Raw genomic sequence first — 57,671 nt, 5'->3', positions numbered from 1 at the left:
ATCGTCGTAGCGCAGCGCCGAAATATCGTTGACGATCCGGGCGCCGGCGGCGAGCGCCGCCTCCATCACCGCGGCCTTGCGCGTATCGATCGACACCGCGACACCGCCCCGCGCGAGCGCTGACACCACGCCTTCGATGCGCTTGATCTCGTCGCCTTCCCAGACGAGCGGTGCGCCGGGACGCGTCGATTCGCCGCCGACATCGATGATCGCCGCCCCCGCAGCGCCCATCGCGAAGCCGGCCTCCGCCGCGGCGACGGCATCGACATGCTTGCCGCCGTCCGAGAAACTGTCGGGCGTGACGTTCAATATGCCCATGAGCTGCGGCTCGTTCAGCCGGATCTTCCGCTCACCGAGTTGCAGCACACCGCGCGGCCGCGCGACGCCCGCGCGCTGCGCATTTGCCGCTTGCGCCAATGCGTCGGGCATGGCCGCAATCCAGCCATCCCATTCGGGAACCGGAACGATCGCCGATTTGACGGTCAGACCGTCGCGCAGGCTGACATGCCACGCGGCGAACCAGACCATAGAGTCGGCAATCCGCAGGCAATCGTCGTCGAGTTCGTGCGGGCGGTCGACGAAGCAGGTCGGGCGGCAATAGATTTGCGCATCCGCCGACGCGGCGCCGAAGTCGGGCTTGGTCAGCGGCTGAAACATCAGGCTTCGTTCGCCAGCAACCAGTCCTGCCGCACCGCGTCGATCACGCGGAGTTCCTTGCCATTGTCGACATGCCAGAAGGTCCAGCCGTTGCAGCTCGGCGCACCCTGCAGCCCCGCGCCGACCTTGTGGATCGACCCTGCGGGCTGGCCGTCGCATTCGAGGCTGCCGTCGACGCGCACCTTCGCCTTCCAGCGGCGCTTGGTATCGGTCAGCACCGTTCCCGGCGCGATCATGCCGCATTCGACGAGCGTGCCGAACGCGACGCGCGTCGCGGCCTTCGGCGCCATCATCGTCTTCACCGCGCTTTCGTCGAGCGGCAGCGCCAGCTCGATACGTTCCAACGCGGCCTCGATATAATCATCCTCGCGCTCGATGCCGATGAAATGGCGGCCGAGGCGTTTCGCGACCGCGCCGGTCGTGCCGGTGCCGAAGAAGGGATCGAGGATCACGTCGCCGGGGTTCGAGCAGGCGAGCAGGATGCGATAGAGCAAGGCTTCGGGCTTTTGCGTCGGGTGGACTTTCGTGCCGCCCTTCTTGAGCCGCTCCTGACCGCCGCAGATCGGGATCAGCCAGTCCGAACGCATCTGGAGCTCGTCGTTCAGCGTCTTCATCGCGCGATAATTGAAGGTGTAGCGCGACTTTTCGCCCATCGACGCCCAGATCAGCGTCTCATGCGCGTTGGTGAAGCGCGTGCCCTTGAAATTGGGCATCGGGTTCGCCTTGCGCCACACGATGTCGTTGAGGATCCAATAGCCATTGTCCTGGAGCGCGGTGCCGACGCGGAAGATATTGTGATAGCTTCCGATCACCCAGATGCTGCCGTTCGGCTTCAGGATGCGCTTCGCTTCCTTGAGCCAGGCTTGGGTGAAGCGGTCGTACGTCGCGAGACTGTCGAATTTGTCCCAGTCGTCGTCGACCGCATCGACCTGGCTGCCATCGGGGCGCAGCAGGTCGCCGCCGAGCTGGAGATTATATGGCGGGTCGGCGAAGATCATGTCGACCGACGCGGCGGGCAGCGATCGCATCATTTCGACGCAATCGCCCTGCAAGATGCTGTCGAGCGGCAGGTCCGCGGGGTCGACTTTCGGCGTCCGCTTCTTCGTCGCCGGCGCCTTGACCCGTTCCATCACACCCATGCTTCACCCCGTTCCTTGCTCGTAAGAAGGCCCTGATGAGTCCAGCGGAGTCCGCCGTCAAGCGCAGGAGTCTAAGGATTCCGCCTCTCTAACTGGTTAACGTGATGAGAACGAAACGAGTCTGACACACCATATGGAGTCGGCCACGACTCGGAGACTCAACCACTGGTGGTGTGGCGATGAAGACTCACCGGCGAAAAAAATTTCACTTTCGTGCGCGCGGCCGCGTCGCGCCGGGTGCTTACCAGCGGTTCCACACCTTCTCGGCAAATCCGGGCAAGTCGCGCACCGTCATCGGCGTGCCGTCGTCGAGGACGACCGTGCCCGAAAACCAGCCGAACAGCTGATCCTGCTCGGTCTTGACCATCCCGGCATCGACCTTTGCCCAGCGATTGACCGCGGGCGTGAATTCCAGTTCGAACCGGCCGTCGTTGCTGGTGAAACGCCACGGTGCGCTGTCGGGCGCGCCATCGGGCATGTGGAAGACCACTTGGTCCAGCTTGTGCGCGCGGCCGTCGACGAACAGCATATTCTCGCTCGCCGCCGATGTGTCGCCAAAGCCGTAGCCGATGTTGAAACCGAACGGGCGACCATCGACCAGCCCCGATGCCGAGCCCCAATACCAGACATTGTCATAGGTCCAGACACCGCGGCCCCAGTCGAGCACCGCGAAAGCGCTTTCAGGCGTAAAATCATAGCCTTCATTGCCGATCTTTATATGTCCCCGCGCCGGCATGCAGTTGATCTTCTGGTTATAGTAAAAGGCGTGGAGATCGTCGGCGAAGGGCGTCGCGATCACCATCCGGTCCATGGCGGGCTGGTCGAGCCAGATTTCCCCCGACAATCCGCGCCCATCGTCGAAGCCCGGCGCGTGGACCGTGAGCCGCCGCCCGCCCGGCTCGTGCCGAAACGCCAGTTCGAGGCCATCGCGCGCCTGGACGATGTCGCCGCTGTCGGCGCTGGGCGGAAGCGCCATGGCGCCCATCGGTTCGGGGATCAGCACGCCGTGATTGACGAAGCTCTTCCCGCGCAAATCCATCCACGACACGCCGAGAAACCCGGCATAGCCATTGTCCGCGACGGTCAGCGCCAGCCCGAAATCGGCATCGAGCACGCAATAATAATCCCACTCCTTGATGCGCACCGGCTCCGCGCCGATCGCCGCGCGGTCATAGCGGCGGACCTCGCGGGTCGCATAACCGGGGTCGATCAGATGCCCCGCGCCATCGTGCAGTGCGCCATCGTGCATCAGATGCTGTGTCATCACCCCGCTCCCCAGTGTCGATTGTTGTTTAGATCGCCGGATCGACGCCGGTCAGGTCGATCGAACGCTGCCACAGCTCACGCGCGAGCTTCGGATCGCGCGCATCGCGCGTCGCGCGTGCCGGGCCCGAGCGGCCCGACACCTCGCCGAGCCCCTGCGGCCCCAGATAGTCGCCGCCCTGAACCCGCGCGCCCGTCGCCGCCTGCAAGGTCGGCCACGCGCCTTGCGCCGCGCTGTTGAAGAAGGGACCGGCGAGCGGGGTCATCGTGCGCAGCGGCAGCGGCAGGTGGCGCGTCAGTTCGGTGAGCGCGACCCCCGGATGGCATCCGATCGCCTGCGTCGCGCGCCCGGCAGCGCTCAGCCGCCGGTCGAGTTCGAACATATGGAGCAGGTTCGCGAGCTTGCTCATCTGATAGCGCGCCCAATTATGATAGCTGCGCGACGCCGACAGGTCGCTGTAATCCATCGCGCCGTTCCTGTGCGCGATGCTGCCGGTGATGACGATGCGGTCGTCGACATGGGGGTGGAGCAGCCCGGTCAAGGCGAAGGTGCCGAGGTGGTTGACCCCGAATTGCAGTTCGAAACCCTGCTTGGTCAGCGTCCGGGGCGGGATCATCACCCCCGCATTGTTGATCAGCACGTCGATCCGCGGCCCCGCGAGCACCGCCTTCGCCGCATCGCGGATCTGGTCGAGGTCGGCGAGATCGAGCGGCTGAAACGACAGTTCGGCCTTTGGCACGTCGACCCAGATGCGGTTCATCGCCACCTCGGCCTTGTCCTCGTCGCGGCACGCGAGGATGACATGCGCGCCGCGCGCCGCGAGGATTTTAGCGGTTTCATACCCGATTCCGGCATTGGCACCGGTGACAAGGAAGGTGCGGCCGGTCTGGACCGACACATCGTCGGCCGTAAATCCCCTGCTCATCCTCTTCCCCCTTTTTGGCGTTTGGGCTTCAGACCAGCTGCATTTGTGCGACCGGGGCAAAACTGGTCCGATGATGCGGCGTCGGGCCATGCTGGCGCAGCGCCGCGAGATGCTGCGCCGTACCATAGCCCATGTTGGTTTCCCAGCCAAAGCCGGGGAAATCGCGCGCCGCGGCGACCATGAAGCGGTCGCGATGCTCCTTCGCGATGATGCTCGCCGCCGAAATGCACGGATGCAGCGCGTCGCCGCCGATGATCGCGGTCGCGGTGTAGCGCCAGCGCGGCAGACGGTTGCCGTCGACGAGTATCTCGGCGGGCTCGAACCCCAGCGCCTCGACCGCGCGCGTCATCGCGAGAAAGGTCGCCTGAAGGATGTTGATGCGGTCGATCTCCGCGACGCTCGCCTCGCCGACGCCCCAGCGGCAGCGCGCCTTGATCTGCGCTTCGAGTTCGGCGCGGCGTTTTGCCGTGAGTTTCTTGCTGTCATCGAGGCCGGGGATGCCGCCTTCGCAGAGCAGCACCGCCGCCGCGACGACGGGCCCGGCGAGCGGCCCGCGCCCGGCCTCGTCGACGCCGACGATCATATGCGCCACGGTGGGTAACGCCGATATTCGGCCGCCTGATAGAGACACAGCCGATTGCCGGCGGGATCGGCCAGCCGCGCCTCGCGCCAGCCCCATTCCTCGTCCTTCGGCATTTGTTCGAACCGCACCCCGCGCCGCGCGAGGTAGGCCACCCACGCATCGAGCGCGCCGCTCTCCAGATAAGCGGTCGCCCCGCCCGCCACGCCGTCGCCGACGTGGATCGATAGCGTCACGCCATTGGCGGCTTCGAAGCGCGCATAACCATTGTCGGGGCTATCGACGATCTGTGTCAGCCCCATCTGTTTGTAGAAAGCGACCGACACCGCATAGTCGTTCGCGGGCAGCGTGATCTGATTGAGCGCCGGGCCGGTGAACAGCCCGTCGTTGCGCACATATTGCTGCCCCATCGGGCCATGCCCCTGCCCCAGCCCCGGCGCATCGTGCAACGACAGCCGCACGAAATCGCGCGCGCGAGCGATCGCGGGTTCGAGCGGCATGCCCTGCGCCAGCCCCGTCGCGATCGCGCTGGCCAGCGTGCATCCGGTGCCGTGGCTGTGGGGTGTGTCGATCCGCGGCGCTTCCCAGCGCGCGACCTCGCCCTCGCCCGTTTCGAGCAAACGGTCGATCACCGTCTCGCCCTCGGCGTGTCCGCCTTTGACGAGCAAAGAACAGCCGTGCGCGAGCACCGCCTCCTCGCCCCCCAAGGCTTCCAGCTCGGGCAGGTTCGGCGTCGCAACCATCGCGCGATCGAGCAGCGCGCGAAACGCGTCGATCGTCGCCGTGTCGGCGAGCACCGATCCGCTCGTCGCGATCATCACCGGATCGAACACGAGCGCGGCCTGCGCGAGATCGGGCCGCGACAATCGCTCCGCAACCGCCGCGGCGGTTTCGGCGCTGCCGATCATGCCGATCTTGACCGCATCGACGCCGATGTCCGACGCGACGCTGTCGATCTGTTGCAAGACCATCGCGGTCGGGACCGGATGGACGCCCTGCACGCCCAGCGTATTCTGCGCGGTGATCGCGGTGATCGCGGTCAGCGCGTGGCCGCCGAGCATCGTGACCGCTTTGATGTCGGCCTGGATGCCCGCACCACCGCCGCTATCCGATCCGGCGATAATCAGGACGCGCGCGGTCACCCCTTATGCTTTCGCTCCGTCGATGCCGGGAATTTCGCCAGCGCCGCGCCCTCGCGCAGCGGGCGGTCGAGCAGGTCGCCGCCGCAATTGGGGCAAATCTCGTCGAGCTTGTCGGCGCAGTTCGCGCAGAAGGTGCATTCGAACGAGCAGATGAAGGCGCCGTGAAGGTTGGCGGGCAGATCGCGTCCGCATTTTTCGCAATCGGGTCGCATTTCAAGCATGGTAGGTCTCTTTCGGTTCTAGAAAATCAAATGGTTATGCTGTCGCCGCGCGCACGGCGTCGCAGATCATGTCGACGACCTGCTCGACCTGCCCGGCGTCATCGCCCTCGGCCATCACGCGGATCAGTGGTTCGGTGCCCGACGGGCGGATGACGAGGCGGCCGCGGCCGTTGAGCGTCGCTTCGCCCTCGGCGATCGCCGCGATGACCTGCTTGTCTTCGAGCGGCTTGCCGCCGGCGAAGCGGACATTCTTCAAAAGCTGCGGCACGGGGTCGAACTGGTGCAGCAATTCGCTCGCGGGCTTGCCCGACGCGATGAGCTCGGCAAGCACCTGCAGCGCCGCGAGCGTGCCGTCGCCGGTTGTCGCATGATCGGACAGGATCATATGCCCCGACTGCTCGCCGCCGACGTTGAAGCCGCCTTCGCGCATCCGTTCGAGGACATGGCGGTCGCCGACCTTTGTACGCTCGAGCCGGAGGCCTTCGCCTTCGAGGAAGCGTTCGAGGCCGAGGTTCGACATCACCGTCGCGACGACGCCGCCGCCTTTCAGCCGCCCCTGCCGCGCCCAGCTCGCGCCGATCAGCCCCATGATCTGGTCGCCGTCGACGATCCGGCCCTGTTCATCGACGACGATCAGCCGGTCAGCGTCGCCGTCGAGCGCGATGCCGATGTCGGCGCCGCTCGCGACCACCGTTTCCTGCAGCAGCGCGGGCGCGGTCGATCCGCATTTGTCGTTGATGTTGGTGCCGTTGGGATCGACGCCGATCGCCACCACGTCGGCGCCGAGTTCCCAGAATACCGTCGGCGCGCTGTTATACGCCGCGCCATTGGCGCAATCGAGCACGATGCGCAGCCCGTCGAGACGGACCGATTCGGGCAGGCTCTGTTTCACCGCGTGGATATAGCGGCCACGCGCATCGTCGATACGCTTGGCGCGTCCGATGTGGCTCGGTTCGGCGAGCTTCGGCTCCTGCCCCAGCAAGTGTTCGATCTGCGCCTCGTCCTCGTCGGACAGCTTGTACCCGTCGGGACCGAACAGCTTGATCCCGTTATCGCGATAGGGATTGTGGCTCGCCGAAATCATCACGCCGAGGTCGGCGCGCATCGAGCGCGTGAGCATCGCGATCGCCGGGGTCGGCATCGGCCCGACCTGCACCACGTCCATGCCGACGCTGGTGAACCCCGCGACGAGCGCATTTTCGAGCATATAGCCCGACAGGCGCGTGTCCTTGCCGATCACGACGCGGTGCTTGTGATCGCCGCGCAGGAAGTGCGCCCCCGCCGCCATGCCGACGCGCATCGCGACTTCCGCGGTCATCGGGACCTGGTTGGTCAGGCCGCGAATCCCGTCGGTTCCGAAAAACTTGCGCATGTTCCCTCAGCTACCTAACCATCGCCCGGCAAATGCCTGCCCCGGCTTCCCACGGGATGGCCCCCGCGGAGCATTTCCCGGCCCAAAAACCGGTTCCCGTTTCTTTCGGGAGGTGCTCTAAGTCACCCTCTTTTGCTTGGCAAGCAGGCCAGAAAAAACGCCGGGAGAATCCATCTTGAAATCCGCTTGGTTCATCCTTTCGGCGCTCGTCGCCGGCATGCTTTTGGGAATCGCCGTCGAACTGGTGTCGCCCGATGCCGGAACCGCCTCGCTTCCCTTTGTCGAACCGATCGGGCTGCTCTGGCTCAACGCCTTGAAGATGACGATCGTCCCGCTCGTCGTCGCGCTGCTCATCACCGGAATCACCGCGACCGCCGATGCCGCGCGCGCGGGCAAACTCGCCTTTCGCGCGGTGATGATCTTCCTCGGCGCGATCACGCTTTCGGGCTTGATGACGTTGCTGCTGGCGCCGCTCCTCCTCCGGCTCTTTCCGCTGTCCCCCGGCGCCGCCGAAGCGCTGCGCCACGGCCTTGGTGGCACGACGCAGACAGGACCGTCGCCGACCTTCGGCGATTTCCTGCTCTCGCTGATCCCGACCAACCCGATCGCCGCGGCCGCCGAAACCGCGATCCTGCCGCTGATCGTCTTCACGACGATTTTCGCCTTCGCGATCACGAAGCTCGAGCCCGTGCAGCGCGCGACGCTGTCGGGGCTGTTCAAGGCGCTTGGCGACGCGATGCTGATTGTCATCGGCTGGGTGCTCGCGCTCGCGCCGATCGGCGTCTTCGCGCTGGGTTATGCGCTCGCGGTCAAGGCGGGGGTCGCGGCGTTCGGCGGACTCATCCATTATGTGCTGATTCTGTCGGCAATCGGCGTAAGCTGCCTTCTTCTCGGCCTGTTGCTCGCTTGGCTCGTCGTCGGCATCCCGCTGCCGCGCTTCATCCGCGCGATGGTCCCGACGCTCGCGGTCGCGATCAGCACGCAAAGCTCGCTCGCCAGCCTGCCCGCAATGCTGAAGTCGTCGGAGGAGCTTGGCGTCGATCCCAAAAAAGCCGACGTCGTGCTGCCGCTCGCGGTCGCCCTGTTCCGCTTCACCAGCCCGGCGATGAACCTCGCGGTTGTCGTCTATGTCGCGTGGCTGTTCGGTGTCGAGCTGACCCCGTGGGAAATGGCGGTCGGCCTCGCGGTCGCGATCGCCGCCGCGCTCTCCTCGGTCAGCCTGCCCGGCTCGATCAGCTTCGTGACCTCGATCGCGCCGATCGCGGTGTCGATGGGCGTCCCCGTCGCGCCGCTCGGGCTGCTCGTCGCGGTCGAGACTTTTCCCGACATCTTCCGAACCCTAGGTAATGTCATCGGCGATGTCGCCGCGACCAAATATGCCGCCGACGGTGTCGAGAAGGAAGCAGCAGGAGAAATGCCATGAAATATCGCAAGCTCGGCCACGGCCTCGAAGTGTCCGCGATCGGCATCGGCTGCATGCCGATGATCAAGGGCGGCAATATCCTGTACGGCGAAGCCGCCGACCTCGATGAATCGACGCGCACGATCCACCGCGCGATCGACCTTGGCGTCACCTTTTTCGACACCGCGCAAATCTATGGTCCGTTCAGCAACGAGGAGCTGCTCGGCGACGCGATCAAGGGCAAGCGCGACGGGCTCGTCATCGCGACGAAGTTCGGTTTCAAGTTCGAGGGCAAGCAGATCACCGGGGTCGATGGCTCGCCCGCCAACGCGCGCGCCGCGTGCGAAGGCTCGCTCCAGCGGCTCGGCGTCGACACGATCGACCTCTTCTACCAGCACCGCGTCGACCCGTCGGTGCCGATCGAGGAAACCGTCGGCGGGATGATGGAGCTGGTGCAGGAGGGCAAGGTCCGTCACATCGCGCTGTCCGAGGCCGGCCCCGAGACGATCCGCCGCGCCGCGAAGGCCGCGCCGATCACCGCATTGCAGAGCGAATATTCGATCTGGGAGCGCGAAATCGAAGACGAAATCCTCGGCGCGTGCCGCGAGAACGGCATCGGCTTCGTCCCCTATTCGCCGCTCGGCCGCGGCTTCCTCGCGGGCGCGGTGCGCAGCCGCGACGAACTTCCCGAAAATGACTGGCGTCGCAACGACCCGCGTTATTCGGAGGAGAATCTGCCCGCGAACCTCGCGATCGTCGATGCGATCGGCGCGGTGGCGGGCCGGCATGGCGTGTCGAAGGCGCAGGTCGCGCTCGCCTGGCTGCTCGCGCAGGGCGACGATATCGTCCCGATCCCCGGCACCAAGCGCCGCGCGACGATGGAGGACAGCGTTGGCGCCGCCGATGTCACGCTGACCGCCGACGACCTCGCCGCAATCGACGCGGCGGCGCCGAAGGGTGGGACGAGCGGGCCGCGCTATGGTGAAATGGGGATGCGGATGGTGCGGCTGTAGGCACCGACTGCTTTCGACCGGAAGCTGACCCTCTTTCATCGTCACCCCGGACTTGATCCGGGGCCTGCCTTGTCGTCGGCGATGTTGGAAAGAAGGAAGGCGGGTCCCGGGTCAAGCCCGGGATGACGAAGCCGGAAACGTCCGCTCTCCCCCCCTAAGCAGACCGCACTTCGCTATCTCTTCCCGTCCAGCCGTACACACAGCGCGTCGACCTTTTCCGCCAGCTCGGCGATCCGCATCTGGTCGATCTTTTCGTGCAGCCGCATGATCTCCAGCTCGGCGCGCAGGTTGATCTCGTAATCGACACTCGCGGTCAGCCTGTCCTTCGCCGCCTGCCGATTCTGGCTCATCATGATGATCGGCGCCTGGATCGCCGCGAGCGTCGAGAGCATCAAGTTCAGGAAAATGTAGGGATAGGGGTCGAACGCGAGGCCGAAACGCTGGAGCACTTCCGAATTGAGCAGCATCCAGCCGAACAGGATCAGCGCAAAAACGATGATGAAGCCCCATGAGCCGCCGACCGCCGCGACGCGGTCGGCCAGCCGGTCGCCAGTGCTCGCCTGCGCATCCTCGATATCGGCGGCGTCGCGGCTGCTGGGCGCACGCTTTGCGATCGACGCGACCACGCGCGATTCCTCGGGATCGAGCTCGTCGAACGCACGGCCGAGCAGCCGCAGCGACAGGTCGTTGAGATGCGTGTCCGCGTTCATTCGGCTCCTATCCTACCCAACGCCAGATCCCGGCGACCATATAACCAAGCGCGCCATGCGCCCAGGTCGCGACAAGCCATAGCATAATCCCGCCCAGCAGCGCGTGCGGGCGCGGAATCGTGTCGGCCCATGGTGCCGCCCCGCCGACCTGCCGCGCATAGGGCACAAAACTCGTCCGCGCGGCCCACTGGCGCCACGCGTCGCCCATCAGCCGCGCCTTTTTCACATCCTGCCCCGCCGAACCGACGAGCGCGAGGAAGATGATCGTCGCGGACAGGATGATCTGCGCCGTGGTCGGCATCACCAGCACATGCGCGAAGGCCCACAGCGTAAAGCCCCACATCATCGGGTGCCGCGTGATTGCGAACACGCCGCGCGGCGTCGCCGCCGCATCGCGCGCGGCGTGCGGTGCGGGCAGCGCCGGATTGCCGATCAGCGATCCGATGAAGAGGATGCTGGCGAAAAGTACGATCAGCGACGCGAGGATCCACAGCGGATCGTCGACCACCCACAAGGGCGGCTCGGGCGGCATCCCACGCCACGCCTGCACCACCATGATGAACGTCGCGATCGCGACGATCGAATAGGTGATCTGGAACCCGCGCTCGCCGAGCCGCGCCGCGAGCCCGTCACGAAGCGGATGCGACAGCGCGAGGTGTGACCCGACAAACAACACGCAGGTCGTGATCAAAAGCGACACCGGCTGCATGACCAATCCCTCCTCCAACAATGTCTCATCATCTATCGCCCAGGCGGCCGCGATGCGCGACTCGCGATGGGCTCAGCGACGATAGTTGTGCGACAAAGGTAACAGTGTCAACATGGAGAACAAGGGATGGGGCAGGCGGTGAAACGCCTGCCCTGCCCTATCGGTCGTATGCCTTGGGCAATGCCCCTTCCTGCGGCGTCGCATAGCGATCACGCAAACGGTCCTGCCGCGTCGTCAGCGACTGCGCCTTGCCATCGATCCAGATCGCGGTCGGGCGGCTGCCGAGTTCGAGCGGGTCATTGTCCCAGATCACGACGTCGCCGGCGCGGCCCGGACGCAGCGAACCGATGCTGCCCTCCATGCCGACCGCACGCGCAGGAACGCTGCTGATCGACGCGAACGCCTGATCCCACGTCATGCCGCTGGCGCCGGGCACACGCGCGAGGCCAACGAGATTGCCCGCATATTGCGTCGCATAGCCCATCTTGTGCGCGTCATCGTCGTCGAACACGCCGACCGACACATCGACGCCCGCGGCCTTGAGCCGGCCCGCGTTCGACTGCGTCGCGCCGAGCTGTTCGAAGCTCGACGGCAGGTCGGTGAGCGGCGAGACGAGCACCGGCACCTTTGCCGCCGCGATGTCGCGGGCGACGAGCCAGCCTTCGGTCACCCCGACGAGCACGAGCTTCAGCGCGGGAAACTCGCCCTTCAGCTTGATGACGTTGACGATGTCGGCGGCGCGGTCGACGCGCACGAACAAGGGCGTCGTGCCGTCGATGACGCGCACCAGCGCGTCGGCGTCGGCGCGCTGGATCATCGCGTCATTGCCCCATTCGGCGAGCGTCGCGGGGTTGCGGGCATAGCTGCGCGCAGCGAGCAATTGCTCGCGGAACAAGAGGAAGGTTGCCGCGCGGCTGCCCCCCGCCTTTGCCGAGCCATCCTCGCCGAACGCGACATATTGCAGCGCGCGCGGGCGCGTCACCATGTCCATATCGTCGGCGAGGTCGACGACCGCGCCCTGCCCTGCGAACAGATTGCTGCTGCCGCTCGGCGCGACGATCGCGCGTGTCACGCCCGAGGCGCGGTTGACCGCGACAGGCGAGCCCATCGGGTTCAATGCGGGCGCGATGTCGAGCCCCGCGGAGAAACGCGTCCGCGGTGCCGAGCGGTCGTTGGTGCCGGTGACGGCATCGACTTCGGTCAGCCCGACGCGGCTGAACGCCGCGACGATGCCCGGCGTGACATAGCGGCCCTGCGCATCGACGCGCTCGACGCCCGCGGGCACGGCAACGCCGGCACCCGCCGCGACCACCTTGCCGCCGCGCACGACGACGGTGCCGCCCTCGACCGGCGCGCTGCCGTCGCCGATGACGAGCTTGGCATTGACGATCGCGACGTCCTGCGCCGCGGCGGGCGCCGCAACGATTGCTGCGGCGGAAAGAAGAAGGGCGCGGATCATTTCACGTCTCCTTCGCCCGGCTGACCCAGCTCGAAATCGCTCACCGGACGCCGTTTCGGGTCGTTCGCGTCGAACATCAACGCGCCGTCGATCCACACCTTTTCAGGGCGGGTATAGGCGCTGAAGGGATTGCCGTTCCACAGCACGACGTCGGCCATCTTGCCCGGCTTCAGGCTGCCCGTCTTGTCACCGATGCCCAGCGCCTTGGCGGGGTTATACGACAGCCAGGTCCACGCCAGTTCGTCGCTGACGTCGATACCGATACGGCGGCCCGCAGCGCGCGCTTTCGCGGCTTCCTGGTTGAGCCGCTGGATCTGGTTCGCATCATCCGAGTGAACGATCGTGCAGGCCCCGGCCTTGTAGACGAGCGGGATATTCTCGTTGACGCTGTCATAGGCTTCCATCTTGAAGCCCCACCAGTCGGCCCACATCGCCGAGCAGGTGCCTTCCTTCGCAAGAATGTCCGCGATCTTGTAGCTTTCGACCGCGTGGTGGAAGGTCGACACCTTGTAGCCGAATTCCTTCGACATATCGATGACGAGCGCCATTTCGTCGGCGCGATAGCAATGATTGTGGACGAGGATTTCGCCCGACAGTACGCCGACAAGCGTTTCCATCGCCAGGTCGCGGTCGACCGCCTTCCCGTCGTCCATCTTCTTCTTGTAGGCCGCTGCCTTCGCCCAGGTCGCGCGATTGACCGCATAATTGCCCATGCGGGTCGAGGGCGCGCGGCCCTTGCCGCCATAGACGCGCTTCGGATTCTCGCCGCACGCCATTTTGAGGCCATAGGGCGCGCCGGGGAATTTCATCCCCTGCACCGTGCGCGAGGGCACATTCTTGAGCGTGATCGAGCGCCCGCCCATCAGGTTCGCGCTGCCCGGCAGGATCTGCAAGCTCGTCACGCCGCCATTGGCGAGCGCGCGGCTGAACCCCGGGTCCTGCGGCCAGACGCTATGTTCGGACCAGACTTCGGGCGTCGTCGGCGAGGTCATTTCGTTGCCGTCCGAATGCGCCTCGACGCTGGGCGAGGGATAGTCGCCAAGGTGGCTGTGGATGTCGATGATACCGGGGGTCAGGAACTTGCCGGTGCCGTCATAGACCGCGATGTCCGCCGGGATCGGCGTATCGGGGCCGCCGACGGCCTCGACCTTGCCGTTCGCCAGCAGCACGGTGCCATTGTCGATCCGCCCGCCCTCACCGTCGAAGATCGTGACGTTACGGACCGCCGTGACCTGTCCGGGATAAGCCTTGTACGTCGACGGATACGGGTCCTTGTTGAACTTCACCGGCTTCTCGGCGGGCTTGTCGCCCGCCGAGGCCGTCTCTCCATTGCTCGCCGCGCAACCGACGAGCGCCAGCGACACCGCAGCCAGCAGGCTGCCCTTCACACCGCGGATCATCGATTACGCCCCCTTGGGTTCGGGATGAACGCCAGCCGCCTGCGGCTCGGCCTCGCCGATGCCCGCCAGCCCGTCGTCGCGGTCGCGCAGCGTGTCGAGGTGCATCCAGCGCTTCACGATCGGGCTGACCAGCAGCACCGCCACCGCGGCACCGATCGCGATCCAGCCGAACATCTCGTAAATCTCGAGCAGCTTGGCCTTGCTCATCTCGCCGCCATGCCCGCCGGTCGCTTCACCGATCTTGCCGGCGACGAAATTGCCGACCGCGGTCATATAGAACCACGCCCCCATGATCAGCGACGCGACGAAGGTCGGCGCCAGCCGGTTCATCGCGGAGAGGCCGACGGGGCTGAGGCACAACTCGCCGGTGGTGGCGAGGAGGTAATAGAGGAAGACGAAGATGACCGGGGTCATCGCCGCGATGCCGAACGCCTGCGCGCCCCAGACGAGGATGAGGTTCGCAAGCCCCATCTGCGCCAGCGCCAGCCCGAACTTGGCCGGGGCCGACGGTTCCTTGCCGCGCTTGCCGAGCCATTGCCACAGCGCGGCGAACAGCGGCGCGAGCAGGATGATGTAGATCGGGTTGATCGACTGGAAGATCGAAGCCGGCACCGCACCGCGATCGACATAGCGGTCGGTGAACAGGTTCATCGATCCGCCCGCCTGCTCGAACAGGCCCCAGAACAGCGGGTTCAGCGCGATCAGGAACAGGATCGCGAACATCCGGTCGCGCGCATGGTCTTCGCGGTTCATCTTCTCGACCACCATCACGCCGAGGAGGAGGAGGAAACCGAACAGCGCGACCCACGCCGCGGGCGCGAGCCCGAGCGCGACGGGTCCGCTGGCGATGCCGAGGCCAAGGATCAGCGCAAGCGGCAGGAACAGCATCAGTGCGAGGCCCGCGAGCGCGACGTTGACGCGGCTCCGCGGACCGGCGCCGATCGATCCATATGGCAGCTGGAACGTCGCCACGAGGACGACATAGCCGAGCAGGAGGATGCCCGAAACGAGCAGCAGGTTCTGGATGACGTCCTGATACTGGACGAGCGCCCAGATCACCGCGACCGCGCCCAAACCGACGGCGTAGAGCGTCCACTCGCTCGACCGCGAAAGCGGTGCAGGTGCTTCGCCCGCGCCCTTGAGCGCGCTCTTGCCGAGAACGAAGACGACAAGGCCGGCGAGCATGCCGATGCCGGCGAGACCGAAGCCATAGCCCCAGCCGATCCGCTGGCCGAGATAACCGACGAGGATCGTGCCGAGCGCGGCGCCGACGTTGATGCCCATATAGAAGATCGTATAGGCGCCGTCGCGGCGAATGTCGGTGAGCCGGTACAGCTGGCCGACCATCACCGAGATATTCGCCTTGAGGAAGCCCGAGCCGACGATGATGAAGGCGAGCGCGGCCCAGAAGACGTTGATCGTCGGATCATTCTGTCCGCCGACGCCTTCGACCGCCATCAAACTGTGTCCCGCAGCGAGCAACAGGCCGCCGAACAGCACCGCCTTGCGCTGGCCGAGGTAGCGGTCGGCGAGATAGCCGCCGAGCACCGGTGTGATGTAGACGAGGCTGGTGTAGGCGCCGTAGATCAGGTTCGACTTGCTGTCGGAGAACAGCCAGTGCTGGGTCAGGTAGAAAATCAGGATCGCACGCATGCCGTAATAGGAGAAACGCTCCCACATTTCGGCGAAGAAGAGCATGTAGAGGCCCTTGGGGTGTCCGGCGAATTCGGGTTTCTTGCTGCCGGCGATCAGCGCACCGATGCTGAGGAAGACGCCGAGAACCAGAAGTGCGATTACCGCAATCCAGTCCCCCTCGTCCCACGAGCCCATATTTTTCATTATGTTGCGTCCCTTTTAGGATTGTCAGGCGCGGCCTCCCGCCGCGCGAATGCGGCAACCTAGCGCGAAAATTGCGTATTGGAAGAATCTAATTGCGCGTGAAACCGTCTCGATCGGGCCAAATATTACTGCGAACCGTTCGCAACACTTGCGCCAGCGCACGCGAAAGGCCACATGGCGCACCATGTTCAATGACAGCTCCTCGCTCCTCGCCCATCTCGCCACCCGCCGTTCGGGCAAGGCGCGCGACATGATCGCCCCCGGCCCCGACGCCGCCACGCTGCACGACATTATCGCGCTCGCGCTGCGCACGCCCGACCATGGCAAATTGGCGCCCTGGCGCATCGTCACCGTCGCCGGCGATCAGCGCGAGGCCTTCGCGGCGCTGCTCAAGAAGGCATGGGTTGCCGAGAATCCCGGCGCGGCGGGCATGGACCTGTCGGCGCTCGACCAGTTCGCGCATCAGGCGCCGAGCTTGCTGGTGCTTGTCTCGACACCGGTGGCGGGCAGCAAGATTCCCGTGTGGGAGCAACAGATGTCGGCGGGCGCGGTCGGCATGAACCTGCTCCACGCCGCGCACGCGCACGGTTTTGTCGCCAGCTGGCTCACCGGCTGGGCGGCCTACAGCACTGAGGTCGCCGCCGCGTTCGGCGCCGGCGAAGGCGATACGGTCGTTGGCTATTTCTTCCTGGGAACGCCGGCGCGCGAGCTCGACGAACGCCCCCGCCCCGAATATGACGATGTCGTCCGGACTTGGGAAATTTAGTTTCACTTTCTGAACCTAATTTGTAATTAGTGGCATTTGACTGTGCTGCTGTCTTATGGCATTAAGGCGGCATGCTCGATCAGTCCAAACCCGTGTACCAGCGTCTGCGCGATGTCATTGCCAACGCCATCCTCGACGGCCAGTTTCGCGATGGCGACATGTTGCCGTCGGTCCGATCGCTTGCCGCCGAAGAAGGCGCCAATCCGCTGACGGTGGCGAAAGCGTATCAGACGTTTCAGGACGAAGGACTGGTCACGGTGAAACGCGGCGTCGGCATGTTCGTCGCCGAAGGCGCGACCGAGCGCCTCCGCAACCTGATGCGCGCCGATTTCCTCGCCAATGTATGGCCGCCGGTCGCGCAGCAGATGCGCCGCATCGGCCTCGACGCGCGCACCTTACTCGATTTGACCGAGGCTTAACGCCTACTTTCCACTTTGGGGTGGGAAACTGCCGTTGCTTCCCTTCTCTTCGTCATCCCGGTCTACCGCCCAACCTGCGCCGCCTTGTCGCGCAGGTCCGCCGCCGCCCGGCTTTTGCCGCGCCGTTCGAGCAGATCGGCGTAAAATTCCATGATCCCGGCATTGAGCGGCTGCAACCGATAAGCGCGGTCAATCAGCGGCAGCGCGCGCGCATCGTCGCCCTTCGCTGCCCACGCCCGCGCAAGTTCGCGTAACAGCACGACGTCGCGATTGCCGATCCGGCGGCGCACGCGTTCGAAATGCGCGATCGCCTGATCCCAATGCTCGATGTCCATCGCGAGGTGCCCGGATAGTCGGTCGGCGGCGATGCTCGACGGCTGGCTGCGCTGCAGCGCGAGGATCGCGGCGCCCGAACCCGCGGCATCCCCCGCGCGGAACAGCGCATTGGCGAGCCGCAATGTCGTGCGCTCGCTCGCATCGAGATCGCGCGCGGCGCGATACGCCTGCACCGCCAGCTCGGTACGTCCGGCCGCCAGCGCCGCGTCGCCCAGCAGGATATGCGCGTCGGCAACGCCGCGGTTCGCATCGCGGAGCCGCGTGGCGCGCGCGATCGCTCGCGCGCCATTGCCACTCGTCAAATCGGCCGAAATAGCGGGAATCGCCTTAGCCGGATCAAGCGGCTCGGCATCGGCCGCCAACGTCAGCAGGCCATAGTCATTGTCGGCGGCAAAGGGCAATGCTTCGCCGGGCGCCAGCGCCGCCGCGCGCCCCAGATAGTCCGCCGATTCGATGCGCCGGCCGAGTTCCGCCGCCGCGCGCGATGCGAGCAGCAGCGACCAGCTGTCGGCGTCGGGGCGCTGGACCAGCGGCAGCAAGGCGGCAAGGGCCGCGTCGGCGTCGCCATCGCTCCATTCGGCCGCCGCGAGGATGCGGCGTGCGGTAAAATTCTCCGGCTGCTCGGCCAGCAGCCGGTCGGCCCAGGTCGCGGCGACCGCCTCGCCGCCGAGTTCGAGTTCGACGATCGCGCTCAGCAGCATGAACGACGGCTGCGCGTCGAGTTCGCCGCGCGTGCGCTGGAGCAGGCTGCGCGCGAGCCGGTAATTGTCGGCGCGCGCCGCGAGCACCGCCTGCAGATAGAAGAGCCGCGGATCGCGCGGCACGATCGTCGCGGCGCGGCGCAGCGAGGTCAGCATGTCGCGGTAACGACCGAGATCGCCGAGCGTCGCAGCCTGATCGATCAGCGCATCTTCATTGCCGGGATCGGCGGCAAGCGCGTCTTCGTACCAGGCGAGCGACGCCTTCAGCCCATCCTGGGTCCGCACGAGGTTGGCCTTGAACGCCAGCGCCGCGCTGTTCGCCTTGTCGAGTTCGATCGCATAATCGACCGCGTCGCGCGCGCCGAGCGTGTCGGCATTGGCATCGCGAAAACGCGCAACATCGACCCAAAGCGCCGACGAGCGCGGCAGTTCATGCACCGCGCGATCATAGGCCTCGCGCGCGGCGGCCAGATCGCCATTGCCGAGGTGAACATCGCCCGCGACCCACGCCGCCTCCCCGATCATCTCGGGAATGATCGGGCCGTCGTCGAGCGTCTGGAGCGCACGGCTCCCCTCATCCTGCATCGCATAGGCGCGCGCCAAGAGCGGGCGCAGCGCCGCATCCTTGGCGCCCGCGCCGATCGCGCCCTTGACCGCCGCCTCGGCCCCGACCCCATCGCCCAGCTTGATCGCGACGCGCGCCAGTTCGACGCGTTCGGCAATGACCTTGGGATTGCTCGCGATGGTGTTCTCGAGGACGGCACGGCGCTCCGCGAGCGCCTTGCGCGGCGCGGGCGACGCCCCGTCGCCGCACGCTCCCAGCAGCAGCGCCGCCAGCAGCAGCGCTTTTGTCCAGAAGCGGCACAAATCCATTCAGGCGTGCATCCGATATTGCTTGAGTAGGTCGTAGAGCGTCGGGCGGCTGATCCCGAGCAGCTTGGCGGCGGCCGAGATATTGCCCTCGCTCTGCGTCATCGCGCGGCGGATCGCGACGCGGTCGGCGGCTTCGCGCGCGCTGCGCAGGTTGAGCCACGCCTCCTCGCCTTCCGCCTCGCCGCCCGCCATGTCGAGATCCTCGCGCATCACCAACTTGCCGTCGGCCATGATCACGGCGCGCTTGATGCGGTTTTCCAGCTCGCGGACATTGCCCGGCCAGCGTCCCTCGTCGATCGCCTGCAGCGCGTCCGGCGCGAAGCCGCGCACCCCGGGGTTCATCTCGGGCGCATATTGGTGGAGGAAATGCCGCGCGAGCAGCACCGCGTCGCCGGGCCGCTCGGCGAGCGACGGAATCTTTACCACCATCTCGGCGAGCCGGTAATAGAGATCGTCGCGGAAGCTCTGCTCGGCGATCATCGCATCGAGGTCGCGGTGCGTTGCGCAGACGATCCGCGTATCGACCGCGATCGCCTTGCGGCCGCCGATCCGCTCGATCGTCCGCTCCTGCAAAAAGCGCAGCAGCTTGACCTGGAGCGGCAGCGGAATGTCGCCGACTTCGTCGAGGAACAAGGTCCCGCCATGCGCGAGTTCGATCTTGCCCTCGGTCGTCTTGACCGCGCCCGTGAAGGCGCCCTTTTCATGCCCGAACAGCTCGCTTTCGAGCAGATTCTCGGGGATCGCGGCGCAATTGATCGCGACGAACGCCCCGTCGCGCCGCCCGCTCGCCTCGTGCAGCCCGCGCGCGAGCAATTCCTTGCCGGTGCCGCTCGCGCCGAGCAGCATCACAGAGACGTCGAGGTTCGCGACGCGCTCGATCGTGCGCGCGACCTTCTGCATTTCGGGCGCGCCGGTGATCATCCCGCCGAGCACGCGATTGTCGCTCGCGCCCTCGCTTGCCAGCCGCGCATTCTCGACCTCGAGCTCGCGCACATGAAAGGCACGGGCAACGATCAGCCCCAGCTCGTCGATGTCGATCGGCTTTTGATAAAAATCCCACGCCCCGCTTGCGATCGCGGCCAGCGCGCTCGCACGTTCGCCATGCCCCGACACGACGATAACCTTGGTGTCGGGTTTGGCCTCGAGGATCGCCTTCAGCGTCCGGAACCCCTCGCGCGTCCCGTCGGGATCGGGCGGCAGACCCAGGTCGAGCGTCACCACATCGGGCTCCTCGGCGCGCAGCAGTTCGATCGCGGCGTCATGGTCGCCCGCGACGAGCACCTGATAATCCTCGTACGCCCATTTGAGCTGCGTCTGCAGCCCCGGGTCGTCCTCGACCACCAGCAACTTGCGCAGTTTGGCCCCGCTTTCGTTCATTTATGTCCCACTTTCATCACACGCGCATCGACGCCCGCGTCGTCCCGCGTATCGGCGAGCGGCAGCCACAGTGTGAAACTGCTCCCTTTGCCCGGCTCGCTCGCCACTTCGATCGCCCCGCCCATCGCCTGCGCGATCTGCAGCGCTTCGAACGCCCCCAGCCCAAAACCCGATTCCTTCGTCGACACAAAGGGTTTGAACAGCTCGTCGCGGATGAAGTCGCGCGTCATGCCGCACCCCTGGTCAATCACGTCGATCCGCACGCGCCCCTGTTCGGCCACCGCAACGACCTGCACCGGCGTGTCGGGCGCCGACGCGTCGATCGCGTTGGCGACAAGATGCTGGACAATCTGCCGGATCGCCCCCGCATCGCCCCACGCCGACAGACCAGCCTGACAGCCGACGAACAGCGCACGGCGCGGGCGCATCTCGGCCGCGATCTCGTTCAGCACCGGCTCGACCAGCATCCGCCCCGCTTCCGCCGCCGGACCGCGCTCGCGCGGCGACAGGCGGACGAGGAGGTCGCTGAGGCGCCCCGCCGAAATCTTCAGCGTCTCGATCATATCGGCGCGGAAATCGGGCTTGTCGGCGTGACGCTCGGCGTTGCGCGCGAGCAGGCCGATCTGGCTCGCCAGATTCTTGATGTCGTGCATGATGAAGGCAAAACGCCGGTTGAACTCGTCGAACCGCCGCGCTTCGGACAAAGCTTGCTGGCTCTGCGATTCCGCCAGATAGCTCGCCGCCTGCTGCCCAGCGATGCGCAGCACGTCGAGATCTTCCCAGTCGAGCGCGCGCGACACAGCGGGCCGGTGCAGCACGACGATCGCGATCATCCGCTGGAAATGCAGCACCGGCACGACGACCCACGCGCGCGGATCGGCGATCAACCATTCGGGGATCGCCAGATCCTCACCGGGATGCCCCCGGCGCTCGGCGTCGAGGTCGACGATATGATGCGTTTCCTGCAGCATGAAGGCCGAGCGTAACGACAGCGTCGCGTCCTCGCTCGCGCCGTCGGGCCAATGCCAATGCTCGGCGATACGAAAACCGCCCGATGCGCCGGGCAGCATCAGCAGCGCGCCGGGGCTTCCGGTCAGTTCGGCGAGCGCCTTGGCGACGCGGCGATGCAGATTGCGGTCGTCCTCGCCCCCTCCCTGCCCCAGCGTCGCGGTGAAACGCATCCATTCGGCGCGATAGTCATAGCGATGTTCGAAGAAATGCTTGGAAATCATCACCGACAGCCACGCCCGCGATCGCGCCGAGGCAAGCATCAGGCCGCCGGTGCCGAGCGCGACGAGCAACGAGATCGCCTGCGCCAGTTCGGCATAATCGCCGCCGGCGACGCGCGCGACGGCACCCGTCAGCGCAATCACGATCAGATAGGCGGCGGCGCCCAGCAGGATCAGCGTGCGCGTCGCGGCGGTGCGCGACAAACGCATCCGCTCGCGCCCGATGTCCATCGCGGCGACGACATAGACCGGCAGCGTGAGCAGCGCGATCGCGGGAAGCAACGCGATCAGCATCGATGCGATTTTGCCGGTCAGCGCGCCGATCAGCTGGACGTTGAGTTCATAGGCCCACAGCATCGCGAACCCGCCCGCGACCGCCATCACCGGCATGCGCTGCCCCGCGCTCGCGTGGCGAACCCCGGCATCGATCATCAGCAGCCCCCCGATCGCCACGACCGTTGCGGCGAAGCCCATCGTCGGCGTCATCCACGACTCGGCTGCCGCTCCGGCGCGCAAATGCGCCGCCGCGCCGAGCAGCAGCGTCAACAGGCAGATCGTCGCGAGCATGCGCGCGATCAGGCGCAGCGGCCGCGACATCGGCGCACGCGGCGACCAGAAGGTCGCCCCCAACCAAAGGAGCATGGCGAGGTCGCGCACCGTCTGCACGACCAAAGATTGCGACGATCCGGGGCCATAGGCGGTCAAGGCCGCGCACCACAGCGCGGTGGCGGCGGCGGTCGCGGCGAGCAATCGCGGCGCCGGCATCAACGCCGCCATCCGCGCGCGCGGCCGCATCAGCAGCCATAAAGTGACGCCGGTAAAGCCCGCCAGCGCAAGGCTCGACAGGATCTGGGACAGGCCGGTCAGCGCGCCCATGGCTATCGCGCGCCGTCCGGCCACAGCACGACACGCACCGTCTGGAGCAGGATCAAAAGGTCGAGGAAGGGCGAATAATTCTTGGCGTAATAGAGGTCATATTCCAGCTTCACGCGCGCGTCCTCGACCGAGGCGCCATAAGGATAGTTGATCTGCGCCCAGCCGGTCAGGCCGGGCTTCACCATGTGGCGCTCGGCATAATAGGGCAGCTTCTTTTCGAGTTCCTCGACGAAGCTCGGGCGTTCGGGACGCGGCCCGACAAAGCTCATGTCGCCCTTCAGCACGCACCAGGTCTGCGGCAGTTCGTCGATGCGCAGTTTGCGGATGATGCGGCCGACGCGCGTGACGCGCGGGTCGTTTTCGCTCGCCCACACCGCCTTGCCCGATGCCTCGGCATCGGTGCGCATCGAACGGATCTTGAAGATGTCATAGGGCTCGCCGAACAGGCCGACGCGCGGCTGGCGGTAAAAGACCGGCCCGCGACTGTCGAGCATCACCGCAATACCCGCGACGATGATCAGCGGCAGGCCGACGATCAGCACAAGCAGGCTGGCGAGGATGTCGAACAGGCGCTTACCGACCTTCGAAATCCGCTGCCCGGCCGAGAATCCGTCGGAAAAGATGAGGCCGCTGGGATTGGTCGTCGCCAGGTCGACACGCCCCGTCTCGCGCTCGATGAAACTCGCGATGTCGTTGACATGCACGCCCGTCGTCTTGACGCGCAGCAGGTCGTTCAGCGGCAGCGCGTTGCGCCGTTCCTCCAGCGCGAGCACGACCTCGCCGGCGCGCAGCATCACGACATGGTCCGACAGATTGTCGAGGGCTTCGCGCGGCACAGCGCCCGGCACGGTCTTTTCGGTCGCACTCATCGCGACGAAACCGACCATCTCGAGCCCGCTCCCCGGCGTTTCGGCCAGGGCGGCCAATCGCGCGGCGCGCGGCCCGGCGCCCAGCACGAGGATGCGGCGCCGGAACGCTTCGGCCCCTCCCGACTGCGTCAGCGCGAGGCGGATGACGAACAGCACCGCGATGGCAAAGATCATCGCGTACAGGCTGTTGGCGCGCCACAGCGTCGCGGTCGGCAACAGGAAGCCGAGTACCGAAAGGAAAATCACGCCGAGCGAAATCGCCGCGAGGAGGCGGGCGGTGGCGAAACGCATCGAGCGCAGCCCCTCGTTCCCGTACATTCCGGTCGCCATCATCGCGAGCGAATTGGCAAGGCCGAAGGTCAGCAGCGGCAGCCAGCGGCCGACGAGCGGCCCGGCATCGAACCCTGCCTGCTGCGCATAAAGATGCCACGCCCCCTCGGCCGAGCCGAGCAGCGCGAAAAATTCGATCAGCGCCAGCCAAACGACGGCGTGCGGAACATAATGTTTAAACAGCCGAAACATAGGAAATTAGCCGGACCCTTTCGCTCGCCCGATACTACAGGTGAGGCGTCAACTGTCGGTTAATTTTACACTCGTTATATCGCCATGACAGGGTGACCCGCCGCACCGAAAGCGATAGACCGGACGTTATGACGCTGATGATCCAGCCTGTTATCCTCTGCGGCGGCGCGGGCACCCGCCTGTGGCCCGAATCGCGCGGCACCCGCGCGAAGCAGTTCCTGTTGCTCCACGGCCAGCGCAGCCTGTTCCGACAGACGGTCGAGCGCACACCCGCCGGTCCCGATTTTCTCCCTCCGATCGTCCTCTGCGGTGACGGCCATGTCGCGATGGTCCGCGAACAGATGAACGACCGCGAGGAGGCGCTGCTCGTCGAACCGATGCCGCGCAACACCGCCGCCGCGATCGCACTCGCGGTCGCGCAAGCCGATGCCGACACGCTGCTACTCGTGATGCCGAGCGATCATGTGATCGCCGACGTTCCCGCCTTCCACGCCGCGATCGCCAAGGGGGTGCGCCTCGCGCAGCAGGATTGGCTCGTCACTTTCGGCATCACGCCCAACAGCCCCGAAACGGGTTTCGGCTACATCGCCGCCGGCGCAGCGCTGGGCGAAGACGGCTTTGCCGTGGACCGCTTCGTCGAAAAACCCCCGCTCGCCGATGCCGAGGCGATGCTCGCCGCCGGCGGATACAGCTGGAACGCCGGCATCTTCCTGTTCCGCGCCGCGCGGATGCGCGACGCGATGCTGACGCATTGCCGCGTGATCTTCGAGGCGGCGGACAAGGCCGTCGCGGCGGGAATGCGCGACGGCGACGCGCTTTATGCCGACGCGATCGAGTTCGCCAAAGCGCCCTCCGATTCGATCGATTATGCGGTGATGGAAAAGGATGATCGCGTCGCGGTCGTCCCCGTCGCGATGGGCTGGTCCGATCTCGGAAGCTGGCACACGATCCACGCGCTCGCCGACAAGGACGACGCCGACAATGCCGTCACCGGCGACGCCTTTCTTCACGAAAGCCACGGCAATCTGGTCCGCGCGGGCGATAAGCGCGTCTCGATCCTCGGCATGGACAATATCGCGGTGATCGTCGACGGCGACGACATATTGGTGATCCCGCTCGAACGATCGCAAGAGGTGCGCGCGGCGGCCAAGGCGCGCGAATAGAGCCGAGCCGCATCAGGCACTTGCACCTGCGGTGACTTGCTATACCAGTACACCCATGAGGCGCATCCACAGGAGCGCGCCATAGCTGTTCTGGAGATCGCCCCATGTTCGACCGTCGTACCCTGCTCGCCGCCGCCGCGGCTTCCTCGATGCTTGCCGGCGTCCGCCCGCGCGGGGCCTTCGCCGCGACGCCCGATAGCGAAGGCGCGCGGCTGACCGCAATCTACGAACGCATCTATGACATGCTGCTCGATCAGGACCCCGAATTCGCGACGTCGCTCGGCGCCGACAAGGGCGACCGTGCCGCCGCCAAGGGCAAGCTCGCCGATCGCTCGCCCGCGGGCATCAAGCGGAACCACGACCTTTATCGCACCGGCCTCAAGGAATTGAAGACAATCGACCCGAAAAAACTCTCGGGCATGGACCTCGTCAATTACGAGACGTTCCACGGCCCGTGGGAAGATTATGTCAAGGCTTACGACACTTTCTCATACGGACTTCACAGCTGGCCTGAACCGCATCCGGTCACGCAATTGAGCGGCTCCTATCGTTCGATCCCCGATTTCCTCGTCAACCAGCACAGCATCGCGAACGCCGCCGATGCCGAGGCCTATCTTTCGCGCTGCGCCGATTTCGCGGTGCAGATGGATAATGAGACGGGGCGCATCAAGGCCGATCACGCCGCCGGCGTCATCCCGCCCGATTTCGTCATCGACCGCACGCTGACCCTCTTCCAAAGCATCATGGCGCCCGCGCCCGACGCCAATATCCTGACCACCAACCTCAAGACCAAGACCGCCAAGATTCCGGGCGACTGGGCAAAGCGCTGCGCCGCCATCGTCGAAGGCAAAATCTATCCCGCGATGCGGCGTCAGGCGGCCGAACTCACCGCCGTGCGCCCGCGTGCGACGCACGACGCCGGCGTGTGGCGCCTGCCCAAGGGCGACGAATATTACGCCTATGCGCTCCGCTATGCGACCACGACGGGCATGTCGGCCGAGGAGGTCCACAAGCTCGGGCTCGATCGCATGGCGGCGCTGACCGCGCGCGCCGACGCGATCTTCAAAAAGCAAGGCATGACGAAGGGGACGGTCGCGCAGCGGATGCGCGAACTCGGCAAGGATCCGCGGTTCCTCTATCCCAACACCGACAAGGGCAAGGCCGACCTGATCGCCAAATTGAACGAGCAGATCCAGGAAATGCAGCGCCGCCTGCCCGAAGCTTTCGGCCGCCTACCCAAGGCGAAATGCGACATCCGCCGCGTGCCGCCCGAGATCGAGGCCGGCGCGCCCGGCGGCTATTACCAGATCCCTGCGCTCGATGGCTCGCGCCCCGGTGCCTATTATATCAACCTGCGCGATACCGCCGAAAACCCGTCGTGGACGCTGCCGACGCTGACCTATCACGAGGCGACTCCCGGCCATCACCACCAGATCGCGCTTGCGCAGGAGGCCGAGGGCATCCCGCGCCTCCGCCGCCTCCCCGTCTATTCGGTCTATACCGAAGGCTGGGGACTTTATGCCGAGCAGCTCGCCGACGAAATGGGCGTGTATGAAAACGACCCGTGGGGCCAGCTCGGCTATCTGCAAAGCTATATGTTCCGCGCCGCGCGCCTCGTCGTCGACACCGGCCTTCATCACTTCCGCTGGAGCCGCGAGAAGGCGATCGCCTATTACGACGACTCGCTCGGCACCCCCGAGGGGTCGAACGTCACCGAGATCGAACGCTATTGCGTGTGGCCGGGACAGGCGACGAGCTATATGGTCGGCCAAACGCGCTGGGTCGCGATCCGCGAGAAGGCCAAGGCCGCGCTCGGCGACAAGTTCGACATCCGCGGTTTCCACGACACCGCTTTGTCGGCGGGCGCGATGCCGATCTCGGTACTCGAATCGGTGATCGACCGCTGGACGGCGGCGCAAAAGGCCTGAGCCACACATGAAAACCCTTCGCCTGTCAGCGACGGGCGAAGGGCCATCGCGGCCCCGAAGGCAGCTAATTCTGGAAGATCGCCGGGGTTCCGAACTTGACCATCTGCGCCAGACGCGCCGCGTCCCAATTGGTCAGCCTAACGCAGCCGTGGCTCTCGGCGCGCCCGATCGTATGCGGCTCGCTCGTCCCGTGAATGCCATAATGCGGCTTGTTGAGGTCGAGCCACACGACGCCGACCGGGCTGTTCGGCCCGGGTTGCAGCAACACCGCATCCTTGCTGTCGCTGACGTCCCAGAACAGTTTCGGATTATAATGAAAGTCGGGATTGCGGCTCACGCCCTGAATCTTCCAGTTGCCGATAGGCAACGGGTCGCGGCTGCTGCCCATCGTCGCCGGGAATTGGGCGACCAGCTTGTCCCCCTCGTCATAAACTTTCAGCACACCCTCTGATTTGTCGACCACCAGCTTTGCGGCTGCGACCTGTGTCGGCGCGACGCCCAGGCGTTCGAGCGTGCCGTTCCAGCCGCGCGCGTCCTCGCCCAATGTCGCGCGGTCGATATCGGGGATATTGGGGACGCGGAACGGGTGCCCGGCGCCGACCAGCGTCGAGGGGCTGTTCAGCGCGACCAGCGTCTCGGGCGTGGTGTGAAAGCGTTCGGCGAGCGCTTCGGTCAGATTGCGATAGCCCAGCGCGGGCAATTTGGCCTGGTCGGCCGCGTCTTTCGGAAACGCCGGAACGAACGGCCCCGCAGCAAAGCCGGCGGGAATGATCACCAGCCGGGTCGCGGGAACCTGCTGCCATTGCTGCAGCGCCCGCAGCGTCGCCGCGTCGAGCTTGCCGCTTTCCTCCAGATCGCGCGCTTCCTGGAAACCACGGAGCGCCGCGCTATAGGACTGCCCTTCCTTTCCATCGATCACCCCGGGGGAAAAGCCCAGATGATCTAGCAGGACTTGCGCGCGCAGCGCGGGCGGTTCGTTGAACGAAACCGCGGCGGGAGGGGCATCCTTGAAATCCAGCGAAGCCGGATCGGCCGCGGCCGTCGATGATGTCGGTTTTTTGGCGCTATCGTCCGGGGCGGCGTTGCAACCGGCGATCAGGAGGAGGCACGGCAAAAACGGGGAAAGTTTCAAGCGCTGGTCCTTTTGGCTAGGAGCAGGATCAACGATCCTCCCCCCGAAAGGATGCGCGCGCAGCGGGCGGGCGGCCGCGGATGAGGCAGTTGGACGTGCTTACCGCGCGGCGCCACGCGGGCCGATCGGATGGTCGGGATCCGGCACGGCCGCCGACGCCGTGCTCGATGCAAGGATGCGAACGCGCAGCACATCCCAATCCTGAAAGCGCCAGAAGCTCGAGCTGTCACGGCTGATGATCCGCGGGTGTTCGGCGGCCGGCGCGATCGCGCGGTCGATGGGTTCGATCTCGGACAGCGTCTCGCAGTCGAAAAAGACGCGCACGACGACATCTTCGTCCGCATCGCCGCCGCTTCCGACGACAACCCCGAGTTCACCGGTCGACAGCCGGACCAATGTCCCAACCGGAAATATGCCCAAGCTGTCGGCGAAGCGGTCGAGCAGCACGGGATCGAAATGCCCCGCCCATTTCTGCATCCTGGTCAGCGCCTCGCACGGCGTCCATGCGTCCTTGTACGGGCGGTTCGACGTCACCGCGTCATAGACATCGCAAATCGCCCCCATGCGCGCAGCGAGCGACAACTCATCGCCCTTCAGCCCGCCCGGATAACCCGTCCCGTCGATCTTTTCATGGTGTCGCAGGCAGAGTTCGAGCGCCAGGTCGGGGGCGCCAGGCGAGCTTGCGAGCAGGCGATGACCGGCGACCGGATGGCTCCGCACCGACCGCATTTCGATTTCCGACAGTGCGCCGGGCTTGTTCAGTATCGCGTCGGACACCGCGACCTTGCCAACGTCATGCAGTAATCCCGCGACACCCAGATCCTCGACCTCCTGCGGTTCGAGCCCCATGTGGCGGGCGAAGTTGATCATCAGCGCGCAGACCGCGACCGAATGAAGATAGGTATATTCGTCCTTCTCCTTCAGCCGCACGAGGTTGATCAGCGCCTTGGAATCGCGTTCGATCGAGGCGCCGATCGCGCTGGCGAGCTTGACCATCCGGCGAACCTCGACCGCCCGGCCCAGCCGCGCAGCGTCGAACATGTCCGCGACCGCGTCGCGCGTCCGCTCGATCGCCCGCTTGGCGCGGCGGCACTCGCCCGCATAGCCGCGGCGGCGGCGGGGCGTGTCGCGCGCTGGCGACGGCGGCGGCGCAAAAGTGGCGGCTGGCCGGAGCGAAATGGCCTCGTCGCCCGATCGTTCGGATGCCGATGGACGCTTGCCCTGCGGCTTTTCTACGGCTTCGGTCTCTTGCAGATCTTCGGGCGCGCCAAGGCCGCGCCCCTCGTCGATGACGATGCCATCGATGCCTGAATGGCGGATTCGCTGCAGCTGGTCTTGGGTCTCGACCTGAAAATAGCGGCGCCAGAACGGGTGATCGAACCACGACCCTTCAAAGGCATGGATGAACATGCCGATCTCGACGTCTTCTGGTCTTATTCGAACAAGCATTTTTTGGTCCCGTCGCGGCCGATCGCCGCGCCACGTTCCCAATACGGCACGGCGCGTGTCAATTTAAGCCGCGCATCGGCGATTTGCGGTCAATCGCCCGCGAAATCGAACGCGCTTACCCCGCGTTCGCCTTCGCGAAAGCGCAAGGGGCGACCGAGCGGCGGCATCGACCGCTGGACGCAGCCGGTGCGCGTGCAGCGGCGGCAGCCGAGCCCGATCGGCGTCGCTCGCTCACGCATCAAGTCGATCCCGCGCGCCGCGATCAGCGGTGCCGCGACCTTGGCATCGACCCCGACGCAGACGGCGAAACGCGCCGGCGTGCCGCTTCCGGTCGCGCCGGGCGCGGCGACCGAACGCGATTGGGTGAACCAGCGCGAGCCGTCTTCGAGTTCGACCAGATCGGCAACCACCTCGCCCGGCCGCGCGAAGGCTTCGTGTATGCCCCACAAGGGGCAGCGCGCGTCGCCGTCGACCAGCGGTGATTGACTCGCCCCGGCATAGCGCTTGCTCCCCTGCCCCGCGCGGTCGATGCGCAGCATGAAGAAGGGCAGCCCGCGCGCACCGACGCGCTGGAGCGTCGTCAGCCGGTGCGCGACCTGCTCATAGCCCGCACCAAAGCGCCGCTGGAGCAGCAACAGATCATAGCCCGTCGCGTCGCACGCGCGCAGGAAACGGCTGTAGGGCATCATCAGCGCCGCGGCGAAATAGTGGATCAGGTGACGTTCGAACAGTCGCGCCGCCGCACTCTCGGCAAACTCCGCGCCCGCGACGAGCGCATCGATCTCGGCCTTCGCCTCGATCTGCGCCAGCGTCGCTGCCGCCTGGAAGGTGCGCGACGCGGGGCGCAGCAGCTCGTTCAGCATCAATTGCCGCGCGTGCCAGTCGAGCCAGCGCAGCCGGTCGGGCATCACGTCGCTCGGCAAGATGCGAATACCTAGCTGGTGCCGCGTGCGCAAACGCTCGGAAATCGTCCCGTACAGATCGCCGCCCGCGAGCCGCAACTCGTCGGCCAGTTCCTCGGCGCGCGCGTCGAGATCGGGGAAATGGTTGCGCCATTTCTCGATCGCGCGGCGCACCGCGGCGACTTCGGGTGCCTCTTCCTGTGCTTCTCCGCGCGCTTCGGGTGCCGCATCGAACAATCGCGCAAAGGCAGCTGCGGTGGCGGGCGCGGTCTGAAGCCACTCCTCGACCTCATGCGTCCCAATCCCGAGATCGGCGAAGCGCGGGTCGGCGAGCCGCCGCCGCAGGCCCGCCAGTCCGCCCGGCAAATCCTCCGCGCCGAGCTTCGCGGCGTCGAAACCGAAGCGTTCGGCGAGCTTGACGATGACCGTGGCGCTCAGCGGGCGCTGGCCATGCTCTATCAGGTTGAGGTAGCTTGGCGAAATATCGAGCGCCTCCGCCATCGCCGCCTGCGTCATCGCCGCCTCGCGCCGCACCTTGCGCACCGCCGGTCCCGCAAACACCCGCCGCTCTGCCATCGCCTGTAACTTTCTTTACTAATTTACATGCTAATTTACACCTATCAGCCATATTTCACAAATATTATTGACAAAGCTTTTCACTTTCGGCGGCAGTTTCGCCACCTTCCACCCATCACCTCCACACAAGGATAAGACGATGGGTTATCAGGAAGACATGGCGCAGGCAGGCCGCCTCATCCGCGACTACGACGGCACGTGGGACGGCATCAGCGGCGAAAGCATCGCCCGCATGCGCGCCCAGAACAAGTTCAAGACCGGCCTCGACGTCGCCCGCTATACCGCGCGCATCATGCGCGCCGACATGGCCGCCTATGACGCCGATCCTGCGAACTACACCCAGTCCTTGGGCTGCTGGCACGGGTTCATCGCGCAGCAGAAGATGATCTCGATCAAGAAGCATTTCGGCACCGTCAAGGGCCGCTACATCTATCTCTCGGGCTGGATGATCGCGGCGCTGCGCAGCGAATTCGGTCCGCTGCCCGACCAGTCGATGCACGAAAAGACCAGCGTCCCGGCGCTGATCGAGGAAATCTACACCTTCCTCCGCCAGGCCGACGCCCGTGAACTCGGCGGCCTGTTCCGCGAACTCGACGCTGCACGCGCCGAGGGCGACGAATTGAAGGCCAAGCAGGTCCAGGCGGCGATCGACAACCATGAAACGCACGTCGTGCCGATCATCGCCGACATCGACGCGGGCTTCGGCAACGCCGAGGCGACGTACTTGCTCGCCAAGAAGATGATCGAAGCCGGCGCCTGCGCGCTCCAGATCGAAAATCAGGTCTCGGACGAAAAGCAGTGCGGCCACCAGGACGGCAAGGTCACCGTGCCGCACGAGGATTTTATCGCGAAGATCCGCGCCTGCCGTTACGCTTTCATGGAACTCGGTGTCGAGGATGGTATCATCGTCACGCGCACCGACAGCCTCGGCGCGGGCCTCACCAAGCAGATCGCCTTCACGAAGGAACCCGGCGACCTCGGCGATCAGTATAACAGCTTCCTCGATTGCGAAGAGGTCGAAGGCGCGGGCAACCCCGGCGACGTCCTGATCAACCGCGACGGCAAGCTGGTGCGCCCGAAGCGCCTGCCCTCGAATCTCTATCAGTTCCGCTCGGGAACCGGCGAGGACCGCTGCGTGATGGATTGCATCGCGAGCCTGCAGAACGGCGCCGACCTGCTGTGGATCGAAACCGAAAAGCCGCACATCGAACAGATCGCCGGCATGGTCGACCGCATCCGCGAAGTCGTCCCCAACGCGAAGCTTGCGTACAATAATTCGCCGAGCTTCAACTGGACGCTGAACTTCCGCCAGCAGGTGTTCGACGCGTGGGAAAAGGACGGCAAGGACGTCAGCGCCTATGACCGCGCCAAGCTGATGAGCGTCGATTATGACGGCACCCCGCTCGGCGACGAAGCCGACAACCGCATCCGCACCTTCCAGCGCGATTCGGCGAAGCGGGCGGGCATCTTCCACCACCTGATCACGCTGCCGACCTATCACACCGCGGCGCTGTCGACCGACAATCTCGCCAAGGAATATTTCGGCGAGGAAGCGATGCTGGGTTACGTCAAGGGCGTCCAGCGCGCCGAGATCCGCCAGGGCATCGCCTGCGTGAAGCATCAGAATATGAGCGGAAGCGACATCGGCGACGACCACAAGGAATATTTCGCCGGCGAAGCGGCCCTCAAAGCCGCGGGCAAGGACAACACGATGAACCAGTTCGCCGCGTAAACGAGTTAGACGCGGGGGCCCGTTGCAACCCCCGCGTCGCCCATCTTGGCGCGGGGCCAGCGACCCGCCCCGCGCCTACCGAGCTTTCCTGGGGAGGAAAGCCTGTCCGTCGGAAGCCCTTGCGCTTCCGGCGGACATTTTTATTGCGGCAGCGCCGCTTCTTCCTCGCGCGTTTTGACCAGCGACCAGATTATGCCGCCCGCGATCAATGCGACGGTCACGCCCAGGCTGATCAGCGGCGGGAACTTCGCGCCGTCCAGCACGAAATCGGCGACGAAGATCTTCGATCCGATGAAGATGAGCACCAGTGCCAGCGCATATTTGAGGTAATGGAAACGGTGCACCATCGCCGACAGCGCGAAATAGAGCGCGCGCAGGCCCAGAATCGCCATGATGTTCGATGTGTAGACGATGAAGGTGTCGGTGGTGATCGCGAAGATCGCCGGCACGCTGTCGACCGCGAACACGAGGTCGGCGAGGTTGATCACCACGAGCGCGAGGAAGAGCGGCGTCGCGGCGAGCACGATCTTGCCGGTCTTCGTATCGGGAACGCGCACGAAGAATTTCTCGCCGTGCAGTTCGTCGGTGATCGGCATCCGGCGCGACAGCCATTTGACGACCGGATTGCCCTTCACATCCATCGGCTTTTCGCTCGCGAACAGCATCTTCACGCCCGTGAACACCAGGAACGCGGCGAAGATATAGAGCAGCCAGCCATATTCGGTGACCAGCGCCGCGCCGCCCGCGATCATGATGCCGCGCAGCACGATCACCGCGACGATGCCCCAAAGGAGCGCGCGATACTGGTAGCGCGGCGGGATCGCGAAGGTCGTGAAGATCAGCGAGATGACGAAGATATTGTCGATCGACAACGCCTTCTCGATGAAGAAGCCGGTGTAATATTGCAGGCCGGCCTCGCCGCCCTTCGCGGCCCACACCCACGCGCCGAACGCGGTCGCGATGCCAATGTAGAGCGCCGAGAGCTTCAGGCTCTCACCAATCCCCATCTCCTTGTTTTCCTTGTTGAGGATGCCAAGGTCGAAGGCGGTGAGCGCGATGACGAGCGCGATGAAGGACAGCCAGAACCAGGCCGGAGTGCCCAGCCAGTCGGCAAACAGAAATTCCATGGTATTTTCCCTGGATATGCCGAGCGCGCCGCCTTTCGGCAGCGTGCTCGATCGTCAATTATGGTGGGTTAGTGGGCGAACGCCGGGCGTAGCGCCGGATGCTGCGTCAAAGCTGCAAGCCGCTTCTTTACCGCGAGCTTGAGCGTTTTCAGGCGCAGCAGGCGGAACGGATCGGCGCCGCGCCGGCGCACCTCGCGGCGTTCGGCATCGTCGAGCTGGCGATGCAGCACGGTCAGGCGATAAAGATTGGGATTCAAAGTCATACAGGGCCTCCTGATTGAGAAATCAAGCAGGTGACGCCGATGCCGGGACCCCGGAAACAGGGGGGAGATAGGGCCAAAGCATCGGAGTCACCCGATGCGGTCCGACATCACGTGGCGGGAAATATCCCGCCGACGCCAGAGGGGCCCGGCCCGCATTTCCTTCATTTAGGGTGCCGCTACGCCGCTTGCAAGTCCCCTCGCCGCCCGCCACGCTGCTAGCAACGCAGGAGGAGGGTTCGAATGAGCGTGCTTGTCGATAAGGATGGCCCCGTCACGATCGTCACCATCGACCGTCCCGCGCGCCGCAACGCGGTCGATCCCGATACGGCGATTGCCCTGCGCAATGCCTTTTCGGCCTTCGCCGCCGACAATGACGCGCGGGTTGCGATCCTCACGGGCAGCGAGGGGCATTTCTGCGCGGGCTTCGACCTCAATGCGGTCGGGACGTCGCGCTACGACCCCGACGGCCCCGGCCCGATGGGGCCGACACGCATGCTGCTCGAAAAGCCGGTGATCGCCGCGGTCGAAGGCCACGCCGTCGCCGGCGGGCTGGAACTCGCGCTCTGGTGCGACCTGCGCGTCGCCGCCGCCAGCGCGATATTCGGCGTCTATTGCCGCCGCTGGGGCGTGCCACTGATCGACGGCGGCACCGTTCGCCTGCCACGCATCGTCGGCCAGGGGCGCGCGCTCGACATGATCCTGACCGGGCGCCCTGTCGCCGCCGCCGAAGCGCAGCGCATCGGCCTTGCCGATCGCGTAGTTGCCGATGGCGAGGCTCTCGTTACCGCGATCGAACTTGCGAAACAGATCGCCGCCTTCCCGCAGATCTGCATGAACAGCGACCGGATGAGTGCGTATCACCAATGGGATTTCGACATCGAAGGCGCGCTTGCGCACGAAGCGCACGCCGGGGTTGCTCCGCTCCGCGAAGGTGCTGCGGCGGGCGCGACACGCTTTACCGAAGGCGCCGGTCGCGGCGGCAGCTTCACCACCTTCAAGGAATGATGATGGTCGCAGCGGTTCGTTCCAACGTCGCGAAAAAGACAAGGCGGCCCCCGGCGGCAAGTCCAGGGGCCGAAGGTTGGGAGGGGCGTTGCTGGTGCGCGTACGGCGCCGGGGTCTCGTGGCCACCACAGGCATGACCCGGGCAAACCTGACCTCGGACGGTTTCACTTGCTAGCGCCGCGGGGCGCCGGCGGTGGAAGCCAAGCCGCGATCAATCAATGCGGTTGAAAAGCGTCGTTTCCAATTTTTGCCGGTTGTCGCTGGACCAAACAATCGTTTCGGTCATGGATTTCAGATCCTTGGCAACGGTATAGACGCGCGTCGATACCCGCGTGCCGGCCTTTCCCAGTGTCATCACCAATGTGTCCGGCGCCGGCTGACGCAGGGCAACGCTGTCGATGAAATCCATATTGCCGGTGATCGGTACGGGAACGCCGTCAAGAGCGGCGGTCGATTCTGAATGCCGGCTGGAGCCGTCCGGCGCGACGACTTCCACACGCGTCGTCCATTTGCCGTCGTGCGATGGTTGGAACGTCATCGTGACCCGTTGCGGGCGTTCCTTTTCCGGCATCTGCGATGCGTCCAGCGACCAGCTTCCGACCAGCGGCAGCTGCTTGGGTGCGGCGCTGTAAACGGCGTCCGGTGTCCCGGCCTGATCGGCCGAGGGGGCGGCTGCGACCATTAATCCAACGGCAGCCATGGGTATTGCAATGAGCATGACGATCATTCCTTTCGAACCGCGAACCCCGACGGTTGCGGCGTGCCCCAAATCCTCCACGGCGGAGCGCTGTCTCGAAAGATCGATATTTTCGTCACAAGTTTTTTGGAGGTCCAGAAGGCGCGCCAATTCGCGGCTGCTGCCGACCCCCGTCTTACGGCGGGCAGAGCGCAAACGCTCGTTAATCGACGTTTCCGAACGGCCCAGACGCGCTGCGATGGTCTTTACCGTATGTCCGGCGACCAACAGGCGCAGAATTTCCATTTCCCGGTCAGTGAGGCATGCGGACAAGCCGGGAGCAGGTTCATTGAACGACATGTCCTTTGCTCACCACAGCCTCGCGAGCAGGTCCATCCCAATTTATTTGGAGAACGGCGGCGCGGCCAAGTGGATGCGGGGTTGGTGCCTCCCGCCGGGTTCCGCGCCTCCTACTTCTTCGCCATCAGCTTCATCGTCATCGCGGTCAGCGCCTCGGTCGCGGTCGAGATGACCGCGGGGGCGTCGGGCGCCCAGAACGGCGAGTGCAGGCTGGGCAAGGTCCGCCCTTCCTTCTTCGCCGCGTCATATTCGGCCTGCGGCACCCCGCCGACCCAGACGATCAGGCTCTTGATGCTCTTGTCCTCGCGCCAGAAGCGGCTGAAATCCTCGCCGCCCATCACCGGCGGCATCTGCACGACACGATCGCTTCCGAAGCTGGTCTTCAGATACGCCGCCATCTCCTCGGTGAATTCGGGGGTGTTATAGGTCGAGGGCGTATATTCATTCTTGTCGACGCTCACGACCGGCATCTTGTCGTCGGGCATGCCTGCGGCGATCGCTTCGCCCTTCGCGATGCGCGCGATGCCGTCGAGCAGGTGATCGCGCACTTCGTCGCTATAGCTGCGAACGGTAAGCTGCAGCTTCGCCTCGTCCGAAATGATATTATGCTTCGCCCCGGCATGGAAACTGCCGACGGTCACCACCGCGCTGTCGAGCGGGCTGATCTCGCGCGAGACCAGCGTCTGCAAAGCGCCGACGATACGGCTCGCGAGCACGATCGGATCCTTGGTCGTCTGCGGATAGGCGCCGTGACCGCCAACGCCCTTCACCGTGATGTCGACACTGTCGACATTGGCGAGCGCATAGCCCGGCGTATAACCGATCTTGCCCGCCGGAAACTGCGCCGCGTCGTGAAACGCCAGTGCATATTGCGGCTTGGGAAAGCGCGTGTAGAGCCCGTCGGCGAGCATCATCCGCGCGCCCGCGCCGCGTTCCTCGGCGGGCTGGCCGATCATCACCAGCGTGCCCGACCATTTCGCCTTGTTCGCCGCCATCAGCCGCGCGACGCCGACCCACGCGGTCATATGCGTATCGTGGCCGCACGCGTGCATCACGCCGGTTTCGACGCCTTCCTTCGTGGTCACGCGTATCTTCGACGCGCCGGGCAGCCCCGTCTGTTCGGTGACCGGCAGGCCGTCCATGTCGGCGCGCACCAGCACGACCGGCCCCGGGCCATTTTCCATCACCGCGACGATGCCGGTGCCGCCGACCTTTTCGGTGACCTTGAAGCCCAGCTTGCGTGCCTCGGCGGCGAGAATGCCCGCCGAGCGGACTTCCATGAAGCTGAGTTCGGGGTTGGCGTGCAAATCCTTGTAGATCGCCATCAACGACGGCATTTGCTTTTCGACCTCGCCGCCGAGCGTCTGCGCCGTCGCGGGCGCAGCCAAAGCCAGCGCCGCGGCGCTCATCCACAAAATTCGCATGCTAATTCCCTTGTTGTTCTTATCAGCCCGCCGGGACCAGTTCGATCACGTCGAGCAAGGATTCATAGGCCGGTGCGGGCAGCACGAGCCGCCAGCGATTGTCGCCGATCCGCTCGATCAGTCCCGCCATGTCGCGCATCCGGTCGCTGCCGTAATTGACCGCCATCTTCTCGTCGCCGAGTTCGAGCGTGCCGAGAAAAATCTGGCGCTTCAGATTGTCGGGAAAGATCAGGCCGACGGGCCGCTGCGACCCCGAAATCTTGGTCAGGCTCGACAATCCTTGTTCGGGCGCGACGCGGCACCGGAACCAGCCATAGCCGATATAGGCGAGATCGCGGCGCCCCTGCGCCCCGACCTTGACCGTCCGGCACCGGTAATCGCCCGCGGGCAGATGCGGGTTGGGCAAGGCCGCCATCGGTTGCAGCAGAACGCCTTCGCGGTCGATGTCGGCGCCAAAGCCTTTCGCGCGGGCGTCGGCCAGTGCCGCCTGCCAGCTGCTGTACCAGCCGCGAATGCGTTCCTTGTCCTGGGTTGTCGCGGTGCCGCGCCACGTGCCCGTCTCCGCCGGAGCATCGGCGGCGGACGGCGGCACTGGCGGCACCGTTCGACAGGCGCTGACAGTCAAGCCCATCATCAGGGCTAAAATCAAATTGGTACGACCCCTCATTCTCCGTCACTCCCCGGTCCGGTTGCGTTAACCTTAGGAGGGCGAAGGAAATAGCTCAAGGGTGCAGCCGATCAGGCCGCCGTCCAGCCGCCATCGACGCTGAGGTTCGCGCCGGTGATGTTGGCCGCCTCGTCGCGGGTCAGGAAGGATGCGATCGCCGCGACCTGCTCGACGGTGACGAACTGCTTGGTCGGCTGGCCCGCCAGCAGCACGTCGTTGATCACCTGTTCGCGCGTCATGCCGCGCGCCTTCATCGTGTCGGGAATCTGGTTTTCGACGAGCGGAGTCCAGACATAGCCGGGGCTGATGCAATTTACGGTGATGCCCGCGTCGGCGACTTCGAGCGCGACCGTCTTGGTGAGGCCCGCAAGCCCGTGCTTGGCCGTGACATAGGCCGATTTGAATGGCGAGGCGACGAGCGAGTGCGCCGATGCCGTGGCGATGATGCGTCCCCATTTTTTCTTGCGCATGCCGGGTACGGCGTGGCGGATCGTGTGGAAGGCCGCGGTCAGATTGAGCGCGATGATCATGTCCCATTTCTCGACCGGAAAATCCTCGACCGGCGCGACGAACTGCATGCCGGCATTGTTGACGAGAATATCGACGCCGCCGAAATCCTTTTCGGCACGCTGGAACATCGCCTCGATCTGCTCGGGCTTCGTCAGGTCGGCACCGTCATAGGCGGCCTTCCCGCCGCTGATCGCTTCCAGCCCTTTGCGTTCGGTTTCGACCGCGTCGGCATCGCCAAAGCCGTTGATGATGATGTTCGCGCCTTCGGCTGCGAATGCCTTCGCAATCCCGAGTCCGATCCCGGACGTCGATCCGGTGACGAGGGCGGTCTTTCCTGTGAGGCGCATAAGATAGTCCTTTCGGTGGAGAGAGTAAGGGCCCGAACCCTAAGAAACGTCGGGCTCGGCCTTTGGTCGCAATGCGTTCGATTGCACCGCGAAACTGTCCGACCGCCCTTCGGCGATGCTGTCGGCGAGCAGATGGCCGTCCTTCATCGCGGCCTCGACGGCATCGCGGCCGAGCGCCCAATTGACCTCCATCGTCGAGCGCGAAAATTCAAAGTCGCGCGCGCCGGTCTGCCATGACGGCGGTTCGTGGATCAGCTGGACGACGTTGAGCGCCTTGCAGTCGACCATCTTGCGGACCGCCTTGACCTCCGACAGGTCGGCGAACTCGGGCGGCAGTTTCTGCAGCATCCGATCGATCAGCCGGTGTTCCTTGCGCCGACGGACAAGCCCGTCCGAAATGCGGCGCGTGCGGCTGGAAAAGCGGATGTCCTTTTCGCGCGACCAGGCTTCCTCCATGTCGTGCGGGCGATCGCCGCGCGCGGGGAACAGGTCGACCTGGAACACCAGCATGTCCTCGTTCGCCGCCTCGACGACATGTTCGAGCGGCGTGTTCGACACGAGTCCGCCGTCCCAATACCATGTTCCGTCGATCTCGACCGGCGGCAGGCCGGGCGGCAGCGCGCCCGAGGCGAGGATATGCCGCGCATCGAGCGTTTCGACTTTCGTATCGAAATAGCGGAAATTGCCCGTCTCGACCGCAACCGCGCCGACCGAGAGCCGGACCTTACCATTGTTCACCCGGTCCCAGTCGACCAGCCGGTCGAGCGTGGCGACCAGCGGGGCGGTATCGTAGAAACTGACAGCTTCGGGCGTCTGCCGCGCGGCAAAGGCGGGCGGCGGGAAGCGCGGAGTAAAGAAGCCGGGGCCGCCGACCGCCGCCGCCGGCCCCGCCGCCGCCATATGCGTCCACTCGCGCGCCCAGTCGTTGTCGACCGTCGGTAGCGAGGGCAGCGCCGACGACACGCCTTCCCAGAATTCGCGCATCTTGCCGACGGCCTGATCGCGTTCGTTTCCGGCGATGATCGCGGCATTGACCGCACCGATCGAAATCCCCGCCACCCAGTCGAGTTCGATGCCAAGTTCGATCAGCGCCTCATACACCCCCGCCTGAAACGCGCCGAGCGCACCGCCGCCCTGCAGAACGAGCACGACGAGGTCGGGAAGCGGAAGCGCGGCGCAGGCGGCACGGCGTGGCATGGACTCGGGGATCCTTGTTTGGCGGGCGCGAGATTTGTGCACCGCAACACAGCCTATTGCAATGGCTCGATTATATGCGAAGCCCCTTCCAATTGCCCGACGCTGCTGTAACACTTGCGCCGAGACGACCATTTACCGGTGGAGAAGCCCCATGCGCCTCGACGACTATGATCCCGGCGACGACATTCGCGATCTTGGCCGAGGCAGCGGCGGCGGTTTCGGCGGGGGCGGAGGCGGCGGTCTCGGCGGGCTTCTCATCGGATTTCTTCCGATGCTGCTGGGGCGCAAGATGGGTTGCGGCACGATCCTGCTGATCGGTGCGGCCGCCTTTTTCCTGCTCGGCCCCGGCGCCAATATGCTCAGCGGCGGCGGCGGCACCGCCGATCCGGCCGTGGACAGCCGTGGCGGCGCCAATGTCGCCTGCGATACGCAAAGCGAACGCTTCGCCTGCAACGTGTTCGGGTCGACGCACACGGTGTGGGAGGGGCTGATCAGCGGCTATCGCAAACCGACGCTCAATTTCTTCACCGAATCCAATCGGTCGGGCTGCGGCGCCGCCCAATCGGCGATGGGACCCTTCTACTGCCCTGCCGATCAGGGCGTTTATCTCGACACCAGCTTCTTCCGCGAGCTCGAACAGAAGTTCGGTGCGGCGGGCGACGCGGCACAAGCCTATGTGATCGCGCACGAGGTCGGCCATCATATCCAGACGATCAGCGGCATTTCGGATCAGGTCCGCCGCGCGCAACAGCGCGCCTCGCAGGCCGAGGGCAATGCGCTGCAAGTCCGCATGGAGTTGCAGGCCGATTGCTACGCCGGCGTCTGGGCCGCCCGCGCGAAGACCAGCGCCGGCCAGCCGGTGATGGAGCCGGGCGATATGGAAGAGGCGATGCGCGCCGCCAACGCCATCGGCGACGACACGCTGATGCGCTCGGCGGGGCAGCGGCCGGTGCCCGAAAGCTTTACCCATGGCACCAGCGAGCAGCGCATGAGCTGGCTGCGCCGCGGGCTGCAATCGGGGGACCCGCGCCAGTGCGACGCGTTCGGCACGGCCGGCTGATCGCAGCGCTGGCGGCGGCGCTCGCCGCGGCGCCCGCTTCGGCCGAAACGCTTTATATCGAAACGGGGCGGCTGATCGACGGCGTCACGAACGAGGTCCGTACCCGCCAGTGCATCACCGTCGAGGCCGAGCGTATCAAGGCCGTCGCCGCGTGCGGAAAGGCGCCCGACGGCGCAAAGATCGTCGACTGGTCGGGCTTCACCGTCCTTCCCGGCCTGATCGACCTTCACACCCACCTCGCCGACCTCGGCCAGAGCGCCGACCTTGCCGCGCCGATGAAGGCGTCGCCCGCCGAAACCGCGCTCGTCGGCGCGCGCAATTCGCGCGTGACGCTCGAAGCGGGCTTCACCAGCGTGCGCGACGTCGGCACCTATCGCGGCCTGACCGACGTGACGCTGCGCAATGCGATCGAGCGCGGCGACGTGCCGCGACCGCGCATGTGGGTCGCGGGCGCCTATCTCACCATTCCGAAAGGCGGCGGCGAGCTGAACGGCGTGGTTCCGAACGAAGAGCTACCACCCGACATGCGCCTCGGCGTCGCGGCGACGCCCGAGGAAGCCGCGGCGAAGACGACGTACCTGCTCGATCATGGCGCCGACTTCATCAAGACCATCGCGACCGGCGCGGTGCTCGCGATCGGCACCGAACCGGGTGCGCCCGAACTGACGGTCGACCAGCTGCGCGCGATCGTGAAGGTCGCGCATGCCCGCGGCAAGAAGGTCACCGCGCACGCGCATGGTGCGATCGGCATCCAGAACGCGATCAACGCGGGGGTCGACAGTATCGAGCATGCGAGCCTCGCCGACGAGGCGACGCTGCGGCTTGCGAAAAAGCACGGCACCTGGCTCGCGATGGACATCTATAACGGCACTTACATCGACGAGGTCGGCACCAAGGAAGGCTGGCCGGAGGAATATCTGCGCAAGAACCGCGAAACGACCGATGCGCAGCGCACCGCCTTCCGCCGCGCGGTCGAGCTGGGCGTCAACATTGGCTACGCCACCGACGCCGGCGTCTATCCACACGGGCTCAACGCCCGGCAATTCGCGAACATGGTCAAATATGGAATGACGCCGATGCAGGCGATCCAGTCCGCCACAGGGCGCGCCGCAATCGAAATGGGGCGCGGCGACGTCGGCGCGATTTTGCCCGGCCGCTATGCCGATTTCGTCGCGGTGAAGGCCGATCCGCTCGCCGACATCACCGTGCTCGAAAAGATCGACCATGTGATGAAGGGCGGCGCGATCGTCCGTTAGGAACCGACCTTTTCGCGCTTCCTCTTTTTCGTTTTTTCCGCCGCAAGCTTGCTGCCCGCCAGGGCAAGCTGCGCCTTGGCGACGCGCTCCGCGGCATGCGCCTCGGCGCGCGTAAGCAGCAGCGCGAGATCCTCGCGGCTGATATCGAATGTCTCGCCCAGATCGGCAAGCGCCCCGTCGATGTCGTCCATCAACAGCCCGACCGGCTCTTGCGGAACCGCCTTCCCGTCGACGGGCCGTGCGCGGTGCGGATAGCTGTGCCCCGAAAAGCGGTGGAACAACATGCCGACACCCACGAGGATCAGCGAATTGATGAGCACGGGCACGAGGAAATCGGCGACATGCCCCGAAAAGCTCTGCCAGCCGAGCACCGCGCTGAGCGCGACCGCGCCGCCCGGAGGATGCAGGCAGCGCGCGAGCGACATCACCAATATGGCGGTCGAGACGGCCAGCGCGGCCGCGAAGGCGGGCTCGCCGATCGCCTGTGCCACGACCACGCCGAAAATGCCGGAAATGACGTTGCCGCCGACGATCGACCAGGGCTGCGCAAGCGGGCTCGCGGGCACCGCGAACAGCAGCACCGCCGACGCGCCGATCGGTGCGATGATCCACGGCATCGTGGCCGGGAACATCGCGGCGCAGATCAGGCCGGCGAGGCTGATGCCGACGAGCGCCCCCACGCTGGCAACCACCCGGTCGCGCAGGCTCGCGCCCGCCAGCAGCGGTATAAAAATCCGATTCGAATCCGGCTTCGCCACAGATATCTCCTTGCAGGCGGCCCGATGGCGCATCGGGCGCCGCGGCGCCAGAGAGGTTTGATTTATTATCGCCAAGCCCCGATTTTCAGCGGCGGCGGGGAATCGAGGCGAGCGCGGTCGCTTCGTCCTTGAACCCGCGCGGCGCATCGCTAAACCGCTTTCATGCGAAACCACATCCTGTCCAGCGCGATCGCGCTCGCCGCCGCTCTCTCCACCCCCGCTTTCGCCCGGCCGATGACCGAGGTCGACCTTGCGACCTTGAAGCGCGTCGCGGCGCCGACCGCCTCACCCGACGGGCGTTGGGTCGTGTTCCAGATGACCGAGACCGAGGGTGCGACGTACAGGCGTTCGACCGGCCTGTGGCTCGTCGACCGTAATGCGAAGGATACCAAGCCGGTCGCGATCGCCGATACCGCGGGGAAGAATGAGACTGCCCCCGCCTTCGACAAGGACGGCATCCTCTATTTCCTCTCGAACGCCTCGGGCAAGGATCAGGTGTGGCGCATCGATCCGAAAGCTGGCGCCGCGGCGACGCAGGTCACCGATACGAAGGCCGATGTTTCGGGCTTCAAGATTTCGCCCGACGGCGCGAAGCTGCTCGCGTGGGGCGACATTGCGAAAGAATGCACAGACTTCGGCTGCGACGCCAAGGACAAGGGCGCGCTTCCCGGCCCGGGCACCGGCCGTCTGTACAAGGATGGCGCGGGCTTCGTCCGCCACTGGGACCAGTGGGAAACGCCGGGCACGTATAGCCGCCCGTTCGTCTTCAACCTCGCAGGCGGCAAGGCGAGCGCCGCGCGCCCGGTCGACGCCGGCCTGATCGGCGACAGCCCGTCGAAGCCCTTCGGCGGCGGTGAGGAACTCGCGTGGGGCGCCGACAGCCGCACGGTCTTCTTCACGCTGCGCAAGGCCGACCGGAACGAGCCGATGTCGACCAATCTCGATATCTATAGCTGGCTTGTCGACAGCCGGATGATGCCGAAGAACCTGACGCAGGACAATCAGGCGACCGACACCCTGCCCACCCCCTCGCCCGACGGCAAATGGCTCGCCTATGCCGCGATGGCGCGGCCGGGGTATGAGGCCGACCGGCAGGTGTTGATGCTGCGGAACCTCGAAAGCGGCGAGACGAAGAAGCTCACCGATGCCTGGGACCGCTCGGTCGGCTCGATCGTCTGGGCGCCCGACGGCAAGTCGCTTTATGTCACCGCGCAGGACACGCTCGAGCATCCGGTGTTCCGCGTCGACGCCGCGACGGGCAAGGTCGAGAAGCTGAAAGCCTCGGCCGAAGCCTTCGACGGCAATATCGGCGATGTCACCCCGCTGCCCGGCGGGGCGCTCCTCTATTCGCGCAACAGCGCGCTCGCGCCGACCGATCTTTATGTCCGCGACGCCAAGGGCAAGGTGAAGCAGCTCACCGCGGTCAACGCCGCACGCCTCGCCGAGTTCGATCCGGTCGAGCTCGACCGCGTCCAGTTCGCCGGCGCGAACGGCGACAAGGTGTGGGGGATGATCGTCAAGCCCGTCAGCCCGGTCCAGAAGCTGCCGGTCGCCTTCATCGTCCATGGCGGACCGCAGTCGAGCTTCGGCAACAGCTGGTCGACGCGCTGGAACCCGCGCGTGTTCGCACAGCAGGGCTATGGCGTCGTCACCGTCGATTTCCACGGCTCGACGGGTTACGGTCAGGCCTTCACCGACAGCATCAACAAGGATTGGGGCGGCAAGCCGCTCGAAGACCTGAAGCTCGGCCTCGCCGCCGCGGGCAAGCAGGATGCGCAGCTCGACCTCAACAACGCCTGCGCGCTCGGCGCCTCCTATGGCGGGTATATGATGAACTGGATCGCCGGCCAGTGGACCGACGGCTTCAAATGCCTCGTCCAGCATGACGGCGTCTTCGATCTGCGCGCGATGGCGTTCGAGACCGAAGAATTGTGGTTCGACGAATGGGATCATGGCGGGCCGTGGTGGGAACGCACCGACCCCGAAAAATGGAACCCCGTCAATCATGTGACGAAGTGGAAGACCCCGATGCTGGTGATCACCAGCGAAAAGGATTTCCGCATCCCGTACAGCCAGGGCCTCGCGGCTTTCACCGCGCTCCAGCGCCGGAACATCCCGTCGGAGCTGCTCGTGTTTCCCGACGAGAATCATTGGGTGCTGAAGGGCGCGAACAGCGTCCAGTGGCACCAGACGGTGTTCAACTGGCTGGGCAGCCATTTGAAGAAATAGGTCAACCTATCCACGTCGCCCCCGCGAAGGCGGGGGCCGCTGGAGTTTCTACGCAGCGCGGAGGGATAAGGCCGAAAACGGCCCCCGCCTTCGCGGGGGCGACGATCTTCGCGTCCGGCATGACGAGGAGCGGGTTCGTTCCCCCTTGCCGCCTCGCCCCCCGGCTGGCAAAGGCGCCCGGCTATGCCGATGGAAAAAACGTTCGATCCCGCCGCTATCGAGGCGAAATGGGCCCATGAGTGGGAAAGCCGCGGGCTGTTTCGCCCCGCGCGTCCCGACGCGACGCCGTTCACGATCGTCAACCCGCCGCCAAACGTCACCGGCGCGCTCCACATCGGCCATGCGCTCGACAACACGTTGCAGGACGTGCTCGTCCGCTACGAACGCCTGCGCGGCAAGGATGCCCTCTGGGTCGTCGGCATGGACCATGCCGGCATCGCGACGCAGATGGTCGTCGAACGCCAGATGGAAGAGCGGCAGGACAAGCGCACCAATTACAGCCGCGAAGATTTCATCGACAAGGTTTGGCAGTGGAAGGCGGAAAGCGGCGGCCAGATCACCGGCCAGCTCCGCCGCCTCGGCTGCTCGATGGACTGGAGCCGTGAGCAGTTCACGATGGACCCGCATTTCACCGCCGCGGTGGTTAAGGTGTTCGTCGACCTCCACAAAAAGGGGCTGATCTACCGCGACAAGCGGCTGGTGAACTGGGACCCGAAGCTCAAGACCGCGATTTCGGACCTCGAGGTCGAGACGCACGAGATCCAAGGCGGCTTCTGGCACTTCAAATATCCGCTCGCCGACGGGGTGACGCTCGACGACGGGCGCGACCATATCGTGGTCGCGACGACGCGCCCCGAAACGATGCTCGCCGACATGGCGGTCGCGGTGCACCCCGACGATGCGCGCTACAAGAGCGTCATCGGCAAGGATATTCTCCAGCCGATCACCGGCCGCCGCTTCAAGATCGTTCCCGACGAACATGCCGACCCCGAGCTGGGTTCGGGCGCGGTGAAGATCACCCCGGGGCATGATTTCAACGACTTCGACGTCGGCAAGCGCGCGGGCTTCAAGCCCGCCGAGATGCTCAACATGCTCGACGGCGACGCGAACGTCATCCAGACAAGCGATGGGTTGATCCCGGAAGAATATCTCGGCCTCCACCGCTTCAAGCGCGACGGCAAGGACGGCGCGCGCGAGCTGGTCGTGACGCGGATGAAGGAAGCGGGCTTCCTCATCGCGCATGTCGACAAGGACGGCGCCGAGCATGACGCCGAGCCGCGCACGATCCAGACGCCGTTCGGCGATCGTGGCGGCGTGGTGATCGAGCCCTGGCTGACCGATCAATGGTATGTCGACGCCGAAACGCTCGCGCAGCCGCCGATGCAGGCGGTCCGCGACGGGCGCATCAACATCGTCCCCAAGACGTGGGAAAAGACCTTCTTCAACTGGATGGAAAATATCCAGCCCTGGTGCGTCTCGCGCCAACTGTGGTGGGGTCACCGGATTCCGGCATGGTATGCCGAGGATGGCCGTATCTTCGTTGCCGAAACCGAAGAAGAAGCGCAGGCCGAAGCCGGCGCGGACGTTGCTCTGACGCGCGATAATGACGTCCTCGACACCTGGTTCTCCTCCGCCCTGTGGCCCTTCGCCACCCTCGGCTGGCCCGAGAACACCGAGCTTCTGAAGCGCCACTACCCTAACGACGTCCTCATCTCCGGCTTCGACATCCTCTTCTTCTGGGATGCGCGCATGGCGATGCAGGGGATGGAATTCATGGGCGACGTGCCGTGGAAGACGCTCTACCTCCACGGCCTCGTCCGCGCGCCCGATGGCGCGAAGATGTCGAAGTCGAAGGGCAATGTCGTCGATCCGCTCGGGCTGATCGACCAGTACGGCGCCGACGCGCTGCGCTTCTTCATGTCGGCGATGGAAAGCCAGGGCCGCGACATCAAGATGGATGACGCGCGCCTCGCGGGTTATCGCAATTTCGCGACCAAGCTGTGGAATGCCGCGCGCTTCTGCGAAGCCAACGGCATTTCGGCCTCGACCAGCTTCGAAGCGCCCGCCGCGACGCTGCCGGTCAACCGCTGGATCATCGGCGAGGTCGCCGCGACCGTCGCCGCGATGGAAACCGCCTTCGCCGCGTACCGCTTCGACGAGGCCGCGAACGCGATCTACAGCTTTGCGTGGGACCGCTTCTGCGACTGGTATCTGGAGCTCATCAAGGGCGCGATCGACGAGGAGACCAAGGCCGTCGCCGGCTGGGTGCTCGACCAGATCCTCGTCATGCTCCACCCCTTCATGCCCTTCATCACCGAAGAGCTGTGGACCGGCCTCGGCGACCGTGCGGACTATCCGTTGATCACCGCGAAATGGCCTGCTCCGACGGCCTCCAGCGATGCCGACGCCAGTGCCGATATCAACTGGCTGATCAAGCTAGTCAGCGAACTGCGCACCGCCAAGGCCGAACTAGGCCTGCCGCCGGGCGCGCGCCTGACCGCGCATTTCCCGTCGTCGCTCAAGGGCCGTACCCATAAGCTCGCGGCGCAGCTCGACCGCCTCGCGCGCCTCGAGAGCGTGAGCTTCGATCCCGCACCCGCAGGTGCATCGGCGCAGCTCGTCGTCGAGGGCGAGACGATCACCGTTCCCTTGGAAGGCGTCATCGACATCGCCGCCGAACGTGACCGGCTGACCAGGGCGCTCGCCGCCGCGGCGAAGGAACGCGACGGCCTCGCCGGCCGCCTGAACAACCCATCGTTCGTCGAGCGCGCCAAGCCCGAAGCGGTCGAAAAGGCGCGCGCCGACCACGCCGCCAAGGAAGCCGAGGCCGACCGCCTGACCGCCGCATTGGCCCGGCTGGGTTGAGCGAAGAGGCGCCCGTCACGCCGACCCCGGTCGCCGCGGCGGCCGACCCCGCCGCAGGGCCGATCCCGCCGCGCCAGACCGCGCGCGACGGGCGGATGGACCTGACCCACGGGCCGATCACCAAGACGCTGATCCTCTTCGCGCTGCCGACGCTCGCTTCAAACGTCCTCCAGACGCTGTCGGGGTCGGTGAACGCGATCTGGGTCGGGCAGTTCCTCGGCGAAAGCGCGCTCGCCGCGACCGCCAATGCGAACATCATCATGTTCCTGATGTTCGGCGCCTTCTTCGGCTTCGGCATGGCGGCGACGGTGCTGATCGGCCAGTCGATGGGGCGCGGCGACATCGATGCCGCGCGCCGCGCGACCGGCGGCGTGATCGGCCTCGCGCTGATCTTCGCGGTCGTGATCGCGATTATCGGCTGGTTCGCATCGGACCAGATCTTGCGCTGGCTCGAAACCCCGCCCGAGGCCTTTGCGCTCGCGCATGATTATCTGCGCGTCACCTTCCTCGCCGTGCCCGCCAGCATGCTCAGCGTGACGCTGATGATGGCCTCGCGCGGCGCCGGCGACGCGGTGACGCCGCTGCGCTTCATGATCCTCGCGGTCGTGCTCGACATCATTTTCAATCCGGTGCTGATCCTCGGCCTCGGTCCCTTCCCGCGCCTCGGCATTGCGGGCAGCGCGCTGGCCACCGCCGTCGCGGGGACGATCAGCCTCGCGGGCATGATCGGCTGGTTCTATGCGAAGAACCATGTGCTGCGCCTGCGCGGGCATGAACTGTCCTATCTCCTTCCCAAATGGTCCGAACTGCGTTTCATCATCGGCCGCGGGCTGCCGATGGGGGCGCAGATGCTCGTCATCTCGGGCGCCGGGCTCGTCATGGTCGGGCTCGTCAACCGCGAGGGACTCGTTACCGCCGCCGCTTATGGCGCAACGCTTCAGCTGTGGAACTATATCCAGATGCCCGCGCTCGCGGTCGGCGCCGCGGTCAGTTCGATGGCGGCGCAGAATATCGGTGCGGGGCGCTGGGACCGCGTATCGAGCGTCACGAACAGCGGCATCGCGATCAATCTTGCGATGACCGGCGTCCTGATCGGCCTGCTCCTGCTCTTCGACCGCGCCGCGCTCGCGCTCTTTCTCGGCAACGAAAGCCCGGCGATCGAAGTGTCGCGCAATATCCAGTTGATCGCGACCTGGACCTTCCTGCCCTTCGGCACGACGATCGTGCTGATCAGCACGCTACGCGCCAACGGCTCGGTCGTGCCGCCACTCGTCATCCTGTTCCTGTCGATGTTCCCGATCCGCCTTGGCATCTATTATTTCGGTTATCCGGCGATCGGCAGCGACATCCTCTGGTGGAGCTTTCCGCTCTCGTCGATCGCGTCGCTGGCGATGGCGTGGGCGATCTACCGGCGCGGCGGCTGGCGCCGCGCGCTACCGCAGCCGGCGGGCTGACCGGCCTTCGGCTTTCGACCAAGGTGCGCAGGGCTTCGACTGGCGGCCCGGTGCCCGCTAGCCATCGATCGGTATTTGGCGCTAAAGCAGGCATAATGAATATCTCGAACCGCAAGGATGCGCTGCGCGATCAGCGCGCGAAAATGTTGGCTGCGGCGCCCGACTGGCGCGCCTCCGACGCCCGCGTGAACCCCCGGGTCGCGATCGGATCGATCATCGCGATGTGGGCGATCTATTTCCTGATCACATCGGTGCTTGCGATGTTGACCGGCGTGCCCGAGCAATGGCCGTCCGCTGGCCGCCGCGCGATCGTCGTCGTCGCCGGTATCCTGTGCACTTTCGTCCTCTATCAGCTGCTCCAGCGCGCCCAGCCCCAGAGTTTCGGCGCCCGGCTGGCGGCGGCCTTCGGCGCCGCGGTTCCGCTCGTCATCATCTATGCGACGGTCAATCTGCTGGTTTTCTATTATTGGTTCCCGGTCTCCGACAGCGCGAAGATCGTCGAGGAAATGCAGTCGAAATACTCGGTCGCGTGGGAAACGATGCTGATCCTCGACAGCTCGATCCGCTGGTATTTCTTCTTCGCCGTCTGGGCCGCGCTCTATGTCGCGTTCGGCTATGCGAACGAGATGCGCGCGCTCGAGCGCCGCGCCAATCATTTCCGTATGGAGGCGCAGACCGCGCAGCTCCGCGCGCTGCATTACCAGGTCAATCCGCACTTCCTGTTCAACACGCTCAATTCGCTGTCGACCCTCGTGCTCAAGGGATCGAAGAGCGAAGCCGAGACGATGATCATGAACCTGTCGTCCTTCCTGCGATCGAGCCTTGCGGTCGATCCCGAACAGCTCGTCAGCCTCGACGAGGAAATCGCGCTCCAGCGCCTCTATCTCGATATCGAGCAGACCCGCTTCCCCGATCGCCTGCAGGTCGAAGTCGACATGCCGAAAGAGCTGGAAAACGCCTGCGTTCCCGTGCTGATCCTGCAACCGATCATCGAGAATGCGATCAAATATGGCGTCGCGCCCAGCAAGGGAAAGATCGCGGTCCGCCTCACCGCCAGCGCCGAATATGGCCTGCTGGTACTGCGCATCGAAAACGACATCGATCCGAAGGCTCCCGCCCCCGCCTCGGGAACCGGCCTCGGCCTCGGCAATGTCCGCGAACGCCTGCTGACCCGCTATGGTCCCGCCGCGGGATGTGAATGGGGTCCTTCGGACAGCGGCGGCTTTGTCGTATCGCTCTGGTTGCCGCTGGCACGGGAGGCATGCTGAAATGCTACAGACACTTCGCACTCTGATCGTTGACGACGAACCGCTGGCGATCGAACGATTGCAGATATTGACCGGGCAGCAGGACGGCGTCTCGCTCGTCGGTACCGCGAGCGACGGCGCCTCGGCGCTCCGCATGGTCGATGCGCTCGCGCCCGATCTCGTGCTGTGCGACATCGCGATGCCCGATCTCAACGGGCTGGAGGTTGCCGCCGCGATCGAGGGGCTCGACAATCCGCCCGCGGTCGTCTTTGTCACCGCCTTCGACCGATATGCGGTGGCGGCGTTCGACGTTGCCGCGGTCGACTATCTGCTCAAGCCCGTGTCGCCGGACCGCCTCGCCCGTGCCCTGTCGCGCGTGCGCGAATGGCGCGCGACCGAGCGTGCACCGGCGCAAAAAAGCCGATGGATCAATGAATTCTGGGTCCAGAACCGCGGCGAGATGCTGCGCATCGATGCCGGACAGGTCGATCTGATCGAAGCCGAGCGCGATTATATGCGCCTGCATGTCGGCGGCCGCAGCTGGCTAATCCATCAGACGATCAAGTCGCTGGAAGCGCGCATGAACCCCGATCAGTTCATGCGCATCCACCGGTCGAAAATGATCCGCCGCGAAGGCATCGTGGGATTGAAGCACCATGGCGACGGCGCGTGGAGCGTCGACCTGGGCGAAGGCGGCGTCCACCGCATCGGCCGTACCTATCTCCACGATGTAAAGGCGATCATGCACGCCTGAAAAAAGCGGCCATGCCGCCGGGGCATGACCGCCTTTCGGGACAAACATACGGTGGGGTTAATCAGGGCGCGGCGGCAACGACAATCCGGCCGCGATCGGCCAGGCGGGCGCTGTCGCCATTGAACAGGCCGGCCAGCTTTACGTTGGCATCCGCCATCGCGCTATCCTCGCAGCGATTGGCCACGGCCCGTTCGCGAAGGCCCTGCCGGTAATGCAGCCGGGTGCCGCACACTTTCTGGACGGCAAATTTGACGCGGGTGTTCAGCCGCTCGCGGCCGTCGGCGCTCGACAGGTTCAGGTCGTCATAACGCACGACCGCGGTGTGCCGCTCGCCATCGTCTTCGGCGGCGGCCGGAACCGAAAAGCCGGCCAGCGCGACCGACGCTGCCAGCAGGAGTGAAAATTTCGCCATGGGGGAGTCCTCTCTTCAAAAGGATGCGGGATACCGGTTGGCGGACCGGGGAGACCGTCTTCCGATATCCCGCAAAGGGGTGATACCCCCTGGACGTCATGAGAATCGCCTTTGGATCGATCGGGGCGGACAGCCGCTCGATTGACAGACGAAGTGCGTCGATCCGTCGACGAATGGCCGGCCGCAGGGCAATATCATGGCGCCGGACTTGCATCGGGCGCATGTTCATGGCCAAATCGACCGATGGCGAGGAAATTATCTTTCGCTGCGAGTCGCCGCACGGGCGCGCGCCTGTTCCGTTGGTCGGCGCTCCTGCTCGCCGGCGTCACCGGCGGGGCTTTGCTAGGCGAAATGGCCGCCGGGACGCGATTGGGCCGCGAAATCGGCGAGCCGGCATCCTATTCGCACCTCAGCGCCAATCCCGACTCGCTGGCGCCGCAAGGCAGCGGGGCTGCTCCTTGCCTCGACTGCGCGGACAGCTACGGCGTCGCGATACGGCTGCGGGCGCATCGCGACGAAATGATGCGTGATGACGCGTTTCGCGAGCTGGGGGCGGTCGACGTCGACCCGCCGGTCCTCACCGATGCCGCCGATGATTATCGATACGGAGGCCGCTTTCCCGACCCTGAGCCTGCCGCAGCGGCGACGGGGGAAGACCCGCGCGCCGACATGCCGGCGAGCGATGCCTCGCCCCCCGACATCACAGCGGCGCCGGTGCCCGCCGAATATTGACGGCTTAGCGCGGCGGCGTTGTCGCCGGCGCGGCGCAGCGGGTCTTGTCGCCGGCCTTGCACGCAGCGGCGTCGGCTTCCCATTTCATCCGCTCTTCGGCCGACATCGCGGCGACACGCGCCTTCTCGGCCTCATAAACGGCGGTTTCCTCGCTGAACACTTGCTGGTCGTGCGCGACCTGCTGCTGCGCCGCGGATACTTCCTGTGCATAGACCGTGTTGTCAGACTTGGCGCGCGCGGCCTGTTCGGCGTTGAGCCGCGCGGTGTTCGACCGTTCTTCGGCCGTGGTGCCGTCCTTCATCGGTTTCGCCGTCGCCGCCGTATCGGCCGGCGTCTGGAAGGCGGCCGCCTGACCCGAGGCGAGCAGCGCAAGCGCGGCGGTGGCCGCCATCAAATTCCTGGTCATCGAAGCTTCTCCTTCAAATCCACATATCTGCCGATCCAACGCTTAGCCCGATGGGCCGTTCCCGCCCCGAATTGACCTCGAGCGGGGCAAACGTCATGCTGACCCTTCTGACCATGTCCGATCGGCCGATCATTTGCCAGCATCTCCGAAGCATCCCCTCAATCGCCCGGTGTTTTTCACGCCGCTCGCCGTGCTTCTTGCCGCCGTCATCCTCAGCCTCTGGCAGGGGGCCGCCGTCGTCGCGGCCGAGACGGCGATCAATAACTGGATATTGAGCAACTTTTCGCCGCTCTTCGCGTGGGCCGGGATCGGTTTCCTCGTCCTTCTGACGGGCATTGCCGTTTCACCCCTCGGCGGGCGGATCATCGGCGGGGCGGACGCGAAGCCGATATTGACGCGCTGGCGCTGGTTCGCGGTGACGCTCTGCACCACGATCGCCACCGGCATCCTCTTCTGGGGTGCCGCCGAGCCGCTGTTCCATCTCAACGACCCGCCCGCGATGCTGGGGCTCGAGGCGGGCAGCGATGCCGCGGCGACCTTCGCCATGTCGACGATGTTCCTGCATTGGACGCTGACGCCTTACGCCATCTACACCGTTGCGGGCCTCGCGTTCGCGCTCGTCTATTATAACCGCCGCGAACCCTTCAGCCTGTCGTCGCTGTTCGTTCCGCTGATCGGCCAGCGCGCGCATGGTCCGGTTGGCACCGGCATCGACATCATCTGCCTTTATGCGCTGGTCGCGGGCATGGCGGCGTCGCTTGGCGCCGGTCTGCTCGCGCTGGCGGGCGGGGTCGAGGGGATCGGCGGCTTCGACGGCGGCACGCCGCTACGCTGGGCGATTGCAGGAGCGATCGTCGCGAGCTTCCTGATTTCCGCCGCGACGGGGTTGCAAAAGGGCATCGCGGGGCTTTCGGTGCTCAACACCTGGCTGTTCTTCGCGATCATCGCCTTTGTTCTGATTGCGGGGCCGACCGCCGACATGCTCGCTCTGTCGCTGCGCGGCGTGGTCGATTATTTCCAGACCTTCGTCCCGCGCAACCTTGGCCTCGACGTCGACACCGGCTGGCACCGGCAATGGACGATCTTCAACTGGGCGAACTGGTTCGCCTGGGCGCCCGTCACCGCGCTTTTCCTAGGCCGCCTTGCGGTGGGGTACAGCGTCCGCGCCTTCATCCTCTATAATCTTATCCTGCCATCGCTGTTCGGTGCGGTGTGGATGACAGCCATTGCCGGTGCGACGATCGCGTTCGACCAACAGAGCGGCGCCAGCCTTTATGCCGTCCTGACCGCGCAAGGCCCCGATCCGGTGCTGTTCCGGCTGTTCAGCGCGCTCGGCGGCGGCCCCGTCGTAGCCGGGATCGTGCTGTTCGCGATCTTCCTGTCTTATGTCGCCGGTGCCGACGCCAATGTCTCGGCGATGAGCGCGCTGTCGACCCGTGGCATCACGCCCGACGCGCCCGAGGCGCCGCTGTGGGTGCAGGCGGTGTGGGGCGTCACTGTCGGGCTGGTCGCGATCGTTCTCGTCGCAGGCGGCGGCATCGACGGCATCCGCATGATGTCGGTGCTCGGCGGCTTCCCCGCCTTGTTCGTCATTGTTGGCGCTGCCTTGTCGCTGACCGCGATGGCGGTACGGGGACGGCACGAAGCCGCCCCCGCCCGATCCTGAGAAAGGGGTCTCAGGACTACCAGATCTTGGTGCGTTCCTCGGGCTTCAGATAATATTTGGCACCCGCGGCGACGCTGAACGCCTTGTACCACGCATCGACGTTGCGCACAGGCCCGATAATACGCCAGCGCGCCGGGCTGTGCGGATCGCTCGCGACCTGCTGCTTGATCGCATCCTCGCGCTGCTTTGTCCGCCACGCCTGCGCAAAGGCGAGGAAAAATCGCTGGTCGCCGGTCAGCCCGTCGATCACCGGCGCGGGCTTGCCGCCGAGCGAGCGCTGATAGGCGTCATAGGCGACCTCGAGTCCCGCGAGATCGGCGATATTCTCGCCCATCGTCAGCTCGGGATTGATGAACGATCCCGGCGCCGCTTCATAAGTCGCATATTGCGCGCCGAACGCCTTCGCCTGCGCGTCGAAGCGCGCCGCATCCTCGGGCGTCCACCAGTCGCGCACCGCGCCCTCGGCGTCGATCTTGCGGCCCTGGTCGTCGAAGCCATGCGTGATTTCGTGACCGATCACCGCGCCGATCGCGCCATAATTGACCGCATCGTCGACGCTCTCGCTAAAGTAAGGCGCCTGCAGGATGCCCGCCGGGAACACGATCTTGTTCTCGAGTCCGCCATTATAGGCGTTCACTTCCTGCGGGTTCATCGACCATTTCTTGCGGTCGACCGGCTTGTTGAGGTCGGACAGCGCATAGGCATATTCGAACGCCGCGCTGCGCTTCACATTGCCGTAGAGGTCGGCCGGGTCGATCTTCAGCCCCGAATAGTCGCGCCATTTATCGGGATAACCGACCATCACGTCCATCTTCGCGAGCTTCGCCAACGCGGCGTCCTTGGTCGCGGGCGCCATCCAGCTGTTGCCGCGGATCCGGTCGCCCATCGCGAGCTTCAGGTTGGTGACCAGCACCTCCATCTTCGCCTTCGCGCTCGCAGGGAAATATTGCTTCGAATAGGTTTCGCCGACCAGTTCGCCGAGGCTGCCGTCGACGAGCGTCAAGCCGCGCTTCCATCGCGGGCGCAATTCGCCCACCCCGCTCAGCGCCTTGGTATATTCGAAGCGGCTGTCGACGAATGCCTTGGACAGATAGGGCGCCGCATTGTCGGCGACGTGGAACTGCTGCCACAGCTTGATCGTGTCGAGCGGCGTCTTCGCATAGAGCGCGGCGATGTCGCGGATCGCGCTATTCTCATTGACGATGATGCGCTTCTGCGGCGCGATGCCCGAACCCGCAAACCAGGCTTTCCAGTCGAGCCCCGGCGCGTACGCCGCCAGTTCGTCCGCCGACATCGGATTGTTGATCTTGCCGATGTCGCGGCGGTCGGCGATCGCCCAGCTGACCTTCGCGATCTCGGTCTCGAACGCCATGATCGCGTCGGCCGCCTTTTCGGGTTCGGCATTGCCCGCCATCTTCATCGTCCGCGCGATATAGGCGCGGTACGCATCGCGCTGCGGCTTGAAGCTGTCGTTCAGATAATAGTCGCGCTCGGGAAGGCCGATCCCCGCCTGCCCCAGCCACAGCACGTTGACGGTCGGGTCGGCGGTGTCGGCATAGGGACCGCCGCTGACGATCGTCGAGCCGAAGGTGCCCTGCGTGCCGCCCATGAAGCGCGCCATCTCGCTCTTGTCCTTGATCGCCGCGACCGCGGCGATGTCGGCCAGCAGCGGCTTGGCGGCGAGCGTTTCGACGCGCGCTTCGTCCATGAAACTCTGATACAGCCCGCCGACCTGGCTCGTCGCCGGCGCTCCTGCCACGACCGCGCGGAGTTGGCGCTGGGTCAGATTATAGACGTCGTAATCGACCCCGGCCGAGGCCTGGTCCGACGGGATTTCGGTGCGCGCGAACCAGCCGCCATTGGCATATTTGTCGAAATCATCACCCGGCTTCACCGAAGGATCGCGCGCGTCGAGGTCGACACCCCACTTGCCGAAGGTCAGCGCTTTCAGTGACCCGGTCTCTGCGTTGCCTGCCGCTTCGTCGGCGGCCGCCGTCAACGAAGCCCGCGGCGTCCCTTCTTTTGCCAGCGCCGGTACGCCAAGCAGAACGGCGGCAATCGCAAGGCTTGCGGCCCCTCCAAAAAATTTCGTCATTCCCCAGTCTCCCGATGTTCCCCGCACCGCCCCGCAGAAACGGTGGTTCATATCCGACTTGTCCGCCCGTGACGCCAAGCGGTCAACAAGCGATACGACGCTTGGTCGAAGCCTTTGGGATGTTGGTGGAAAGGGCACAACATCCCGCCTCGCATTGCGGTGCGGCTCGTGCCGCCCTATCTATCGAGCAACCGCGCAAAACCGCACTTGCGCCCTTAGAACAAATCTGGAACAAACCTCCCCCATGAGTCTCACCCATATTTCCGTACGCGGCGCGCGCGAGCATAATCTCAAGGGCGTCGACGTCGATCTGCCGCGCGACGCGCTGATCGTCATCACCGGCCTGTCGGGCAGCGGCAAGTCGTCGCTCGCCTTCGACACCATCTATGCCGAGGGGCAGCGGCGCTATGTCGAGAGCCTGTCGGCGTATGCCCGCCAGTTCCTCGAAATGATGCAAAAGCCCGACGTCGAGCATATCG

General features: G+C 65.5%; 49 protein-coding genes (2 of these 49 only partly in view). 18 read left to right on the top strand and 31 right to left on the bottom strand.

All coding sequences use genetic code 11. The annotated features are described in order from the left end of the window. The 8 genes from folP to glmM all read right to left on the bottom strand — a co-directional run. Window positions 1-657: the 5' portion of a dihydropteroate synthase gene (gene folP, locus FG91_RS00810; RefSeq protein ID WP_052187178.1), read on the bottom strand. It extends 474 nt beyond the left edge of the window; only the first 657 of its 1,131 coding nucleotides appear in the window; it begins with the start codon at window positions 655-657; its stop codon lies off the left edge, out of view. Then, on the bottom strand, window positions 657-1,796 hold the full coding sequence (locus FG91_RS00805) for a site-specific DNA-methyltransferase (protein WP_037510610.1): 1,140 nt from the start codon (window positions 1,794-1,796) through the stop codon (window positions 657-659). Before FG91_RS00805 ends, folP begins: the two co-directional genes overlap by 1 nt. A gap of 241 nt (window positions 1,797-2,037) precedes the next feature. Further along, complete coding sequence (locus FG91_RS00800) at window positions 2,038-3,060, bottom strand: DUF2804 domain-containing protein (protein ID WP_037510607.1); 1,023 nt, start codon at window positions 3,058-3,060, stop codon at window positions 2,038-2,040. A 28-nt stretch (window positions 3,061-3,088) separates the two neighbouring features. Continuing rightward, the gene (locus tag FG91_RS00795; protein WP_037510606.1) at window positions 3,089-3,985 is read right to left on the bottom strand and encodes an oxidoreductase; all 897 of its coding nucleotides are present in this window, start codon (window positions 3,983-3,985) and stop codon (window positions 3,089-3,091) included. 28 nt (window positions 3,986-4,013) lie between these two features. Further along, window positions 4,014-4,568, bottom strand: coding sequence for a ribonuclease HII (locus FG91_RS00790; RefSeq protein WP_037510604.1), 555 nt, complete (start codon window positions 4,566-4,568; stop codon window positions 4,014-4,016). After that, window positions 4,565-5,707: a bifunctional hydroxymethylpyrimidine kinase/phosphomethylpyrimidine kinase gene (gene thiD / locus FG91_RS00785; protein WP_037510602.1), complete on the bottom strand. Its 1,143-nt coding sequence runs from the start codon at window positions 5,705-5,707 to the stop codon at window positions 4,565-4,567. Before thiD ends, FG91_RS00790 begins: the two co-directional genes overlap by 4 nt. Then, window positions 5,704-5,928 (bottom strand): DUF1272 domain-containing protein, encoded by a 225-nt coding sequence (locus tag FG91_RS00780; RefSeq protein WP_037510600.1) that lies wholly within the window; start codon window positions 5,926-5,928, stop codon window positions 5,704-5,706. The genes thiD and FG91_RS00780 overlap by 4 nt, the downstream gene beginning before the upstream one ends. A 34-nt stretch (window positions 5,929-5,962) precedes the next feature. Beyond that, window positions 5,963-7,300, bottom strand: coding sequence for a phosphoglucosamine mutase (gene glmM, locus FG91_RS00775; RefSeq protein WP_037510598.1), 1,338 nt, complete (start codon window positions 7,298-7,300; stop codon window positions 5,963-5,965). A gap of 175 nt (window positions 7,301-7,475) precedes the next feature. Between glmM and FG91_RS00770 the strand changes: the two genes are divergently transcribed. Both FG91_RS00770 and FG91_RS00765 read left to right on the top strand, forming a co-directional pair. After that, complete coding sequence (locus FG91_RS00770; RefSeq protein ID WP_037510596.1) at window positions 7,476-8,723, top strand: dicarboxylate/amino acid:cation symporter; 1,248 nt, start codon at window positions 7,476-7,478, stop codon at window positions 8,721-8,723. Next, window positions 8,720-9,715 carry an aldo/keto reductase gene (locus FG91_RS00765; RefSeq protein ID WP_037510594.1) on the top strand — a complete coding sequence of 332 codons (996 nt, stop codon included), beginning with the start codon at window positions 8,720-8,722 and terminating at the stop codon, window positions 9,713-9,715. Before FG91_RS00770 ends, FG91_RS00765 begins: the two co-directional genes overlap by 4 nt. A 173-nt stretch (window positions 9,716-9,888) precedes the next feature. Here FG91_RS00765 and FG91_RS00760 read toward each other — a convergent pair whose 3' ends face one another. The 5 genes from FG91_RS00760 to FG91_RS00740 form a co-directional block, all read right to left on the bottom strand. Continuing rightward, complete coding sequence (locus tag FG91_RS00760) at window positions 9,889-10,425, bottom strand: DUF1003 domain-containing protein (protein ID WP_037510592.1); 537 nt, start codon at window positions 10,423-10,425, stop codon at window positions 9,889-9,891. A 7-nt stretch (window positions 10,426-10,432) separates the two neighbouring features. Beyond that, entirely contained in the window at window positions 10,433-11,134 is a 702-nt protein-coding gene (locus tag FG91_RS00755; RefSeq protein ID WP_037510590.1) for an NnrU family protein, read from the bottom strand. Window positions 11,135-11,291: 157 nt separating this feature from the next. Next, a complete protein-coding gene (locus FG91_RS00750) occupies window positions 11,292-12,593 on the bottom strand; it encodes an amidohydrolase family protein (protein WP_200878377.1) in 1,302 nt (433 codons plus the stop codon). Next, window positions 12,590-13,993 carry an amidohydrolase gene (locus FG91_RS00745; RefSeq protein WP_037510589.1) on the bottom strand — a complete coding sequence of 468 codons (1,404 nt, stop codon included), beginning with the start codon at window positions 13,991-13,993 and terminating at the stop codon, window positions 12,590-12,592. The genes FG91_RS00750 and FG91_RS00745 overlap by 4 nt, the downstream gene beginning before the upstream one ends. A 3-nt stretch (window positions 13,994-13,996) precedes the next feature. Next, entirely contained in the window at window positions 13,997-15,832 is a 1,836-nt protein-coding gene (locus FG91_RS00740; protein WP_037510586.1) for a peptide MFS transporter, read from the bottom strand. 184 nt (window positions 15,833-16,016) lie between these two features. On the opposite strand from FG91_RS00740, the gene FG91_RS00735 reads away from it, so the two are divergent. Further along, window positions 16,017-16,598, top strand: a complete 582-nt coding sequence (locus tag FG91_RS00735; RefSeq protein ID WP_037511046.1) for a nitroreductase family protein — start codon at window positions 16,017-16,019, stop codon at window positions 16,596-16,598. A gap of 71 nt (window positions 16,599-16,669) precedes the next feature. Further along, window positions 16,670-17,017 (top strand): GntR family transcriptional regulator, encoded by a 348-nt coding sequence (locus FG91_RS00730; protein WP_037510583.1) that lies wholly within the window; start codon window positions 16,670-16,672, stop codon window positions 17,015-17,017. 62 nt (window positions 17,018-17,079) lie between these two features. Here FG91_RS00730 and FG91_RS00725 read toward each other — a convergent pair whose 3' ends face one another. From FG91_RS00725 to FG91_RS00710, 4 genes are read right to left on the bottom strand one after another with little or no spacing between them, the layout of a single operon-like run. Then, the gene (locus tag FG91_RS00725) at window positions 17,080-18,927 is read right to left on the bottom strand and encodes a tetratricopeptide repeat protein (RefSeq protein WP_037510580.1); all 1,848 of its coding nucleotides are present in this window, start codon (window positions 18,925-18,927) and stop codon (window positions 17,080-17,082) included. Beyond that, window positions 18,928-20,304 (bottom strand): PEP-CTERM-box response regulator transcription factor, encoded by a 1,377-nt coding sequence (gene prsR / locus FG91_RS00720; RefSeq protein WP_037510577.1) that lies wholly within the window; start codon window positions 20,302-20,304, stop codon window positions 18,928-18,930. Then, the gene (gene prsK, locus FG91_RS00715) at window positions 20,301-22,409 is read right to left on the bottom strand and encodes an XrtA/PEP-CTERM system histidine kinase PrsK (RefSeq protein ID WP_037510574.1); all 2,109 of its coding nucleotides are present in this window, start codon (window positions 22,407-22,409) and stop codon (window positions 20,301-20,303) included. Before prsK ends, prsR begins: the two co-directional genes overlap by 4 nt. A gap of 2 nt (window positions 22,410-22,411) precedes the next feature. After that, the gene (locus FG91_RS00710; protein WP_037510571.1) at window positions 22,412-23,800 is read right to left on the bottom strand and encodes a TIGR03013 family XrtA/PEP-CTERM system glycosyltransferase; all 1,389 of its coding nucleotides are present in this window, start codon (window positions 23,798-23,800) and stop codon (window positions 22,412-22,414) included. A gap of 128 nt (window positions 23,801-23,928) precedes the next feature. Here FG91_RS00710 and FG91_RS00705 point away from each other — a divergent pair, with 128 nt between their 5' ends. Then, complete coding sequence (locus FG91_RS00705; protein WP_037510565.1) at window positions 23,929-24,963, top strand: mannose-1-phosphate guanylyltransferase; 1,035 nt, start codon at window positions 23,929-23,931, stop codon at window positions 24,961-24,963. 104 nt (window positions 24,964-25,067) lie between these two features. After that, window positions 25,068-26,891: a DUF885 domain-containing protein gene (locus FG91_RS00700; protein ID WP_037510563.1), complete on the top strand. Its 1,824-nt coding sequence runs from the start codon at window positions 25,068-25,070 to the stop codon at window positions 26,889-26,891. A 64-nt stretch (window positions 26,892-26,955) separates the two neighbouring features. Here the strand turns inward: FG91_RS00700 and FG91_RS00695 are convergent, their stop codons facing one another. The 3 genes from FG91_RS00695 to FG91_RS00685 form a co-directional block, all read right to left on the bottom strand. Further along, window positions 26,956-28,023: a L,D-transpeptidase family protein gene (locus FG91_RS00695; RefSeq protein ID WP_052187177.1), complete on the bottom strand. Its 1,068-nt coding sequence runs from the start codon at window positions 28,021-28,023 to the stop codon at window positions 26,956-26,958. 99 nt (window positions 28,024-28,122) lie between these two features. After that, window positions 28,123-29,472 carry an HD-GYP domain-containing protein gene (locus FG91_RS00690; RefSeq protein ID WP_081940344.1) on the bottom strand — a complete coding sequence of 450 codons (1,350 nt, stop codon included), beginning with the start codon at window positions 29,470-29,472 and terminating at the stop codon, window positions 28,123-28,125. 89 nt (window positions 29,473-29,561) lie between these two features. Continuing rightward, window positions 29,562-30,950, bottom strand: a complete 1,389-nt coding sequence (locus FG91_RS00685; protein WP_037510559.1) for a helix-turn-helix domain-containing protein — start codon at window positions 30,948-30,950, stop codon at window positions 29,562-29,564. Window positions 30,951-31,089: 139 nt separating this feature from the next. On the opposite strand from FG91_RS00685, the gene FG91_RS00680 reads away from it, so the two are divergent. Beyond that, complete coding sequence (locus tag FG91_RS00680; protein WP_037510557.1) at window positions 31,090-32,682, top strand: isocitrate lyase; 1,593 nt, start codon at window positions 31,090-31,092, stop codon at window positions 32,680-32,682. Window positions 32,683-32,822: 140 nt separating this feature from the next. On the opposite strand, the gene FG91_RS00675 is transcribed toward FG91_RS00680, so the two are convergent. After that, the gene (locus FG91_RS00675) at window positions 32,823-33,809 is read right to left on the bottom strand and encodes a TerC family protein (protein WP_037510554.1); all 987 of its coding nucleotides are present in this window, start codon (window positions 33,807-33,809) and stop codon (window positions 32,823-32,825) included. Window positions 33,810-33,877: 68 nt separating this feature from the next. Continuing rightward, window positions 33,878-34,072: a hypothetical protein gene (locus FG91_RS00670; protein ID WP_081940343.1), complete on the bottom strand. Its 195-nt coding sequence runs from the start codon at window positions 34,070-34,072 to the stop codon at window positions 33,878-33,880. Between the two features lie 240 nt (window positions 34,073-34,312). On the opposite strand from FG91_RS00670, the gene FG91_RS00665 reads away from it, so the two are divergent. Beyond that, a complete protein-coding gene (locus FG91_RS00665; protein ID WP_037510551.1) occupies window positions 34,313-35,077 on the top strand; it encodes a crotonase/enoyl-CoA hydratase family protein in 765 nt (254 codons plus the stop codon). Between the two features lie 211 nt (window positions 35,078-35,288). On the opposite strand, the gene FG91_RS20780 is transcribed toward FG91_RS00665, so the two are convergent. The 5 genes from FG91_RS20780 to FG91_RS00640 form a co-directional block, all read right to left on the bottom strand. Next, a complete protein-coding gene (locus tag FG91_RS20780) occupies window positions 35,289-36,113 on the bottom strand; it encodes a helix-turn-helix domain-containing protein (protein ID WP_235211893.1) in 825 nt (274 codons plus the stop codon). Window positions 36,114-36,223: 110 nt separating this feature from the next. Next, window positions 36,224-37,537: an amidohydrolase gene (locus tag FG91_RS00655; RefSeq protein WP_037510542.1), complete on the bottom strand. Its 1,314-nt coding sequence runs from the start codon at window positions 37,535-37,537 to the stop codon at window positions 36,224-36,226. Window positions 37,538-37,559: 22 nt separating this feature from the next. Continuing rightward, window positions 37,560-38,171, bottom strand: a complete 612-nt coding sequence (locus tag FG91_RS00650) for a DUF4893 domain-containing protein (RefSeq protein WP_235211892.1) — start codon at window positions 38,169-38,171, stop codon at window positions 37,560-37,562. Between the two features lie 104 nt (window positions 38,172-38,275). After that, window positions 38,276-39,061 carry a 3-hydroxybutyrate dehydrogenase gene (locus FG91_RS00645; RefSeq protein ID WP_037510538.1) on the bottom strand — a complete coding sequence of 262 codons (786 nt, stop codon included), beginning with the start codon at window positions 39,059-39,061 and terminating at the stop codon, window positions 38,276-38,278. Between the two features lie 39 nt (window positions 39,062-39,100). Beyond that, window positions 39,101-40,258, bottom strand: a complete 1,158-nt coding sequence (locus FG91_RS00640; RefSeq protein WP_037510535.1) for a patatin-like phospholipase family protein — start codon at window positions 40,256-40,258, stop codon at window positions 39,101-39,103. Between the two features lie 151 nt (window positions 40,259-40,409). On the opposite strand from FG91_RS00640, the gene ypfJ reads away from it, so the two are divergent. Further along, on the top strand, window positions 40,410-41,318 hold the full coding sequence (gene ypfJ / locus FG91_RS00635; protein ID WP_037510532.1) for a KPN_02809 family neutral zinc metallopeptidase: 909 nt from the start codon (window positions 40,410-40,412) through the stop codon (window positions 41,316-41,318). After that, window positions 41,291-42,574, top strand: coding sequence for a metal-dependent hydrolase family protein (locus tag FG91_RS00630; protein ID WP_037510529.1), 1,284 nt, complete (start codon window positions 41,291-41,293; stop codon window positions 42,572-42,574). Before ypfJ ends, FG91_RS00630 begins: the two co-directional genes overlap by 28 nt. On the opposite strand, the gene FG91_RS00625 is transcribed toward FG91_RS00630, so the two are convergent. Then, window positions 42,571-43,332 (bottom strand): HPP family protein, encoded by a 762-nt coding sequence (locus FG91_RS00625; protein ID WP_037510525.1) that lies wholly within the window; start codon window positions 43,330-43,332, stop codon window positions 42,571-42,573. The genes FG91_RS00630 and FG91_RS00625 overlap by 4 nt on opposite strands. 162 nt (window positions 43,333-43,494) lie before the next feature. Between FG91_RS00625 and FG91_RS00620 the strand changes: the two genes are divergently transcribed. The 5 genes from FG91_RS00620 to FG91_RS00600 all read left to right on the top strand — a co-directional run bounded on the left by FG91_RS00620 (window position 43,495) and on the right by FG91_RS00600 (window position 51,881). Further along, window positions 43,495-45,561 carry a S9 family peptidase gene (locus FG91_RS00620; RefSeq protein ID WP_037510523.1) on the top strand — a complete coding sequence of 689 codons (2,067 nt, stop codon included), beginning with the start codon at window positions 43,495-43,497 and terminating at the stop codon, window positions 45,559-45,561. Window positions 45,562-45,744: 183 nt separating this feature from the next. Next, window positions 45,745-48,426 carry a valine--tRNA ligase gene (locus FG91_RS00615; protein ID WP_037510521.1) on the top strand — a complete coding sequence of 894 codons (2,682 nt, stop codon included), beginning with the start codon at window positions 45,745-45,747 and terminating at the stop codon, window positions 48,424-48,426. Beyond that, on the top strand, window positions 48,423-49,880 hold the full coding sequence (locus FG91_RS00610) for an MATE family efflux transporter (protein ID WP_235211891.1): 1,458 nt from the start codon (window positions 48,423-48,425) through the stop codon (window positions 49,878-49,880). The genes FG91_RS00615 and FG91_RS00610 overlap by 4 nt, the downstream gene beginning before the upstream one ends. Before the next feature lie 95 nt (window positions 49,881-49,975). Further along, window positions 49,976-51,148 carry a sensor histidine kinase gene (locus FG91_RS00605; protein ID WP_052187174.1) on the top strand — a complete coding sequence of 391 codons (1,173 nt, stop codon included), beginning with the start codon at window positions 49,976-49,978 and terminating at the stop codon, window positions 51,146-51,148. Window position 51,149: 1 nt separating this feature from the next. Then, window positions 51,150-51,881, top strand: coding sequence for a LytR/AlgR family response regulator transcription factor (locus FG91_RS00600; RefSeq protein WP_037510520.1), 732 nt, complete (start codon window positions 51,150-51,152; stop codon window positions 51,879-51,881). 61 nt (window positions 51,882-51,942) lie between these two features. Here the strand turns inward: FG91_RS00600 and FG91_RS00595 are convergent, their stop codons facing one another. Beyond that, window positions 51,943-52,293 carry a UrcA family protein gene (locus FG91_RS00595; protein WP_052187173.1) on the bottom strand — a complete coding sequence of 117 codons (351 nt, stop codon included), beginning with the start codon at window positions 52,291-52,293 and terminating at the stop codon, window positions 51,943-51,945. Between the two features lie 243 nt (window positions 52,294-52,536). On the opposite strand from FG91_RS00595, the gene FG91_RS00590 reads away from it, so the two are divergent. Next, a complete protein-coding gene (locus FG91_RS00590; RefSeq protein WP_037510517.1) occupies window positions 52,537-53,025 on the top strand; it encodes a hypothetical protein in 489 nt (162 codons plus the stop codon). 4 nt (window positions 53,026-53,029) lie between these two features. Here FG91_RS00590 and FG91_RS00585 read toward each other — a convergent pair whose 3' ends face one another. Next, window positions 53,030-53,431, bottom strand: coding sequence for a hypothetical protein (locus FG91_RS00585; RefSeq protein ID WP_152567950.1), 402 nt, complete (start codon window positions 53,429-53,431; stop codon window positions 53,030-53,032). A gap of 169 nt (window positions 53,432-53,600) precedes the next feature. Here FG91_RS00585 and FG91_RS00580 point away from each other — a divergent pair, with 169 nt between their 5' ends. Then, window positions 53,601-55,097 (top strand): BCCT family transporter, encoded by a 1,497-nt coding sequence (locus FG91_RS00580; protein ID WP_037510514.1) that lies wholly within the window; start codon window positions 53,601-53,603, stop codon window positions 55,095-55,097. Between the two features lie 16 nt (window positions 55,098-55,113). On the opposite strand, the gene FG91_RS00575 is transcribed toward FG91_RS00580, so the two are convergent. Then, window positions 55,114-57,192, bottom strand: coding sequence for a M13 family metallopeptidase (locus FG91_RS00575; RefSeq protein WP_037510512.1), 2,079 nt, complete (start codon window positions 57,190-57,192; stop codon window positions 55,114-55,116). Window positions 57,193-57,436: 244 nt separating this feature from the next. Between FG91_RS00575 and uvrA the strand changes: the two genes are divergently transcribed. After that, window positions 57,437-57,671, top strand: the 5' portion of a protein-coding gene (gene uvrA / locus FG91_RS00570; RefSeq protein ID WP_037510509.1) for an excinuclease ABC subunit UvrA. It continues 2,657 nt past the right edge of the window; only the first 235 of its 2,892 coding nucleotides appear in the window; the start codon lies at window positions 57,437-57,439; the stop codon falls past the right edge of the window.

Origin of the sequence: Sphingopyxis sp. LC81 (assembly GCF_000756375.1) — a bacterium.
Taxonomy (GTDB): domain Bacteria; phylum Pseudomonadota; class Alphaproteobacteria; order Sphingomonadales; family Sphingomonadaceae; genus Sphingopyxis.
The sequence above is the reverse complement of the archived record's forward strand: the minus strand, read 5'-3'. Positions and strand labels throughout refer to the sequence as shown.

What these genes read in the sequence shown, in the direction of transcription:
- FG91_RS00605 (WP_052187174.1), top strand. Translation starts at nt 49,976, where the DNA reads ATGAATATCTCGAACCGCAAGGATGCGCTGCGCGATCAGCGCGCGAAA.
- FG91_RS00795 (WP_037510606.1), bottom strand. Translation starts at nt 3,985, where the DNA reads ATGAGCAGGGGATTTACGGCCGACGATGTGTCGGTCCAGACCGGCCGC.
- FG91_RS00790 (WP_037510604.1), bottom strand. Translation starts at nt 4,568, where the DNA reads ATGATCGTCGGCGTCGACGAGGCCGGGCGCGGGCCGCTCGCCGGGCCC.
- FG91_RS00740 (WP_037510586.1), bottom strand. Translation starts at nt 15,832, where the DNA reads ATGAAAAATATGGGCTCGTGGGACGAGGGGGACTGGATTGCGGTAATC.
- FG91_RS00805 (WP_037510610.1), bottom strand. Translation starts at nt 1,796, where the DNA reads ATGGGTGTGATGGAACGGGTCAAGGCGCCGGCGACGAAGAAGCGGACG.
- FG91_RS20780 (WP_235211893.1), bottom strand. Translation starts at nt 36,113, where the DNA reads ATGTCGTTCAATGAACCTGCTCCCGGCTTGTCCGCATGCCTCACTGAC.
- FG91_RS00735 (WP_037511046.1), top strand. Translation starts at nt 16,017, where the DNA reads ATGTTCAATGACAGCTCCTCGCTCCTCGCCCATCTCGCCACCCGCCGT.
- prsK (WP_037510574.1), bottom strand. Translation starts at nt 22,409, where the DNA reads ATGGGCGCGCTGACCGGCCTGTCCCAGATCCTGTCGAGCCTTGCGCTG.
- FG91_RS00650 (WP_235211892.1), bottom strand. Translation starts at nt 38,171, where the DNA reads ATGATGGGCTTGACTGTCAGCGCCTGTCGAACGGTGCCGCCAGTGCCG.
- FG91_RS00585 (WP_152567950.1), bottom strand. Translation starts at nt 53,431, where the DNA reads ATGACCAGGAATTTGATGGCGGCCACCGCCGCGCTTGCGCTGCTCGCC.
- FG91_RS00690 (WP_081940344.1), bottom strand. Translation starts at nt 29,472, where the DNA reads ATGCTTGTTCGAATAAGACCAGAAGACGTCGAGATCGGCATGTTCATC.
- FG91_RS00760 (WP_037510592.1), bottom strand. Translation starts at nt 10,425, where the DNA reads ATGAACGCGGACACGCATCTCAACGACCTGTCGCTGCGGCTGCTCGGC.
- FG91_RS00780 (WP_037510600.1), bottom strand. Translation starts at nt 5,928, where the DNA reads ATGCTTGAAATGCGACCCGATTGCGAAAAATGCGGACGCGATCTGCCC.
- FG91_RS00745 (WP_037510589.1), bottom strand. Translation starts at nt 13,993, where the DNA reads ATGATCCGCGGTGTGAAGGGCAGCCTGCTGGCTGCGGTGTCGCTGGCG.
- FG91_RS00675 (WP_037510554.1), bottom strand. Translation starts at nt 33,809, where the DNA reads ATGGAATTTCTGTTTGCCGACTGGCTGGGCACTCCGGCCTGGTTCTGG.
- FG91_RS00595 (WP_052187173.1), bottom strand. Translation starts at nt 52,293, where the DNA reads ATGGCGAAATTTTCACTCCTGCTGGCAGCGTCGGTCGCGCTGGCCGGC.
- FG91_RS00800 (WP_037510607.1), bottom strand. Translation starts at nt 3,060, where the DNA reads ATGACACAGCATCTGATGCACGATGGCGCACTGCACGATGGCGCGGGG.
- FG91_RS00710 (WP_037510571.1), bottom strand. Translation starts at nt 23,800, where the DNA reads ATGTTTCGGCTGTTTAAACATTATGTTCCGCACGCCGTCGTTTGGCTG.
- FG91_RS00730 (WP_037510583.1), top strand. Translation starts at nt 16,670, where the DNA reads ATGCTCGATCAGTCCAAACCCGTGTACCAGCGTCTGCGCGATGTCATT.
- prsR (WP_037510577.1), bottom strand. Translation starts at nt 20,304, where the DNA reads ATGAACGAAAGCGGGGCCAAACTGCGCAAGTTGCTGGTGGTCGAGGAC.
- FG91_RS00615 (WP_037510521.1), top strand. Translation starts at nt 45,745, where the DNA reads ATGCCGATGGAAAAAACGTTCGATCCCGCCGCTATCGAGGCGAAATGG.
- FG91_RS00680 (WP_037510557.1), top strand. Translation starts at nt 31,090, where the DNA reads ATGGGTTATCAGGAAGACATGGCGCAGGCAGGCCGCCTCATCCGCGAC.
- FG91_RS00590 (WP_037510517.1), top strand. Translation starts at nt 52,537, where the DNA reads ATGGCGAGGAAATTATCTTTCGCTGCGAGTCGCCGCACGGGCGCGCGC.
- FG91_RS00750 (WP_200878377.1), bottom strand. Translation starts at nt 12,593, where the DNA reads ATGATCCGCGCCCTTCTTCTTTCCGCCGCAGCAATCGTTGCGGCGCCC.
- ypfJ (WP_037510532.1), top strand. Translation starts at nt 40,410, where the DNA reads ATGCGCCTCGACGACTATGATCCCGGCGACGACATTCGCGATCTTGGC.
- FG91_RS00700 (WP_037510563.1), top strand. Translation starts at nt 25,068, where the DNA reads ATGTTCGACCGTCGTACCCTGCTCGCCGCCGCCGCGGCTTCCTCGATG.
- FG91_RS00755 (WP_037510590.1), bottom strand. Translation starts at nt 11,134, where the DNA reads ATGCAGCCGGTGTCGCTTTTGATCACGACCTGCGTGTTGTTTGTCGGG.
- FG91_RS00665 (WP_037510551.1), top strand. Translation starts at nt 34,313, where the DNA reads ATGAGCGTGCTTGTCGATAAGGATGGCCCCGTCACGATCGTCACCATC.
- FG91_RS00620 (WP_037510523.1), top strand. Translation starts at nt 43,495, where the DNA reads ATGCGAAACCACATCCTGTCCAGCGCGATCGCGCTCGCCGCCGCTCTC.
- FG91_RS00765 (WP_037510594.1), top strand. Translation starts at nt 8,720, where the DNA reads ATGAAATATCGCAAGCTCGGCCACGGCCTCGAAGTGTCCGCGATCGGC.
- FG91_RS00705 (WP_037510565.1), top strand. Translation starts at nt 23,929, where the DNA reads ATGACGCTGATGATCCAGCCTGTTATCCTCTGCGGCGGCGCGGGCACC.
- glmM (WP_037510598.1), bottom strand. Translation starts at nt 7,300, where the DNA reads ATGCGCAAGTTTTTCGGAACCGACGGGATTCGCGGCCTGACCAACCAG.
- FG91_RS00685 (WP_037510559.1), bottom strand. Translation starts at nt 30,950, where the DNA reads ATGGCAGAGCGGCGGGTGTTTGCGGGACCGGCGGTGCGCAAGGTGCGG.
- FG91_RS00600 (WP_037510520.1), top strand. Translation starts at nt 51,150, where the DNA reads ATGCTACAGACACTTCGCACTCTGATCGTTGACGACGAACCGCTGGCG.
- FG91_RS00670 (WP_081940343.1), bottom strand. Translation starts at nt 34,072, where the DNA reads ATGACTTTGAATCCCAATCTTTATCGCCTGACCGTGCTGCATCGCCAG.
- FG91_RS00645 (WP_037510538.1), bottom strand. Translation starts at nt 39,061, where the DNA reads ATGCGCCTCACAGGAAAGACCGCCCTCGTCACCGGATCGACGTCCGGG.
- FG91_RS00575 (WP_037510512.1), bottom strand. Translation starts at nt 57,192, where the DNA reads ATGACGAAATTTTTTGGAGGGGCCGCAAGCCTTGCGATTGCCGCCGTT.
- FG91_RS00655 (WP_037510542.1), bottom strand. Translation starts at nt 37,537, where the DNA reads ATGCGAATTTTGTGGATGAGCGCCGCGGCGCTGGCTTTGGCTGCGCCC.
- FG91_RS00725 (WP_037510580.1), bottom strand. Translation starts at nt 18,927, where the DNA reads ATGGATTTGTGCCGCTTCTGGACAAAAGCGCTGCTGCTGGCGGCGCTG.
- FG91_RS00640 (WP_037510535.1), bottom strand. Translation starts at nt 40,258, where the DNA reads ATGCCACGCCGTGCCGCCTGCGCCGCGCTTCCGCTTCCCGACCTCGTC.